Origin of the sequence: Pseudomonas sp. zfem001 (assembly GCF_032621725.1) — a bacterium.
In the GTDB taxonomy this organism is placed as follows: domain Bacteria; phylum Pseudomonadota; class Gammaproteobacteria; order Pseudomonadales; family Pseudomonadaceae; genus Aquipseudomonas; species Aquipseudomonas sediminis.
In genome coordinates this window covers 168489-222805 of the sequence record NZ_JAVYJI010000005.1, presented here as the reverse complement: position 1 = coordinate 222805, position 54317 = coordinate 168489, and the positions used below count along the sequence as shown (strand labels likewise).

Sequence of the window (54317 nt, the reverse complement as noted above, 5' to 3'; positions counted from 1 at the left end):
GGGCATGGTCCGCGTGCAGCTGAAAACTGCCGCCAGCAACCTGCGTTCGCAACGCGCTATCGAGAAGCTCGGCGCAGTTCGTGAAGGATTGCTGCGCAACCATCGCCGCCTGGCTGATGGCCGGCTCGATGACACCGTGCTGTACAGCATCACCGACCTGGAATGGCCGGCGCTGCGTGAGGCGATGGAGGCGGGCTTCAACGCCTGAGCCGTATGCACAGTCGTGAGCAGACCCGCTTCTGGCAAGCCTCCGCATTGAGCGGAGTCGAGCTGTTGCAGGCGCGCTACCTCGAGCAGCGTTTCGCTCCGCACGTACATGAAGGGTTCGTCTTCACCGTGATCGAGCATGGCGCCCAGCGCTTTCGCCACCGTGGCTGCGATCATTTGGCGCCGCAGGGCAGTATGGTGCTGATCAACCCTGATGAAGTGCACACCGGCTCCAAGGCGCACGAAGACGGCTGGCGCTATCGCGGTTTCTATCCCGACAACGCCCAGGTACTGGGAGCGCTACAGGAGCTGGGTCTGGCCAAGGCTGGCATGCCGTCGTTTACCTTCAGCGTGCTGCATGATCCGCGTTTGCACGCGGCCTTTCTGCAACTACACCAACTGCTCGAACATGGCGCCGAGGCGTTGCAGCAGCAATTGGCCTGGCGTGAGGCGATCCTGTTGCTGTTCCAGCATCATGCACAGCTCGCCGAACCACCTGTGCCTGGGCGCGAGCCCTGGGCCGTGGCTTGTGCCAAGCAGATGCTCGCCGAGCGACTGGTCGAGCCGCCGTCGCTGGAAGAGCTGGCGGCTGCGGTCAATCTTTCACCGTTTCATTTCGCGCGCGTATTTCGCCGCGCGACCGGCTTGCCGCCGCATGCCTGGCTCAAACAGCGTCGCCTCGAACAGGCGCGGGCATTGCTCAAGATGGGTTGCACGGCGGTCGCTGTGGCGATGCAGTTGGGCTTCGCCGATCAGAGCCACTTGTCGCGGCAGTTCAAGCAGGTTTATGGCGTGAGCCCAGGTGAATATCGCAGCGCGGTGGCCCGGAGCTGACAGCAGGAATAAAAAGGTTCTTCGTATTCTCGCGGGGAGGATACGCTTGACAGCGGACTGGCAAGTTTGGGTACGTATTGCTCACGGGCTTAGCACTATCCATTACCGAATCCACTGAGCGTTTGGGTTGCGCCCCTTACGGGCGCCACACCTTTCTTGCTTGCCCAAGAAAGGTGTGCCAAAGAAGGGCACCCCGACATTCGGGTTTCGCTACGCGAAACTTCCCTCGCTCCGGCGCTGCTCCGGGGGCCGGCTTACAAGGGCCATCCCTGGCCCTTTAAGCCTCTCGCCGCATCCATGCGGCTCGCTCCCCTACGCAACACCTACACTCGGCCTCCTGAAGGGGACCGGGTCGCGAGCTTGCGATATCTCCGGAAGATCAAAGTCGGTAGCGTTTGGCTTTTGCTCTTCAACCGCGATGGTACAGACGACGGCCAAGTCCCCTTCAGGAGGCCGAGTGGAATCGCCATGTAAGGGGTTGAGCGACATGGATGTCGCGAGAGCTGCGATGGGCCAGGGATGGCCCTTCGCGGCGTGCCCCTGGAGTGGTGATGGAACGAGGGAGCCCCGGCGTAGCCGGGGCCGGATGGTGGGGTGCCCTTCTCTTTGGTTACTTTCTCTTGGGCAAGCAAGAGCTACGAAGCGCAGCGAAGTAACAGCCGCAGGCTGGCCCACAGGGTGAGCGCAGCGAATCAAGTGACTTGTAAGTTGTTCCACACCTGCTCCAGACCGCCAGTGACTAGATCTCCAGATCGTGGGCGAGCGAGGGTCGGAGCAGGTTTTTCTTGATTAACCCGAACGGTTGCCTGAGCTCAAAGCTCGTTTCTGCAAGTCAGGGTGAGAGAGGAATGCCATGAACCAAGAACTTCTCGTTGTTGGAATCGATATCTCGAAGAACTTTCTCGATGTCTTCGTCAGTGGCAGCGTCACGCTCCAGCGCTATGCCAACGACACTCCAGGCAGGGCCCAACTGGCTACCGATATGCTGGCCTTGGTACCCCACCTGATCGTGGCTGAGGCAACGGGTGGCCTGGAACGCCTCCTGATTGCGGAGCTAGCTGCACAGAAATTGCCGTTGGTGCTGGTCAATCCAAGGCAAGTCCGTGACTTTGCCAAGGCATCAGGTCAACTGGCCAAGACCGACGCGTTGGATGCTCGGGTTCTCGCCGCATTCGGCATTGCCATCCGTCCCGCCATCCGCCCGTTACCCGATGAGCAGGCGCTCGAACTGGCGGATCTGGTTGGGCGTCGGCGACAACTGGTCGACATGATGGTCGCCGAAAAGCTGCGCTTGCAGCAGGCGGTGGGCAAGGCCCTGCGACGCGACATCAAGCTGCACATCCAGTGGCTGGAGAAGCGCCTCAGAGCCAACGATGCCGGGATAAATGACGCCATTCAAAAGTCAGAGATCTGGCGGGCCAAGGATGACTTGCTGGCTGAAGTGAAAGGTATCGGGCCCGTTTGTCGAATCACGTTACTAGCTCTACTGCCAGAGCTGGGCCTCCTGAACCGCAAGCAGATTGCAGCACTGGTGGGGGTGGCGCCATTCAATCGGGACAGCGGCTACTACCGAGGTACCCGGCGAGTCTGGGGTGGACGATCCGAAGTCAGGAAGGTGCTCTACATGGCTACGCTGTCGGCCATTCGCAGCCACAACGAGGTCGTGTACAGCTTCTACCGGCGACTTAAGGAACAGGGGAAACCAGGCAAAGTAGCGGTCGTCGCCTGCATGCGGAAATTGCTTACCATCCTCAATGCGATGCTCCGTGATCAGGCTCATTTCAGGCCTCAAGTGGCTTGACGCTGAACACGGTTGCTCGCCCGTAAGGGGCGAAACCCTTCAGATCAGACGACGCGCTAACGGATAGTGCCAGCACCGGCAGCTAACGCTAAATTGCCAGTCCGGTATCAAGCGTATCTCCCCACAAGAACCTCTTTTATTCGGCCCGGCGTGCACATTGCCAATGCGATCAGAGCTCGGACTTGAGCGTTTCGAACGCCTCCTTGAGATAACTGGCCACGGGTTTGGGCTGGCCCGACTGCTCCTGCCAGGTCTGGATCGCCAGGCGCATGGCCCCCAGTGACGCCATGGCCACCACACGCAGCGTCATGCGCCGCTCGGGTTGACGCCAGACCTCGCAGAGCGTGGCAAACAGCTGTTTCTCCTGCTCGGCGTAATACGCCTGCTTGCGCGCCAGCAGCGACTCGCTGGAGCGCATCAAGCGGTCGATGGCTGCCATCTGCTCGGTGGTATAGCGGGAGATATGACTCACCAATACATCACGCACGGCGTCCAACGGCGCGATATCCGGCGACACCTGCAGCAGCTCGCGATGGATGCCCGCCCAGCCGGCCTCCTGCCAGGACAAGATGACGTCATCCTTCGACTTGAAATAGGAAAAGAAGGTACGCCGCGAGATACCCGCCTCGGCAGCAATCGCATCGAGCGTGGTGCTTTCGTAACCATTTGTGAGAAACAACTGCAGCCCGACTTCGGCGATACGCTGCCGAGTGGCCCGGCGCTTGCGCTCTCGCAGGCCTTCGGCAGGTGCATGGCCCTCGGGAGGGAGAGATTCGGACATTCCAATAGCCTATTGCGATAACTGCACTCAGTGCACTAATATTTGCACTCAGTGCAATTATTCATGCATTCAGATTAGCGCTCCATTCTGAGGCAAGGCAACGATCATGGCCAACTGGACAGTTTCCGACATCCCTTCACTAAAGGGTCGCACCGCCGTTATCACCGGCACCGGCGGGCTCGGCTTCGAAGACGCAAAAGCCCTGGCCGAGGCGGGAGCGCGGGTCATACTCGCCGGCCGCAATCCATCGCGCGGAGCGGCAGCCGTCGAACAGATACGCCAAGCCACTCCGGGCGCTGACGTCTGCTTCGAGCAGCTGGACCTGGCCAGCCTCGACTCTATCGAGGCTTTCGCCAAACGCCTTGGCGAGTCCGACGGGCACATCGACCTGCTGATCAACAACGCTGGGGTGATGACGCCGCCACAGCGCCAGGAGACGGCCGATGGTTTCGAACTGCAGTTCGGCACCAACCACCTCGGCCATTTCGCTCTGACCTCACGACTACTGCCGCTGCTGCGCAAGGGCGATGAGCCGCGCGTCATCAGCCTCTCGAGCATTGCCGCCAGGCAAGGCGCGATTGACCTGAACGACCTGCAGTCCACCCGTAACTACAAGCCGATGGTCGCTTACAGCCAATCCAAGCTAGCCTGCCTGATGTTCGCCCTGGAGCTGCAGCGCCGTAGCAATGCAGCGGGTTGGGGCATCCGCAGCATCGCCGCGCACCCAGGGATTTCCCGCACCGAACTTCTACCCAATGGTGCTGGCAAGTGGAGCGCGGCCGGCAGTGCGCGCCGCCTGCTCTGGTTCATGTTCCAACCAGCGGCTCAGGGTGCGCTGCCGACGCTGTTCGCCGCGACCGCAGCGCACGCTCAGGGCGGCGCCTATTACGGCCCGAACAGAATGAGCGAAACCCGCGGTTATCCCACACTCGCCAGAACGCCTCTGCAAGCGACGGATCTGGGCATGGCCAGACGTTTATGGAACGAATCCGAGCGCCTGGTCGGCCTGAGCTATCCCGCCGCTCCCTTGCGGGCCAACAAGCCCTATCAGCTCTTTCCATAGCCGCCATTTCGATCATTCGCCCGCCGCAGCCAGGAATCCGTATCACGATGAACTCGACTCTGAACTACCCAGCCAGCAACGACGACCCTGTCACCTCCACAGCGACTGAACTCGCCGCCCAGTCTCAGCGTAAAGGCTGGCGAGTGGTGGCCACTGCATTGCTGGCCATGCTGGCCGTTTCGAATACGGCCACGGCCAGCGCAACCGAAGAAGATGAGCCGGCCTACGAGATCACCGATTTCGACTGGGTCGATCAATCCCGCTCGCGCGCCGTTCCAGTACGTCTTTACTGGCCGGCAAACGTACAGCCAGGTGCCAGCGTACCGCTGGTGGTGTTCTCCCATGGCATCGGCGGCTCGCGCAAAGGCTATAGCTACCTTGGCAAGCACTGGTCGAGCCATGGCGTCGCCAGCCTGCACGTACAGCACATCGGCAGTGATTCCACGCTGTGGCGAGGCAACCCGTTCGGCGTGGTGGAGCGCCTGCATGATGCCGCTCAGGAAAGCGAGGCGATGGCCCGCGCCAGCGACGTGCACTTCGCACTGGACCAGATGCTTTCCACTGTGACAGGGCAAATGGGTGCTGCGATCGATCAACAGCGCATCGTCGTGGCCGGGCACTCCTACGGCGCCAATACCGCCTTGCTCTCGGTGGGCGCGCAGGTGGTCAGGAAAGGTCAGGTCATCAATTACCGCGACCCTCGCTTCGCCGCCGCGGTGATCATTTCGGCCCCGCCGTTCTATGGCGAAAACAACCTGGCAGCGGTGCTCGGCCAGGTCTCGGTACCGACTCTGCATGTGACTGCAACCGATGACGTGATCCAGATTCCAGGCTATCGCTCAGGAGCGGATGACCGCTTGGCGATCTACGACGCGGTGGCCAACCCGACCAAGCTGCTGGCGGTATTTCGCGATGGTTCTCACAGCATATTCACCGATCGCTCGCTCACCGGAGGGCCTTCGCTCAACGCCAAGACCAAGACAGCCACGGCCGATCTGAGCCTGGCCTTTCTCGATCTGGTGTTCCGCGGCGATGGTGCTGCGCTGACGCAGTGGCAAACCGACTGGCAGCCTATCCTTGCCCAGGCGCGCGGCATCGGCAGCACTGCGCTGGCAGCCCCGAAGCACGCCGTCACTAACTGATACCGGCGAGTCATCGGGCGCAACTCGCTCAAGGACTACCTTATCTGACGCGTCGCCCAGGTGTTTCAGGTGCCGAAACGGGGACGATCAGTTCAATGCGGCCAGCAACTGTGCGCAATCCTGCGCATGCAACTCGGTCAGTTCCGGCCAGGGATTGTCCGGCAAGTTGACCAGCACGCTGCGCGCGCCTGCGGCCTGGGCGCATTCCAGGTCGAAGCGGTAGTCGCCGACCATCACCAGCTCCTGCGGCTTGACCGTCCAACGTTCGGCCAGATGCAGCAGCCCGCCCGGATGCGGTTTGGGCGGCGCCTCGTCGCGACCGAGGATATCGGCGGTGGCGAAGCAGTCATCCAGACCGATGGCCTGCAATGTCAGCAAGGCCAGCGAGTGAGCGTTACGGGTGAGGATGCCGAGCTGGCAGCCGCGCTCGCTCAGCGCGCGCACCAGTTCGATGGCTCCCGGTGCCGGGCGCGAAGCCACTGCCAGTTCGCGCTCGTGCTCCAGCAGCCAGGCATGCTTGGCCGCCGCCTCGTCTGCCGGCAGCGCCGCCAGGTGATGGAGAATGTCATCCTCCTGGGGAATGCCCAGCGCCCGCTTGATCGCCGGGAAATCATGCACTGCCAGGGTCAGGGTGCCGTCCATGTCGAACACCCAGTTACGAGCTTCGCGCAGTGCCTTCACTTCCAGTCCTCACGCACACGGGTCAGGCCTTCCTGGGCCGCCGAGGCCACCAGCTCACCCTGACGGTTGTAGATGCTGGCGCGGGAGAAGCCGCGGGCATTGCCGGCCCAGGGGCTGTCCATGGCGTACAGCAGCCAGTCGTCCATGCGCAGGTTGCGGTGGAACCACAGCGAGTGGTCGAGGCTGGCCACCTGCATGAACTTCTGGAACACCGACACGCCATGGGGCTGCATCGAGGTAGTCAGCAGGTTGAAGTCACTGGCATAGGCCAGCAGGTACTTGTGCAGCTGCGGGTCGTCCGGCAGCTCGCCGGCGGCGCGGAACCACACGTACTTGACCGGATCGCAGGGCTGCGGGGCAAAGGGGTTGATCAGGGTGACCGGGCGGATCTCGATCGGCTTGTCGCTGGTCAACCGCTCACGCATGCGCTCGGGAATCATCGGCGCAACCATGCGCGCCAGCTCAGTTTCCGACTTCAGGTCCTCGGGACCGGGGACGTCCGGCATCTGGTTCTGATGGTGAAAGCCTTCCTCGTCGTACTGAAAGGACGCACTGCAGAAGAAGATCGGCTGGCCCTTCTGCACCGCCACCACGCGGCGAGTGCTGAAGCTGCCGCCATCACGGGTGCGCTCGACCTGGTAGACCACCGGCAGGCTGGCATCGCCCGGGCGCAGGAAGTAGCCGTGCATGGAGTGCACATGGCGCGCCTCTTCGACCGTCTGGCTGGCGGCGGAAATGCATTGGCCGAGCACCTGGCCGCCGAACAGCTGGCGAAAACCGAGATCCTGGCTGCGGCCACGGAACAGGTTTTCCTCGATCTGCTCCAGGCTCAGCAGCGCGACCAGATCGTCGAGTACCTGGGTCATGGAGTCTCTCCTTGTGCAGGGGTTGGTAATCGCGGTTGGGAATAGGCCGGCAGGGACGTCAGGCGTTCATCCCAGACGGCGCGGCCAAGGGTGAAATGGTAAAGACTTTGCCAGCCGCTGTCGGCATCGCCGAGCAATTCCCGCAAAGCGTCGTCGAAATAACAACCGATGCCAGTGCCGGAAAGCCCCGCCGCCTCGGCCTCCAGGTACAGCAACTGACCGATCTGGCCACATTCCCAGTAGAGCCGTGGATAACGCCAATAGCCATTGGCAACGGCGCGTTCCACTCGCGCCAGCATGGCCAAGGCCACGCAGCCGTCGGCAGCGATGTCCTGGCCGCAACTGAGAAAACCCGACAGGCCACGGGCATCGCCTTCGAGCAGACGATACAGCGGCAGGTCATCATCCACCCGCTGCCATAGGTAATCCTCGCGCAGTGGCTGCACGCCGCTGCCTGTGCGATCCAGCCAGTACAAACCGGGCTCCAAGCCCTGTACACGATGGACGAACAGCAGCAGGTCGATCTCGCTCGGCTCACCGGTCATGGCGAACGGCACTGGGGATTGCGCCGGCATCAGGCGGCGCAGCCAGGCCAGCAACAGTGCAGCCTGAATACCGCTGCGGTCGTCCATGCTCTGCGCGCTGCGCCGGCGATGCAGGATCGGCCTGAGCGGCAAACCGGGGTTGTCATTGCGAACGCCAGCAGCATCTACGCTCCATTCGGCACGGGGCCGCGCTGGCGCGCGGCATACCCCATGCACACGCTGCAGTTCGGGCCAGTGGCGATAGTCACGTGACAGGCGATTAGGCATACCACTCCGCTCAAGCTGCGCCAGTGCCGTCAGCAGAGTCTCGGGCAGGGCGAACTCCATCGTCTGCGCCGGACCGATCCATAGCAGACAGTCGCCGTGTTCGGCCTCATGAAAGCGCTCATCATCCAGCCCAAACAGACCGTCCAGGCGTGCTTCGGCCACGCCTTGCAGCATGCGCACCTGCCAGCCCTGTACACCGGCGGCGATGGCCAGCGCCGCCAGGGCGTGCCCCAGGTCGTGCTGGCAATAGCGGTAGGCGCGTTCGCCGTACTTCCAGGCCTCGCGCCAGGCGATGCTGCTCAGACCGAGGAGAAAACCACCGGGTGGCAGGCAGTCGGCAAGCTGCCGGCCGAGCGGTGCGGGCAGCTCGCTGCGCACCTCCAGGGCATGGACATCCGGCGCGTAGTGGGCCAGCACAGCGTCATCCTCGACAGCGCCAGGCGGCAGCAACAGGTAAGCCTCGGTCGGGTGCAGATTGCCGGACGACGGGTTGACCCGCAGCGCCCAGCGACTGCCGCCAGCCTCCTTCCAAGCGGAAATGGCCAGGCTGTCGTACAGCAGTTGCGAGACGCTGGCGCGACTCAGTGGCGCGGGCGGGGCCTGCGGCCCGGCGAAAGCCGTGTCGTACGCGGGCCCTTCTTCCAGCGGGCGGTGGTACAACTCGATCAATCGGGCGCCCTCATAGCGGCGAAACGGCGCCGGCTGAGTCGCCCAATCCAGCTGCCCCGGCCCCGGAGCGAAACGCTCGGGGGCGTGTTTGCTGAGCTGGTGATAGGCGAGCACGTCGGTCATCGCTGCGCCTCCCACTGCTCGCGGCGGATGCGGTAGAGCACATGCGGTTGCAGTGGATGGCCGTCCGGCAAACGCGGGTGGAGGAAGTCGGCGCTTTCGTCACGCTGCATACCGATGCTGCGCATCACTGCCTGCGACGGCAGATTGGCCGGTACGGTGAAGCTCAATACCTCATCCAACCCAAGCTGCTCGAAGGCCACGGCCAGTGAAGCGCGCGCCGCCTCGCTGGCATAGCCCTGACGCCAGTGCGCCCGTGCCAGACGCCAGCCGATTTCCACAGCCGGCACGAACGGCGCATCGAAGCCGACGTGAGCCAGGCCCGTGACACCGATCAACTCGCCCGTATCGCGCCGCTCCAGCGCCCAGAAGCCAAAGCCGTGCTGATCGAAATGCGCACGTATGCGCGCCAGCAGTTGTGCGCTCTGCTCGGCGTCCATAGGCGCGGGAAAATAACGCATCACCTCGGCGTCGGCATTAAGTGCGACCAGCGCCGGCAGGTCACTGTCGCGCCAGGTACGCAGCAAGAGGCGCTCGGCGGAGGTTTCGATCAGGGGCATGGCGATTATCTCGATTGGCTGCGACCATAATGCGTCGATTCGATGAGCGCCCATTGTATGCCGCTACCGCTGGTCTACCACGAGGATTACAGCCCGCCCTTCCCGGCCGGGCATCGTTTCCCCATGGAGAAATTCCGCCTGTTGCGCGATCACCTGGTCGATAGCGGCCTGACCACGGATGCTGAGCTGCAGTGTCCCGAGCTGTGCCCGGCAGAGATTCTCGCCCTGGTGCATTGCCCGGACTATATCGCCCGCTATATGGCTGGCGAGCTGTCCTACGAGGATCAGCGCCGCCTCGGCCTGCCCTGGAGCGATGCTCTGGCCCGACGCACCGTGCGCGCCGTCGGTGGCTCGCTGCTGACCGCCGAACTGGCCCTGCGTCATGGCCTGGCCTGCCATCTGGCTGGCGGCACGCACCATGCGCACTACGATTTTCCGTCTGGTTTCTGCATCTTCAACGACCTGGCGGTGATCGCCCGCTACCTGCTCGAAGCTGGCCGCGTGCACCGGGTGCTGATCTTCGACTGCGACGTGCATCAGGGCGACGGCACCGCACGGCTGCTGGAGAACGAGCCGGACGCGGTTACCGTGTCGCTGCATTGCGAACAGAACTTCCCGGCGCGCAAGGCGCAGAGCGACTGGGACATCCCCCTGCCTCGCGGCATGGGCGATGAGGATTACCTGAAGGTGGTGGACGACATCCTCAACTACCTGCTGCCGATCTATCAACCGGACCTAGTGCTCTACGACGCCGGCGTCGACGTGCACAAGGACGATGCCCTGGGCTACCTGCAACTTACTGACGCGGGCCTTGCCGCCCGTGACGAAGCAGTGCTGCAGCACTGTCTGGGCCGCGACATCCCGGTACTGGGTGTGATCGGCGGGGGCTACTCCAAGGACCACGCCGCCCTCGCCCGCCGCCACGGCATCCTCCATCACAGCGCGGCGAAGGTGTGGGCGGCACGAGGGTTGGGCTAGACGCCCGCCCCTACATGACCCTGACGATCAGCCGGCCAGCACCATGTTCAACGCCTGCTCCAGGGTCGCCACGGTACGTTCGATGTTGCCCAGTTTGTCCAGGCCGAACAGACCAAGCCGGAAGGTCTGGAAGTCCGCCGGTTCGTCGCATTGCAGCGGTACGCCTGCGGCGATCTGCAGGCCGATGGCGGCGAACTTGGCGCCGGTCTTGATCTGCGCATCGTCGGTGTAGCAAACCACCACGCCAGGCGCCTCGAAGCCCTTGGCCGCGACGCTCTTGAAGCCGCGTGCCGCCAGCAGAGCGCGTACCCGGTCACCGAGTTCCTGCTGTTGCTCGCGAACCTTGGCGAAACCAAGGGCCTTGGCCTCCAGCATGGCGTCGCGGAAACGCGCCAGCGCATCGCTGGGCATGGTGGCGTGGTAGGCGTGGCCGCCCTGCTCGTAGGCCTGCATGATCTGCAGCCATTTCTTCAGGTCGCAGGCGAAGCTGGTGCTCTGGGTCGCCTCGACGCGCGCCTGGGCCGCCTCGCTGAGCATCACCAGGGCGCAGCAGGGCGAGGCGCTCCAACCCTTCTGCGGGGCGCTGATCAGCACGTCGATGCCGCAGGCCTGCATGTCCACCCAGAGGGTGCCAGAGGCGATGCAGTCGAGCACGAACAGGCCACCGACGGCGTGCACCGCATCGCTCACCGCACGCAGGTAATCGTCCGGCAGGATCATGCCTGAGGAGGTTTCCACGTGTGGGGCGAACACCACCTGCGGCTTCTCGGCAGCGATGGTGGCCAGCACTTCGTCCAGCGGCGCCGGGGCGAAGGCAGCCTGAGGGCCGTCGGCCACCGGGCGTGCCTTGAGTACCTGCGCCGCGGCGGGAATCCGGCCCATGTCGAAGATCTGCGTCCAGCGATAGCTGAACCAGCCGTTGCGGATCACCAGGCACTTCTGATCAGTTGCCAACTGCCGTGCCACCGCTTCCATGCCGTAGGTGCCGCTGCCCGGAACCACTGCCACGGCATGGGCGTTGTAGACCTGTTTGAGAGTGGCGGAGATATCGCGCATCACACCCTGGAACGACTGCGACATATGGTTCAGCGAGCGGTCGGTGTAGACCACCGAATATTCGATCAGGCCATCAGGATCGATGTCGGGGCAGATCTGGGACATAACGGGCTCCAGCCAAAAAGGTTCGACCAGAACCTGCACTAACCCTGTGCAAATGACAAGGCCAGGGAGCACTCGGGTAGAATACGCAGCCTTTCTCGGACCGCCTGCCACCATGACCACAGCCACCAAGCCCAACGCCCATCACGTTGCCATTATCGGCGGCGGCCCTACCGGGCTGATGGCTGCCGAGGTGCTGGCACAGGGCGGCGTGCACGTAGATTTGTTCGATGCCATGCCCTCGGTGGGGCGCAAGTTCCTGCTGGCGGGCGTTGGCGGCATGAACATCACGCACTCCGAGCCCAAGGAAGCCTTTATCGGCCGCTACGGCGAGCGCCAGGGCGAGGTCGCGGCGCTGCTGCAAGGTTTCGATGCCGACGCCCTGCGCGCCTGGATTCACGGCCTGGGCATCGACACCTTCGTCGGCACCTCCGGCCGCGTGTTCCCCAGCGACATGAAGGCTGCGCCGCTGCTGCGCGCCTGGCTGCGCCGCCTGCGCGATCTGGGCGTGGCGATCCATACCCGCAGCCGCTGGCTGGGCTGGAATGACGACGGCAGCCTGCGCATCGGCGGGCCGGACGGCGAACGCGCCGTGGTCAGCGATGCCTGCCTGCTGGCACTGGGCGGCGGCAGTTGGGCGCGCCTGGGCTCCGACGGCGCCTGGGTGCCGCTGCTGCAAGCACGCGACATCGAAGTGGCGGCGTTGAAACCGAGCAACTGCGGTTTCGAGGTCGCCGGCTGGAGCGACTACTTGCGCGAGAAATTCGCCGGCGCGCCACTGAAGAACGTCGCCCTCGCCCTGCCGGATCAGCCCGCGCGTATCGGCGAGTTCGTGCTGACGGCGGGCGGCATCGAAGGCAGCCTGGTGTACGCCTTTTCCGCCGACATCCGTCGCGCCATCGAGGCCGACGGCCAGGCCGTGATCAACCTCGACCTGCTGCCACAGATGCCGCTGGCCAAGCTGCAACAGGCGCTGGGCAGACCGCGCGGCAAGCACTCGATGGCCAAGCACCTGCATCGCCAGGCCGGCCTCGACGGCGTGAAGGCCGGGCTGCTGCGTGAACTGGCACCTGCTGCTGCCTTTGCCGAACCGGCCGATCTGGCGCCCTGGATCAAGGCGCTGCCGATTACCTTGCTGCGCACCCGGCCGCTGGACGAGGCGATCAGCAGCGCCGGCGGCGTGCCCTTCGCGGCGCTGGATGACGGCCTGATGCTCAAGGCGCTGCCCGGCGTGTTCTGCGCCGGGGAAATGCTCGACTGGGAAGCGCCCACCGGTGGCTATCTACTCACTGGGTGTTTCGCCAGTGGCCGGGTCGCGGCACAGGGCATACTCGGCTGGTTGCATCCGGGCTACAGCTGAAAACCGCTGTGACGCCACGCAGGCTACGGCTATGCTCAATCTCAGCGCTTCCCACACAGGTAATTAGCTGCCGTGATCCCTCTGCTGGTCTGCGACGACTCCAATATGGCGCGCAAGCAATTGATCCGCGCGCTGCCGGCTGAATGGCCGGTCACCCTCAGCCAGGCCACCAACGGCGAAGAAGCACTGGCATTGATCCGCCAGGGACAGGGTCAGGTCATGCTGCTCGACCTGACCATGCCGGTGCTCGATGGCTACCAGACCCTGGCCGCTTTGCGCGCCGAAGGGCTCAGCAGCCAGGTCATCGTGGTCTCCGGCGACGTCCAGGAAGAAGCCGTGCGCCGCGTGCGTGAACTTGGCGCCCTGGCCTTCATCAAGAAACCCGCCGACCCCGAGATTCTGCGCCAGACGCTGATCGCGCTGGGCCTGTTCAACCCGCAGGGCACGCCAGCGGCGCAGGCCCAGGGGGTGGCATTGTCGGACCTGAAAGTCAGCTTCCGCGATGCCCTGCGCGAAGTCAGCAACGTTGCCATGGGCCGCGCCGCCGCACTGCTGGCCAAGGTACTGGGTGTATTCGTGCAGCTGCCGGTGCCGCAGGTGAACATCTTCGAAGTCAGCGAGCTGCACATGACCCTGCTCGACGCTCAACGCGGCGAGCGCTTCAGCGCCATCTGCCAGGGTTTCATCGGCGAGGCCATCGCCGGCGAAGCCCTGCTGCTGTTCCATGATTCGGAAGTGGAGGACATGGCGCGCCTGCTCGGCTGGCAGCCGAAGAACGAAGCGGAAACCTCGGAGATGCTCCTGGATCTGGCCAGCATCCTGATCGGCGCTTGCCTCGCCGGTATCGCCGAGCAGCTCGACCTGCGTTTCTCCCAGGGCCACCCGCAACTGCTCGGCCAGCACGCCAGCCTTGACCAGATCATCCAGGTCAACCGTCAGCGCTGGCGCAAGACCCTGGCCGTTGAGATCAGCTACAGCCTGGAGGGCCACGCCATCCATTTCGACCTGCTGCTGTTGTTCACCGAAGACTCGATCAAGCGCCTGACCGCCAAGATCGGCTACCTGATGGAGTGAGACGATGCCCGCGCAGATCGATATAAAGGAAGTCCACTGGCTGCTCGACATCGTGCAATGCATCGACGTTGGCGTGGTGGTGCTCGACCGCCAGTACCGCGTTGAGGTGTGGAACGCCTTCATGGAAAACCACTCCGGTTTGGGCCCGGATCAGGTGCAGGGCCGCTCGCTGTTCGAGCTGTTCCCCGACATCGACCGCCCCTGGCTGGAACGCAAGGTGGAAAGCGTGGTGCAACTGGGCACCCGCGCCTTCAGCCTGTGGCAACAGCGCCCTTACCTGATGCGCTTCAAGAGTTACCAGCCGATCACCGGCCAGGCCGACTTCATGTATCAGAACGTCACCCTGTTGCCGCTGGCGGGCCAGCCGGTGGAGCATGTATGCCTGGTGATCTATGACATGACCGCCGCTGCCGTGGCCGCACGAACGACTCAATGATCCGTAGCGCGGATTGCATCCGCGCTACGGTTCTGACGAAAAAGGGATTTACATGCTGCGCAGTGTTGAACTGAAAACCTTCGTCCCGGCACGGGACTTCAGCCTGAGCCAGGACTTCTACCAGGCGATGGGTTTCAAGCGTGGTTGGGGCGACGAACAGCTGACCTACTTCAGCCACGGCGACCACTGTGCGTTCCTGCTGCAGAACTTCTACGTGAAGGAGCAAGCAGAAAACTTCGTCATGCATCTGTTGGTGGAGGAAGTCGATGCCTGGTGGCAGCAGATTCAGGCAGCACGCCTGGAGGAGCGTTTTGGTACACGACTGATCGCGCCACAGGATCAGCCCTGGGGCATGCGCGAATTCATGCTGTTCGACCCCAGCGGCGTGCTGTGGCGAATCGCGCAGAACATCTGAACATCACTGGCGGACAAGCTTCGCGTTGTCCGCCCTACGCACTATGCCCTGTCGCGGCTAAAGCCCCTCCCACATCGAAAAACACGCACCTGTGGGAGCGGCTGGGCGGCACTGCGCCTTAGCCGCGAGCTTCTCCAACCAGCTCCCCTTACTTCTTGCCACCCTTGGGCTTGCTGCCGAAGCTCGGCACCTTGCGCACCGCCTTGGCTTTCGGCTTGGCGTCTTCCTCTTCGAACCAGCGGCCAAGGTGGATATTGCCCTTGCCGGCCGGTTTGGCGGCGCCGGGGATCAGTTTCTGCTTGGGCTTCTTCGGTTTTTTCAGGACCTGGCCACCCACCGCCGTCTGCGGTACGCGGTGATCGGGAATGAAGTCCGACTCGTCGACACGCTTGATCAACTGCTGGGTCAGGTTCTCGATCGCCGCCAGCTGATCCACCTCGTCGGCGCAGACCAGGGAGATCGCCTCGCCCGTGCTACCGGCGCGACCGGTACGACCGATGCGGTGCACATAGTCTTCGGCGTTGATCGGTAGGTCGAGGTTGACCACCAGCGGCAGGTCATCGATATCCAGGCCGCGCGCGGCCACATCGGTGGCCACCAGAATCTGCACCTCGCCAGCCTTGAAGCGCTCCAGTGCGCGCAGGCGGCTCGGCTGCGGCTTGTCGCCGTGGATCGAGTCGGCGGCCACGCCCATGGCCAGTAGCTCCTGCTCGAGCTGGTCTACGCCCTTGCGGGTCTTGGCGAACACCAGCACCTGACCCCAGCGTTTTTCCTGCAGCAGGTGCAGGAACAGCTCGCTCTTGCGCTTCTTGTCCACCGGGATCAGCCACTGCTTGACGGTCTTGGCGGCGGCGTTGCGCGGGCTAACTTCCACCGACAGCGGGTCACGCAGTAACTCGCCAGCCATCTGCCGAATGGCATCGGAGAAGGTGGCGGAGAACAGCAGGGTCTGGCGCTTTTTCGGCAGCGCGCTGAACAATTCATCCAGCTCGCGGGCAAAACCCAGGTCGAGCATGCGGTCGGCTTCATCCAGCACCAGAGTCTGCAGCTGGGAGAACTTCACGGCGTTCTGTCGATAAAGGTCGAGCAGCCGACCTGGCGTGGCCACCAGCACGTCGACACCCTTGCGCAGCTTCATCATCTGCGGGTTGATGCTGACCCCGCCGTACACCGCATAGCTGCTCAACGGCAGGTGCTGGCCGTAGGTAAGGAAGCTCTGCAGTACCTGCTCGGCCAGCTCGCGGGTCGGCGTCAGTACCAGCGCGCGCACGCTGTTGCTGGTGACCTGCGGGCCTTCCAGGGTCAGGCGTTGTAGCAGCGGCAGGGCAAAACCGGCGGTCTTGCCGGTGCCGGTCTGCGCCGCCGCCATCAGGTCACGACCCTTGAGCACGGCGGGAATGGCCTGGCTCTGCACCGGGGTCGGCATCTGGTAGTCGAGGTCAGCAAGGGTGCGCAGCAGCGGCTCGATCAAACCGAGGGAAGCGAAGGTCATGGAGGGTAACCGCAGGAAGTAGAAGAACTGGCGCGTAGTTTACCCGTTCACACCTGCCGTAGGAGCGGCTTCAGCCGCGAAATTGCCCGGCAAGCTACCAAACCGTGGGAGAGGCTTTAGCCGCGACAGCGATGCTCGTTGCTGAAGATTCGCCCACGCAATTCCACAGCACTTCGCGGCTGAAGTGGAATGCCGCCCAGCCGCTCCCACAGATACGAGGCAAACTCAGCTGGCAGTGGCCAGCAACGCCCGCACCTTGGCCGCCGAAAGGTTCTGCAACTGGCAGAGAAAGGCATGATCGGCCTGGTGCCGGCCATGACGCTCACGCAGCAGGCCGAACAGGTGCAACGTCAGGTTCGCGGCCATCTCTGCATCGGCCAGGGCACGGTGGGCGCGGCCGGTGTCAGGCAAGCCGACCCAGGCGTTGAGGTTACCCAGTTTGTGGCTCGGTGCCTCCGGCAGCAGGCGCCGCGACAGTAGCAGCGAGCAGGCGAAAGGCTGCAAGCGACGACGACGCACTCGAGCCAATTCGGCATCCCAGAACTTCTGGTCGAAGGAGGCATTGTGCGCCAGCAGCGGCCGCTCGCCGATGAAGTCGGCCACCTCGTGCATCACCTGATCGGACGGCGGTGCCTTGCGCAGCATGGCGTTGCTGATGCCGGTGAGCTGCTCGATGAACGGCGGCACCCAGGCGCCACTGTTCATCAGGCTCTGGTAGCGGTCGACGATGCGCCCGTCCTCGATGATCGCCACGCCGATTTCGGTGGCGCGCGCCTGGCTCGGCGACACGCCAGTGGTTTCGAAGTCGATGACGGCGATGGATTCCACGTAAAACCTCAGTTATTGCGTAGTAACAGTTCGCCCTCGATGGGCACATATAGGCTGGCAGCCCGGATCAACGACTGCGCCGTCAGCCCCGGCGCGCCGAAGGCGATGGCTTCGACGCCACGGCTGCGCACGCGTTCGAGCAGCAAGTCGAAATCGCCGTCGCCGGAGGCCAGGACGATCTCGTCGACGCGCTCGATGGCGTCGAGCACGTCGATGGTGATGCCCACGTCCCAGTCGCCCTTGGCCGAGCCGTCGGCACGCTGGATATAGGGTTTGAGCTTCACGGTGAAACCCAGCTTGCGCAGGATCTGCTGAAACTGCTGCTGCTTGGCGTCACCCCGGTCGATGGCATAGGCGTAGGCCTCGACGATCACCCCACGGCGGCTGACCTCGGCCCACAGCACGCTGTAGTCGAAATGGCAGCCATGCACCTGGCGCACCGTGTAGTAGAGGTTCTGCACATCGGCGAATACGGCGATCTTCTTCACCTGGAGTCCTCGGGGGCGACGAAGGCGCCAGTATGCCAGAGCCGGGCGGCAGGCGCGCCCAGGGCTGGCCCGAGCGCGGCGCAGCCCCTATCCTTGGCGCCATGACGTCCCTACAACAGCTGTGCCAGCGTAACCTCGACCTGCTCCAGCGCCTGGGAATCAGCCACCGCCTGGTCGAGCATGAGCCGGTGCTGGATTACCCCACCGCCCATGCCGTGCGCCAGCGTTTCGGCCTGCGCGGAGTGGAGAGCAAGAGCCTGTTCCTGCGCAACGGTGCACAGCGCTACGCCATGCTGATCACCCTCGAAGGCGTCCGCGCCGACTGGGCCAGGCTCAGGACGCTACTCGGCAGTCGCCCGCGCATCGCCAGCGACGAGGAACTGATCGAGCAAACCGGCTGCGTTCCGATGTGCGCCTGCCCGTTCGGTCATGACGCCAGCATCACCCTGCTGATCGACCGCGCGGTGCTGGCCTGCGACTTTCTGCTGTATTCGCCCGGCCCGCCCGAACTGACCCTGGAAGTGCCCGGCGGCGAACTGCCGCGTCTGCTCAAGGCGCAGCCCAACGCGCAGCTGGAGTACCCTTGAACCCATTCGACTGCCCCGGCGAACGGCCACAGCGCCCACGCCCCCATACTTGGTGACCTGCCGATGAAGCCTCTGTCCGTCCTGCGTGACGCCTGGTTTTTCTCCAGCCACAACCTGGCGGCCATTGCCCGCCTGACCCTGCCACTGTTGCTGCTCGAAGCAATCGCCCAGACGTTGCTCGCCGCCCAGCTCGGCGAAGGCGCCAACCCGGCCTATGGCATCTTGCTCGGCATTCTCTTCTACCCGCTGTATGCCGCGCCGCTGATTCTCTTCCTGCATGCACGCAGCATCGGTCAGACGCCCGGCAATGCGCAGCTGTTCGCGGCTGGCCTGCAGCTGTGGCCGACCTTCGCCCTGATGGCGGGGCTGAGCACCCTGGCAATCATGCTCGGGCTGTCGCTGTTCATAGTGCCGGGCATCTGGATCATGATGCGCCTGGCCTTCTCCGAACTGATCCTGGTGCTGCGCCAGGAGCCACCGCTGCGCGCGCTGCAGACCAGCTTCACGATGACCGAAGGGCGCTTCTGGCCGGTATTCGCCTGCCTGGCCAACGTACTGGTACCGCTGTGGCTGCTCGACTGGTGGACGCAGCCAAGCCAGAGCGACACCCTGCTGTGGGTGCTGCATCAGGCCGGCAACGGCTTCCTGCAACTGTTCGCCATCGTCGTACTGTTTCGCCTGTTCATGCTGCTCGAACCGCAGCAGGCGGCAAATGCCGAGAACAGTGACTAGCGGGCTGTTGAAAAACTACCTGCTAGGCTTGCAGCTTTGGCCTGCGTAAGGAGAGCGCCATGAGCGAAACGAACCCGAGCATCCTGTCCCACGTATCCATTGGCACCAATGATTTCGACGCCGCCAGCGCCTTCTACGCCAAGGTGCTGGCGACCCTCGGTTGCCGAGAGATCATGCGCCACCCCGGTGCGGTGGCCTTCGGCCGCGAGTACCCGGAGTTCTGGGTGCAGACGCCAATCAACGGTCAACCCGCAACGCTGGGCAATGGCAGCCACTTCGGCTTCGTCGCTCCGGACAAGGCCTCGGTGCATGCGTTTCACGAGGCGGCGCTGGCAGCCGGTGGCAAGGACGAAGGCCAGCCAGGGCCGCGCCCGGATTATGGCGAGCCCTATTACGGGTGTTTCGTCAGAGATCTCGACGGCCACAAGATCGAGGCCGCCTTCTGGGACGTGGCGCTGATGCTCGCCGGCGAGGCGCAGCACGACCACGGCTGAGGCACCAAGCGCCTACTGGTTCGCCACCACCGGCTGGTAGCGCAGCGCGGCGTTGGCGAGCCATCCTTCATGCAGCAGGGTATCGAGCGCAGCAGCCAGCTCTGGCATACGCGCCAGGCGTTTGCGCGAGAAACCGATATAGAGTTCGGTGCGCGCCTCAGGTTGGTAGGCAGCCTTGGCGATCCGCCCGGCCAGCTTTGGATCGAGCAGGGAATAGTCGACCTGGCAGTCGGTGCCAACCAGGGCATCGATGCGACCACGGGTGAGCATTTCCAGCAACTGCTGCTCGTTGCTGACGCCGACCTTGTCCAGCGCCTCGTCGCTGTCGAACGGCTGGAAATACACCGACTCCAGCACATAGCCGATCCGCAGCCCGCGTAGCGATGCATAGTCGTTCAATTGCGCAGCCCGCGCCGGGCTCGCATAGAAACGCGGTGAGCAGGCGTAGTACGGCACATCCAGATAGCGAATATAGCGCTCGCGCTCAGGCGTTTTGGCCAGGCCGGTCATCATGTCCGCGGTGCCCTGCTCCAACGCCGCCAGCCCACGCGCCCAGGGTGCGCGCTGCACGTCGAAACGCATGCCGGTGCGGCGCGACAGCTCGTTGAGCAGATCGATGTCCAGCCCCTGCAGCTGGCCATCTTCCCTGAGCATGCGAAACGGCGGCCACAGATCGGTCATGACGCGCAGCGGCGGCGCCTCATCGGCCCGGCACAGCGACGCCAGCACCAACAGGATCAATAGCCAGGCACGCATCAGATGCGCCCCTGGTTGCGCGGCTTCAGGCCGGACAGGCGTGGCAGCAGCACACGCTCGAACAGCCTGGGGAAGAAACGCGCCAGCACCCGCGCGCGCCAATCGACGTTCGACAGCACCAACAAGCGGCGACGCTTGAGCGCGCCCTGGTAGATGGCGTCCGCCACATCCTGCGGCGAGGCGACCTTGCCCATCGCCAGCGGTGCCTGGGCCGCCACCGAGCCGTCACCGACCAGGGCATTCTTGCGCAGGTCGGTGGCGGTGAAGCCCGGGCACACCAGCATCACGTTCACCCCCGAGCCCTTGAGCTCGTAGCGCAGGGTTTCGAACAAGCCGTGCAGTGCGTGCTTGCTGGCGTTGTAGGCGCTGCGATAGAGCAAAGGCGCGATGCCGGACAAGGAGCTGAGCACGATGATCTGCCCACGCCGAGCGATCAGGCTGGGCAATGCCGCCTGCGTGCAATGCAGGGCACCGAAATAGTTGACCGCCATGACCCGCTGGAAGACCTCCAGGCTGGTCTCGGCGAACGTGCTGCGGTGGGTGATGCCGGCGTTGTTGACCAGCACGTCGATCCCACCGAAACGCTCGATTGCCAGCGCCACGGCGCGCTGCACGGCCCCAGCATCGGCGACGTCACAGAGCAGACCGAGCGCTTCGGCGTTGTGATGATCGGCCAGGTGCTGCACCAGGCTGTCCAGCGCCGCCTGATTGAGGTCGAGAATCACTAGGCGCGCGCCCGCCTGTGCCAGGCGCATGGCCAACGCCCGGCCAATGCCAGCGCAGCCACCGGTGATCAGCACCACCTTGCGGTCGAATACCTTGTTGGCAAATACCTTGCGATACATGCACGGCTCCCCAAAGCCCAGTGTTGGCGACGCGCCAGTAAGCATCCAGCATGACGGCCGACGGCGCGGCCTGTCGAACCTTTCGGCATGGTACTGCAGCCCCTGGCCGCTGTCCCTGACGGGCGAAACGGAGCGGGAACCGCTTAGCACTGCGCATGCCTGGGCCGATCCGACGCACTCGGGTATCCTCGCCTCCTTCCAGCATAGTCGCCCGTTTCATCATGTCTCTGCATCGTCCGCTTCGCCTGCTCCTGCTCATCGCGCTGCCCTCGCTCGCCGTGCTGCTCGCGTTGGTCTACGCCCTGACCTGGCGCCCGCAACCCCATGAAGAGGCGGCCGTGTCGTGTAGCGGCCAGGTCGCACAACTGCAACCTGGCCAAGCACTCAAGGTGATGACCTGGAACGTGCAATACCTGGCCGGCAAACGCTACGTGTTCTGGTACGACCTGCCCGGCGGCGATGGTCCGGACGAACGCCCGAGCAGCGAAGACCTGGCCCTGACGCTGGATGAAGTGGTGCGCATCCTGCGCGACGAAAAGCCCGACGTGGTGCTGCTGCAGGAGTTGCATGACAACGCCAGGGCCAGCGACTACCAGGATCAGTTGGCCCTGTTACAGGCGCGCCTGGGCGATCTCTACCCCTGCAGCACTCAGGCGTTCTACTGGAAGGCCGGCTTCGTCCCACACCCGCACATCCTCGGCAGCGTCGGCATGAAGCTCGGCACCCTCAGCCGCTTCCAGATCGCCCGCGCCGAACGCCTGCAACTGCCCATGCTGGAAAGCGACCTGCTGAGCCGCCAGTTTCAACTCAAGCGCGCACTGCTGGTCAGCTACCTGCCGATTCGCGGTGGCGACGAACTGGTGGCGATCAACACCCATTTCGATGCCTTCGCCCAGGGCGCGGATACCATGCTGCGCCAGGTAGAGATGACCGATGGCCTGCTTCAGCAGTTGCAAAGAGCCGGCAAGGCCTGGGTGCTGGGTGGCGATCTCAACCTGCTGCCGCCCGGCCAGTTCCAGCATCTGCCAGAGAACCAGCGCAGTTGGTACGCCGCCGACAGCGAACTGCAGGACCTGGCCCGCCGCTACCCGATGATTCCTAGCCTGCAACAGGCCAGCGGCGAGGATCAGGCCAGGTGGTACACCCACTACCCCAACGACCCCGCCGCCAGCGGCCCGGATCGTACCCTCGACTACCTCTTCTACAGCCCCCGCCTGACGCCACTCGCCAGCCGGGTTCGCCAGCGCGATACCTTGGCCATTTCCGATCATTTGCCGGTGATCGGTCGTTTTTTCCTGCCGAGTCAGGAATAAGCCGCGCAGAACTGGACAAGCCCACCGGGACTTGTCCATGCTCGTTGAGCACCACTCGATAACAACGAAAAGACGGCGAAGAGCCGCGATACTCGGATGCCAAGACCTTTCTGCCTGTTCTTCATCGCCCTGCTATGGCTGCATGCCGCCCATGCGGCAGAGGCCAGACAACGTGTTCACGTCGGTTACTACGAGTTTCCGCCCTATTCCTATACCGACGCGCAGGGCCAGCCCAGCGATTCGGGCCTGGAGCTGGCCGCACGCCTGCTCGACGAGGCGGGATACCAGGCGGACTTTCGCTCCTACCCCGGCGCCCGCCTCTACGGCGGTCTGCTCGACGGCAGTATCCATATCTGGGCCGGCGCCTCAGGCAAACCGGAGCTGGCCGGGCACACCCTCGAAGGCAAGCACCTGCTGGGCGAGATCACTCTCAACCTGTACTTTCGCCACGGCACACCCGCGCCGCGCATCCCGGAAGACCTGCAGGACCGCGGGGTGATTCTGATCACCGGCTACAGCTACTGGCAGGACGTCAATCAGTGGCTGGAAGATCCGGCGCGCAACATCACCCGTCACCGCACGTCCAACCACACTTCAGCTCTGGAAATGCTCCAGCGCCGACGCGGCGACTACCTGCTGGATTACCAGGCCCCCGTCGAACAGGCCAAACGCACGCTGGGCATGGGCGATCTGCCCTTCGTCGAGGTGCAACGCCTGCCGCTACGGCTGATCTACTCCCGCCATGCGCCTGATGCCGAGCGCCTGCGCGAGGACCTGGATCGGGTGTATCAGCAATTGCAGGATGCCGGCGAAGATCTGTGGCTGTATTGACGCGTCAATCGCCGCGCAATTGGGCCAGCGCCCGCTCCAGGCTGGCGTGTGACAGCTCGCCCAGATGACTGCCGACCTGCCTCCCGTCGGCATCGTAGAAAAGTGTGGTGGGTAAAGCTCGCGAGCCCACCAACTGGCCCAGTTGCACTTGCTCGTCGAGTAGCAGGTTGTCCAGACTCAGTTGCTGCGCCAGGAGGAAATCGTTCACCAACGCAGCGCTCTCCCCCTGATTGACGAACAGGATGGTAATCCCGGCTTCACGCTGCTGCGCCTGCATCAGCACCGGCATCTCACGCCGGCATGGCGGGCACCAGGTGGCCCAGAGATTGACCACCAACGGCTGGCCCGCGTAGTCGCGCAGATTCACAGGATTACCCTGCATATCCCGCACCTGCAGATCGGGCAGCCGCGTGCCCTGCTCCAGCGCCTGCAACACCAGGCTGCCGCCCAGCCACAGTGCCAGGCCGACGCTCATCGCCACTCCCAACGGCCGCCGCAGTGGTGCCCGATGCCAGAGATACCAGGCACCCAGCATCAGCCCGGCGAGCACGCCCGGCCAGGCGATGAAGCCGCCATCACGGATGTCCACCATGCGCCACGGCTCATCCCGGTAGTAACCGGCATACACCAGCACGAACGCCAGCCGCGCCACCAGCAACCCCAGCATAAGCATGCGAAACAGCTGCGTTTCCGGGTTGCAGCCGTGCCGGCGGCCGATCAACCAGCCGACCAGCGTCGCCAGCAGCAGACTGCCCAAGAGCAGCACATGGGATACACCAAGGGCCAAAGGCCCAATGTTCAGTGTCAGCATCGACTTCTCATTTTCTTGGTTTGGCCCGCGCAGTGGGCTCAGCGATCAACGGATCGTCCGGCCAGTAGTGTTTGGGGTAACGCCCCTTCAGGTCTTTCTTCACATCGATGTAGGTATTGGCCCAGAAGCTAGCCAGATCCTGGGTCACCTGCACTGGACGGCGTGCTGGCGAAAGCAAATGCAGCTTGAGGCCCAAGCGGCCACCGGCGATGCGCGGTGTGGCAGCCAGGCCGAACAGCTCCTGCAGGCGCACGGCGAGCACCGGCGGGTTGTCCGTGTAGTCGATGGCAATGCGTGAGCCGGACGGCACGCTCAGCGCGCGCGGTGCCAGTTCGTCGAGGCGTTGCGGCAACGGCCAGGGCAACAGCGTCTGCAGGATCGAAGGCAGATCGAGAGTGGCAAAGTGGCTGAGGCGATTGACCTTGCCCAGGTAGGGCGTCAGCCACTGTTCGAGGCTGGCCAGCAGGGCGGTATCGGACAGATCAGGCCATTCGCTTTGCCCCTGCTGCTGAATGTCCAGCTCGCGCAACAACGCCACACGTGCCTGCCACTGGCGCAGCTCGGGCGTCCAGGGCAACAGCTCCAAACCTTTGCGCCGCACCAGGCCGACCAATGCCCGGCCGCGCGCGGCCTCGTCCAGCGCCGCCAGCGCCTGGCGCTCCATCACCAGCTCGCCGACCTTGCGCTGGCGCTCGGCGCGCAGCACGCCCTCGCGCTCATCCCAGTCGAGCACCTCCAGCGTCTGCACCTGCTCGGCCAACTCCCCGACGAACAGCGCCGGGTCGAGATCGGCAGCCAGGTAGATGCGTTCCTCGCGCTGGCCCTGGCGACTGCCCAGCTCAGCGACCACCAGCCATTCGTGCTTCATCAGGGCATCGGCTTCACCGAACTGCGCCGCGCGGCCATTGGCCAGGCGGTAGTCGGCGCCACCGGCACGGCGCTGCTGGGCGATACGATCTGGATAGGCGAAAGCCAGCAGGCAGCCGAGCCAACGCGGATGCCCGGGGTCGCTCACCGCCTGAGTCACCGGACGATTCTTGATCAGCCCGTGAAACTGTTTCGCCAGTTGCCGCGCACGCTGCACACCACCTTGGGCACTACGCGCGGCGCGGCTTTCACCAGATAACAGGGTTAAGCGGCTGTGCAGATCAGCGCCACCGCCGCGCAGAATATCGCGCTCGGACAGCAAGGCCGCCAGATCGCAAGCCAATTCACCGAGGCCCAGCGCCTGACCACGCAGCAGCAGATGGGCAATGCGCGGGTGGCTGGGCAGCTCGGCCATGGCCTGGCCATGGGCATTGAGTGCACCACGTTCATCCAGAGCGCCGAGGCGGCCGAGCAGATCCAGCGCCTGGGCGTAGGCGGCGGGCGGTGGTACGTCGAGCCAACTCAGTTCCTGCGGCGTCACGCCCCAGCGCAGCAGTTGCAGGGCCAGACCGGACAGATCGGCCTGAAGGATTTCCGCACCGGAATAGGCGCTGAGTTGCTCGTGCTGCGCCTGTGACCACAATCGATAGCAAGCGCCCGGCTGCAGGCGGCCAGCACGACCGGCACGCTGGGTGGCCGAAGCGCGAGAAATACGCTGGGTATCAAGGCGCGTCATGCCGCTGGCCGGGTCGAAGCGCGGCACCCGTGCCAGGCCGGCGTCGACCACCACGCGCACGCCGTCGATGGTCAGGCTGGTCTCGGCGATGTTCGTCGCCAACACCACTTTGCGCTTGCCTGCCGGAGCCGGCTCGATAGCGGCGCGCTGGGCGGACAGTTCCAGCTCGCCATGCAGCGGGCAGAGCAGGATATCGTCGCGATCGCTCAGCGCCTCGCCCAGTTGCTCGGCCACGCGGCGAATCTCGGCCTGGCCCGGCAGGAACACCAGCAGGCTGCCCGGCTCGTCGGCCAGTGCCTGCTGCACCGTCTGCAGCACACGCGGCTCGATCCACTCGCCCGGCTGAAATGGCGCGCTCCAGCGGATATCCACCGGGAACATGCGGCCCTCGCTACGTAGCACCGGCGCCTCGCCCAGCAACGCAGCCAGGCGCTCGCCCTCAAGGGTGGCGGACATCAGCAGCACCTTGAGCGGCGCCTCGCCACTGTCCGCCGCGCGGAACATGGCGCGGCCGTTGAGCGTCAACGCCAAGGCCAGGTCGGCATCCAGACTTCTTTCGTGGAACTCATCGAAGATCACCAGGCCAACGCCATCCAGCGCCGGGTCATCCTGCAGACGGCGGGCAAGAATGCCTTCGGTGACCACCTCGATACGGGTCTTCGGCCCGACCTTGCTATCCAGACGAATGCGATAGCCAACCGTCTCGCCCACCCGCTCGCCGAGCTCACTGGCCAGGCGCTCGGCGGCAGCACGCGCAGCCAGGCGGCGCGGTTCGAGCATGAGGATGGTTTGCCCGGCCAGCCAGGGCGCGTCGAGCAGCGCCAGCGGCACGCGGGTGGTCTTGCCGGCGCCGGGCGGCGCCTCCAGCACCACTTCGTGGCGGGCGCTCAGTGCATCGCGCAAATCAGGCAGCAGCGAATCGATCGGCAGGGTGTTCATCATTTCTCCACAGCAGGCCAGCGATTATAAAGCAGCCGCGATGCGGCGAACCGCCAGCGCTGCCGCCGGTCTTATCGACAACCGCTGCAACCCGCGGCTTTGCAATGGCGAACTGCTATAGTTGCGCCACTTTTTCCAGGAGGTGCTCATGCGCACGAAATCCCGCGTCATCGCTGGCGTTGTCGCCGCTACCCTGCTCACTCAACTGACCGCCTGTGGATCGATCTTCTACCCGGATCGTCGTGGCCAGATCGAAGGCAAGATCGACCCAGCGATTGCCGTAGCAAACGCCGTCGGTCTGCTGTTCTATGTAATTCCCGGCCTGATCGCCTTCGCCGTGGACTTCGCCACCGGCGCCATCTACCTGCCCGAAGGCCAGACCGTTCAAGTCGACCCGCAACAGCTGCAGAAGCTGATCGGCGAAGACGGCAAGGTCGACCAGTACGCGCTCAAGACCCTGATCGAAACCAGCACCGGCCACCAGCTGCCGCTCGATGATCCACGCCTGATCCAGCACAGCGGTAGCGCCGAGCAACTGGCCGCCTACGGCCTGCGCCCGGCTGCCTGAGCCCATGCACAACCCGCAGCATGCCAGGCTGATGCGCCTGGCCACCCGCGCAGCGCTGACCGTAGCGCTGACGCTGGTGCTGGCCAAGGCGATTGCCTGGTGGCTGAGCGGTTCGGTCAGCCTGCTGGCCGGCCTCACCGATTCGCTGCTCGATAGCGCCGCCTCGCTGATCAACCTGATCGCCGTGCACTTCGCCCTGCGCCCGGCCGACGAGGATCACCGCTACGGTCACGGCAAAGCCGAAGCCCTGGCCGGGCTGGGTCAGGCACTGTTCATCGGCGTCAGCGCTGTGCTCATCGGCCTGCAGGGCATCGAACGCCTGCAATCTCCACAACCGCTGGAGGCCGAAGGCGTCGGCATCGCCGTCATGCTGCTGTCGCTGGGATTGACCGTCGCCCTGCTGACCTTTCAACGCAAGGTGGTGCGCGAGACCGGTTCTACCGCGATTCACGCCGACTCGCTGCACTACCGCTCCGACATCCTGCTCAACAGCAGCATTCTCCTCGCCCTGTTACTGACCCGCTTCGGCTGGCTGCAGATGGATGCGATCTTCGCCATCGGTATCGCCTTCTACATCTTCTGGAGCGCCATCAGCATCGTACGCGGCGCGGTGGCCGTACTGATGGACGAGGAACTGCCCAGCGAGACCTCGCAACACATGTATGACCTGGCCAACGCCGTACCCGGTGTGCTCGGCTCGCATGACCTGCGCACACGCATTTCCGGCACACGCTGGTTCGTCCAGCTGCACCTGGAGCTGCCGGGCCAGATGAGCCTGTCAGAAGCGCACAACCACTGCGTGGCGGTGGAGAAAGCGATTCATGAACACTACCCACGCGCCGAAGTGCTGGTGCACGCCGACCCGCAGGAAGTGGTCCAGCACTGACTACAACGTCCTGCCCCGCCTTCGGCACTCCCCAGGCAACGGAAATTCCAGGCAATAAAAAAGGGGCCTTGCGGCCCCCTCGGGAAATCTGTCCGGTGCTGGCGATGTTGTCGCCGCTTTCCTCGCCCGCCTGGTTGGGCAGTGCGGACCCGGGTGCCGGTGCGGTCCGGTAGGACCGTCGGCGCCGGCTCACCTGGTTGGGCGAGGCCGGTAGGACTTGTCGTCCGGGCCGTGAAACTGAGAGAAAGCTTACGCCCGCCGCGCCGAAATAAGATTGCTAATATTGCTTACAAATTTACCAATTGCGCAATTTACAACTAAGGGAGCACTATCTGGCGCAATCAAATAATGAGCCAGATGAAAAATGGACAAACTCGACCGTTACGACCTGAACATTCTCGCCGAATTGCAGCGCAACGCTGCCCTGTCCAACCAGGAACTCGCCGAACGTATCGGCCTCTCGCCATCGCCCTGCTCGCGCCGGGTAAAGCAGCTGGAAGACGACGGCTACATCACCGGCCAGGTCGCCCTGCTCGACCGCAAGAAGCTCGGCCTGAGCCTGACCGCCTACGTGCTGATCGGCATGGACCGGCACACACCGGAGCGCTTCGAACACTTTCAGGACGAGATTCGCAAATGCCCGGAAGTGCTGGAATGCTGCCTGGTCACCGGCATGGACGCGGACTACCAGCTCAAGGTGGTGGTGCCGGATATGGATCATTACCAGAAGCTGCTGCTAGGCACCCTGACCCGTATCGACGGAGTATCCAGCGTGCGCTCGAGCTTCGTGCTGCAGCAGATTCTGTCCAGCACGCAGTTGCCGTTGCAGCACCTGCGCGACTGAAAGTCGCAGGGTGAAGCGGATCATGCCGCGCCCTGGCTCAGGCGCGTATAATTTTCGCCCTGCGTTTTCCGTCCGAATCACGAGGCACCATGGAAACCGAACAATTTGAAGCCCTGATGATGTACGTCCTGGTGGGCGGCCTGATGCTGTTCATGTTCTTCATCATCTGGGACCTAGCGAAGAAGTCCAAGGCCGGCCGCCTCGGCACCGCCATCCTGTTCCTCGGTCTGGGCCTGTGCCTGTTCGCCTTTCTCGCCAAGCCGATCATCACCTACATCATCGAGACCGCGCGCGGCATTCACGGCTGACCCAGCCTGCCAGCGCGAAACCTCAGATCGATACCAGGCCGCTTACGCGGCCTGCCGCCCAATCAAGGAGTGACACATGAGCGCCGCCAATCTGGTGATGCAGAGCTATGGACGCTGCTGCGCCAGCCCGGACTTCTTCGACAGTTTCTATCGCCACTTCCTCGCCAGCTCACCGCTGATTCGCGAGAAGTTCGTCGACACCGACATGAGCGCGCAGAAACAGCTGCTGCGCCAGGGCATTCTCAACCTGGTGATGCACGCCCGCGGCATGCCCGACACCAAGCTGCGCGCCCTCGGCGAATCGCATTCGCGCCAGCATCTGGACATTCGCCCGGAACTCTACGACCTGTGGCTAGACGCACTGCTGGCGACCATCAGCGAACACGACAAGGAGTGCGACGCAGACGTGCGCCAGGCCTGGCGTGAAGTGCTGAACAAAGGTATCGCCGTGATCAAGGCCGGTTATTGATGCAGGTCAGGGTCGCCGGCCCGGCCTCTGCGACAAAACGTCCGCTGCGCGGTGCGCCTTACTGATCATCGCAGCCGCCGCCGTTCACCCCCCCTATACCCGTCCAGCGGGAACACGGGAGCAATGGTCGTGACCCTGGTGCGCGCGGCGCACCCTACAGGGCTCCGCCGGCCGTAGGGTGCGCCGTGCACACCAACTTCGCCGACAATGACGCACCCTATGGCAGTAACGCTGGCACCTCACGCCATTGCCCAGGCTGCAGGTCATCGAGTGTCCAGGGGCCGATGGCCACACGCACCAGGCGCAGGGTCGGCAAGCCGACTGCGGCGGTCATGCGCCGCACCTGGCGGTTGCGTCCCTCGCGGATCACCAGCTCCAGCCAGGCGGTCGGCACGCTCTTGCGAAAACGTACCGGCGGGTTGCGCTCCCACAGTTCGGGCTCGTCCAGGCGCCGCGCCTCGGCCGGCAAGGTCAGGCCGTCATTGAGCGTCACGCCGCTGCGCAGCTGCTGCAGCTGCTCGTCACTCGGCTCACCCTCTACCTGCACCCAGTAGGTCTTCGGCAGTTTGTGCTTGGGGTCGGCGATACGCGCCTGCAGGCGACCGTCGTTGGTCAGCAGCAGCAGGCCTTCGCTGTCGCGATCCAGGCGACCGGCCGAATAGACGCCGGGCACATCGACGAAATCCTTGAGCGTGGCGCGGCCTTGGTCGTCATTGAACTGAGTGAGCACATCGAACGGCTTGTTCAGGATCAACAGGCGCGGCTGTGCAGGTGGCGCCTTGGCCACACGGCGTGGGGCGGCAGAACGGCGATTGGCGGGAGGACGAGGGCGCGACATGCAACGGGCTTCGATGAAACTGGGCTGCGCAGTGTAACTCACGATAAGCGGCGTTGATGGTGCTTCCACGGTCTGTCAGAGCAGCTAAGCTGCTGATTCACACCTGCGATCAGGAGCCACCGATGAGCAACAACGCCGAACTCGCCACCTTCACCGGCTGGGCTGCCACGGCCCCCAAGGCGCCATTGGAACGCCTGAGCTACGACCCCGGCCCACTCGGCGCCGAAGAGGTGGAAGTAGCGGTGGAATACTGCGGCATCTGCCACTCCGACCAGTCGATGATCGATAACGAATGGGGCAATGCGCGCTACCCCTTCATCCCCGGCCATGAAGTGGTCGGCACCATCGTCCGCCTCGGCGAACAGGCGCGCGGCCTCAAGCTCGGCCAACGGGTCGGCATCGGCTGGTACAAGGGCAGTTGTATGCATTGCGGCTCTTGCATGGAAGGCTCGCACCAGCTGTGCCGCTCGGTGAAACCAACCATCGTCGGCAGCCACGGTGGTTTCGCCGACCGCCTGCGCTCGCACTGGGCCTGGGCCGTGCCGCTGCCCGACGGCCTCGACCCGGCGCTGGTCGGCCCGCTGTTCTGCGCCGGTTCCACGGTATTCAGCCCGCTGCTGGAATTCGACATCAAGCCCACCGACCGCGTCGGCGTGGTCGGCATCGGCGGCCTCGGCCACCTGGCGCTGCGCTTTCTCAACGCCTGGGGCTGTGAGGTGACGGCCTTTACCTCGTCATTGAACAAGCAGGATGAAGCCAAACGCCTGGGTGCACACAAGGTAGTGGCTTCTACCGATAGCGCGGCGATGAAGGCGATTGCCGGCACCCTGGATTTCCTTCTGGTCACCGCCAGCGCCGACCTCGACTGGGCCGCCCTGCTTGGCACCCTGCGCGGTAAGGGCCGCCTGCACTTTGTCGGCATCGTGCCCAGCGCCATCCCGGTGCACGTGTTCAACCTGATCCCGCAGCAAAAGAGCCTGTCCGGCTCACCAGTGGGCTCGCCGAAAACCATGGCGACCATGCTCGAATTCTGCGCGCGGCATCAAATTCTGCCGCAGGTCGAGCAATTCCCCATGAGTCAGGTGAACGCGGCCATCGACCATCTGCGCAGCGGCAAGGCGCGCTACCGCGTGGTACTAGACGCAAGCAAATGACAGCACGGGCGCAGAGCTGGCATGCTCTGCGCCCTGTTTGATCCAAGATGCCTGCCGTTATGCCGCTGATTCTCGCCCCACCCACCGATGCCGAACTGCCTACCCTGGTGGAAATCTGGGAGGCGGCCGTGCGCGCCACTCACCACTTCCTGCCGGAAGCTGATCTGCAGGTGATCAAACCCTTGCTGCGCGAGCAGTATTTCCCGGCCGTGCAATTGACCTGCGCGCGCGATGAGTCAGGGCGAATACTGGGTTTTCTAGGCACCAGCGAAGGCATGGTGGAAATGCTATTCGTCGACCCCGCCTGCCACGGCCAGGGCGTGGGCAAGCGACTGATGCGCCACGCCATCGACGTGCTGGGCGCCACCCGGGTCGACGTCAACGAGCAAAACCCGCAGGCCGTCGGTTTCTACCAGCACCTGGGTTTCGTCGTGACTGACCGCTCGCGCCTAGACGGAGGTGGGCGGCCCTTTCCTATCTTGCACATGACACTCAAGCGCTAGGCCAGGCCGCCACGATTCCTTCCAGCGCCTGCTTGAGCTCGACCCGGCTGGCTGCCGCGGCGAGGCTGATGCGCACGGCATTTCCCGGATTGGCCTCGACCGCGAACACCTCGGCCGGCACCACCTCGACGCCATGCTGCCGGCACGCCTCGGCCAGACCAGCCGGCGTTGCAGCATCCAGCCATAGATGCGGCGCCACCGCCCTGCCCTGCGGCATGCGCGGCCCGAGCACGCGCGCGGCCAGGCGCCAGCGCTGTTGCAGCTCATCGATCTGCCAGGCCAGGCGCTGTTCGGCGATGCCGCTTTCGATCCATTCACAGCCCAGCGCCAGGCTCAGCGGTGTCACCGCCCAGCGCGTGGCCTGAGCTTCGGGGTCGATACGTTCGAGCAGCTCCGGCGCGCCGGCGATAAAGCCCAGGCGCAAGCCGGGCGCGACGCTCTTCGACAGGCTGCTGATCAGCAGGCAGCGCTCCGGGGCCTGAACCGCCAGCGGTGCCTCACTGCCGAGCACGCCATAGACATCATCCTCGATGATCCACAAGCCACGGCGTCGCGCCACCTCGGCGATGGCCACGCGGCGCTCGGCGTACAGGCTGGCGCCGGTGGGATTCTGCAAACAGGGCGTGAACACCGCCACGCGCGCCCCGGTGGCACGAGCCAGGCGATCGAGGTCATCAGGCAGAATGCCATGCTCGTCCATCGCCACGCCGTGCAGCGGCAGGCGCAATTGACGCGCGGCGGCCTTGATCCCCGGCGCGGTGTAGCGCTCCACCAGGATCGGCTCCCCCGCTTCGCACAGCGCCAACAGCGCGGCCGACACGCCTTGCTGGGCGCCGGCGCAGAGCAGTAGGCCACCCGGCGCCAACTCCAGGCCGCGCCGGCGCAGCCAGGTCACGCCAGCCAGGTGCGCACGCTCGACCAAGGCTGCAGATGGGTAAGCCTGCAACGCGTCCAGCTCGCCACGTGCAGCCAGTGCGGCAAGGCTGGTAGAGAGATCGTGGTTGTCCGGGTCATGCACCGGTACGTTGGTTGACAGGTCGATCAGCTCGCCGTGCGCGGTCGGTTGCTTGAGCCGGAACAGGCTCGCTTCGCGGCTGCCGGCGAGCACGTAGGTGCCACGGCCGACCTCGCCGGAAACCAGGTGCCGACGCGCTGCCTCACGGTAGGCAAGCATCACCGTGCTCGGGTTGATGCCCAGCGTCCAGGCCAGGCGTCGCTGCGGCGGCAAGCGCTCGCCGGGCTTGAGTTCGCCACGACCAATGGCCGCAGCGATGGCCTCGACCAATGCCAGGTACGTCGGTAGGGAGCTGTCTTGAAGATCAGGAAGCCACATTGCTTGCCATGCAATATAAAGATTTACCCATACAATGCGCCGCACTAGCATCCGGGTCAACACCACTCGGAGTGCCTGTCATGTTCGACCTCGCCCAACTGCGCCAGAGCGCTGAACTGGTTCACCGCCATATGGCGGCCACGCCGCAACTGGCCTGGCCGCTGCTCGCCCAGCGCACCGGCTGCGAGGTCTGGGTCAAGCACGAGAATCACGCCCCTACCGCCGCCTTCAAGGTGCGCGGCGGGCTGGTCTATATCGACGCCCTGCTGCGTCGCGAACCGCAGGTACGCGGGTTGGTCACCGCCACCCGTGGCAACCACGGCCAGAGCCTGGCACTGGCGGCACGCGCCGCCGACCTGGCAATTCGCATCCTGGTGCCGCATGGCAACGCCCGCGAGAAGAACGCCGCAATGCGCGCACTCGGCGCCGAGGTGATCGAACATGGCCGCGACTTCGACGAAGCCCGTGCCGAAGCCGCGCGCATTGCAGAACGCGATGGCCTGCATTGGGTGCCGTCTCTGCATGAGGATCTGGTGCGCGGCGTGGCCACCTACGCCCTGGAGCTGCTGGAGGCGGTGCCGAATCTGCGCCGGGTCTACGTGCCCATCGGCATGGGTTCAGGCATCTGCGGGATGATCCGCACCCGCGACCTGCTTGGTCTCGACACCGAGATCGTCGGCGTCGTCGCCAGCGGCGCCGACGCCTATGCACGCAGCTTCGAGCAAGGCCGCCTGGTACAGACCGAACGCGCCGAGACACTGGCCGACGGCATGGCCTGCCGCCAGCCGCAGCCACTGGCGTTGGATATGATTCGCGCCGGCGCCGCACGCATCGTGCGGGTCGACGACGAGGAAATTCGCGCCGCCATCCGCACCTATCACGAGGACACCCACAACCTCGCCGAGGGCGCTGGCGCAGCGGCGTTGGCTGCGCTGATGCAGGAGCGTGCGCTCAATGCCGGCCAGCGCGTGGCCGTGGTGCTCAGCGGCGCCAACATCGACCGCGCAGCGCTGGCCGAACTGCTGCGTGACGAGGCGCCGGTCGCGGCCTGACTCAGCGGAACGGCGGCTCGTCGAAGCTGCGCAATTTGCGCGAATGCAGCGAGTTGAGCTGGCTGCGCATCAGCTCCAGCGCGGCGATGCCGATATGCAGGTGCTGGGTTACCGCGCGCTCGTAGAAGGCGCCCGCCGCACCGGGCAGCTTGATCTCGCTGTGCAGCGGCTTGTCCGACACGCACAACAGCGTGCCGTAGGGCACCCGCAGGCGATAGCCCTGGGCGGCGATGGTGCCGCTTTCCATGTCCACCGCCACCGCGCGTGACAGGTTGATCAACGGCCGTTCCTGGGCCCAGCGCAGCTCCCAGTTGCGGTCGTCGTAGGTCAGTACGGTGCCGGTGCGCAGGCGCTTCTTCAGCTCGTCACCCTCTTCGCCGGTGACCAGTTTGGCGGCCTCCTGCAGCGCCTGTTGCACTTCAGCCAGCGCCGGCAGCGGAATATGCGGCGGCAGCACGCGGTCGAGAATACCGTCGCGGCGCATATAGGCATGGGCCAGCACGTAGTCACCGATGGTCTGCGACTGACGCAGGCCGCCGCAGTGGCCGATCATCAGCCAGCAATGCGGGCGCAGCACGGCGAGGTGGTCGGTGATGTTCTTGGCGTTGGATGGGCCGACACCGATATTGACCAGGGTGATGCCGTGGCCATCCTCGGCCTGCAGGTGGTAGGCCGGCATCTGGTAGCGGTGCCAGACCACGTTCTCGATGATTGCCTGCATCTCGCCTTCGGCCATGCCACGCTCGATCACCACGTTGCCCGGCAGCACCATACGGGTGAAGCGCGAGTCGCCCACCAGCATGTCCAGGCCGTGGCGGATGAACTGATCGACGTAGCGGTGATAGTTGGTCAGCAGGATCCACGGCTGTACATGGCGCCAGTCGCTGCCGGTGTAGTGCTGGATGCGCTTGAGCGAAAAATCGGTGCGCGCCGCGTCGAACAGCGCCAGCGGCAGCGGATCGATGTTCTCCCAGTCGTACAGGCCATCGGCGGTGCCGTCGGTGGCGGCGGACAGGTCGGTGCTGGGAAATACGCGCGCCAGCTCGGCGGCGGTCACGCCACTGCCGGCCAGTTCATCGCCACCCTCGACCACATACGGGTAAGGAATGTTCTGCTGGCTGCGGCCGACTTCCACACGCAGGGTGAAGTCGTTCATCAAGGGGCGCAGCTGCTCCAGCAGGTATTTGCGGAAGGCCGCCGGCTGGGTCACGGTGATGGCGTAGGTGCCCGGCACCTGCACCTTGGCGTAGGCGCGCACAGTGGTCGGCACCTCGCCCTGGCACAGATAGGTCAGGCGCAATTCGGGGTAGCGGAACAGGCAGTGCTCGCTGGCATCCGGGCGGATGCGCTCCTTGAGGTAGCGCTTGAGCGCGTGGCTCAGGGCGCCAGTGGCCTCCTGGTGCAACGCGGCGAGGCGGTCGACTGCTTCTTCGGGGGTGTAGGCAACGATGAAATCATCTGAGCAGGCTTTCACTGTGCATCTTCCTGACTGAACGTACGCGCCTATCTTGCCTGCATACGGTGACGAAAACATAGCGCGACAGACCTCACATCGCGCTGCCAACGACTAGGCTTGGAGCAATCGCCCAGAGGTCATCTTCATGCGTCGTGCAATCGTTATGCTGTTGGTCGTGGCCTCATGCTCAAGTACTCAAGCCGGTGAACTCGACGGCTACTACCGGGCCACGCTCGACGGCCAGCCGAGCGAGCTGATCTTGCGCCAGAACGACGCCGTGGTGGAAGGCGAGTACGTGGAGAACCAGCATCTGCGTCTGATCGTCAAAGGCCGTTACGACGGCAAACTGCTACGTGCCGAGATCAGCGACCCACAGACCGGTCTGCTGCTGGCCAACATGAACGCCACCTATGCCAACGCCATGCTCAACACCAGCATTGCGGCGCGTAATCCCCGCAGCGGCGAGGTGCTGGAACGCCAGGCATTGTTCCAGCGCGAAGCTGCAGCAGTGGCGACGCCTTCCGTCGCAGGCGCTCAGGATTCGGCGCTGGTCGGCACCTGGGTACACGAGAAGATCATCAACAGCGGCGGCGCCAACTTCGCCTCGTTCAACACCCTGATGACCCTTCAACTGAATGCCGACGGTAGCGTCACCCAGTGGAGTCGCTCGGTCGGCGGTGGCAGCGACTGGAGCTACGACAGCCCCGGCGAGGTGCAGTACAGCGGCCACTGGCGCAGCCAGGACGGCATGCTGATGGTGCGCCTGGCAGGCGCCGCCGATTATCAACCCGCCGCCTACTATCGCTTCAGCGACCAGTACCTGGTCACCGAGAGCAATACCGGCAAGATGATCTGGCAGCGCCGCCGCTAAGCAGCTGGGTCAGGCCGCCTGATGCAGGCGCACGTTGAACAGCGGGCCCTGGCTGAAGCGCGACAGCGCCTTGGCAGCGGCCAGCACACCCAGGTCGATCAGCGGTTCGACCAGGATCACGCTCATGTAGGCCACACCGAAACTGCCCACGGCCGCCAGGTTCTCGCTGGAGAAGCCGTGACCGTAGAAGGCCCAGAACGCGACCCAGGCGACGATGCCACCCTGATAGGCAGTCGACAGCGCCAGCGCCTGCTTGTAGGAAAGATCGACGTACGCGGTGCCGGGCGCAACGATGCGCTTGGCCAGCAGGCTGATGCCCCACAGCGGGATCAACAGCGTGGTGACATTCATGCCGTATTGCGGCAAGTCGAACTGGGCGAACAACAGGCCCTGTAACAGCAGGCCCGCGGCCAGGCCGATGGCCGTGGCACCAGCGCCGAACAGCAACAACAGGGTAGAACCGAGGATCAGGTGCACCTCGGAAACACCCACCGCATGATGCGGAAACACCTCGAAGAAGCAGAACACCAGGGCAGTGGTCAGCAGGCTGCGCAACACCAGGGCGGCGGCACCGCCGTTGCTGCGGACGCTGTCCAGGGCGAGTTTGGCGGTCAGGCCGAAAGCAGTGACGGCCGTTGCGTAGCTGAGCAGGATCTTGGCGCCTTCGACGACACCGGGTTCAATATGCATGCGAGTTCCTTTGCCGCGCCCACCGCGCGACGATTCGGATAGAGGGTGGGCGAAACGCCCGTTGTCGATGGCAGGTCTCCTGGCTCACGGCTTGGCACTCCGCCCGCCTTCCCGACCGAAGTCAGTGGCATGAGGGCATCGTTCGCCGCTTACAGTTGCGGGGGCAGCCAGGGCATTGGCGAGATTCGCCGCACCCTGTTCCCTTTTCATCCGCGTCACGTACGTGCACGCAGAACCATCGGCGGCAAGATTACTCGCCTGCCCGGCTAAAAAACAGCGTGCCGGGCAATCACATTCGGGCCTCGCTCAGGCCGGTATCGCCACCACGGCCATGGTCACCGAAGCCTTGCTGTACAGGCGTTTCTCGCCGTTTTCCTTGCCGAACACCTCGGCCTCGACCACAGTCGCCTGGCGCCCGGCCTTGAGCACTTCGGCGCGACAGAACAACCGCGAGCTGCGCGCAGGGCGTAGCAGGTTGACCTTGAACTCCAGGGTCAGCACCGTCTGCCCCTCGGCCACCAGCGTCGCGGCGGCAGCACCGGCCGCATGATCGGCCAGAGTGGTCTGTACACCAGCGTGGATGAAACCGTTCTGCTGCAGGTGGCGCGGCTGGATATCCAGCTCCGCCTCGACCCAACCTGGGCCGCAGTCGGTAGCTCGAATGCCCAGGTCGTTGATGAAGTTGGCATCGGCGAAGCCTAGCTCGACCAACTCGCGATAACGCGGATGTGTTTGCATGCGGACCTCCGGTCAGGCCAGGTGCGGCGTGCTACGCGCCAGCAGCGCCTCGACGTCGACACCGCGTGGCAGGGTGCCATAGACGCGGCCACGGCCTTCCAGCCGGCTGGCGATAAAGGCATCGGAGACGGTGGCGTTGCCCGCCTCCAGCAGCAGCTTGGCCTGCAGCGCCACGGCCACGTCTTCGGTGAGCTGGCGCGCGCGGTACTGGATATCGGCGGTATCGGCAAAATCGGCTTTCAGACGCTGAATATGTGCCTTCAGACGAGCATCGCCATGGCCATCGCCCAGCTCGGCGAACAGCGCATCGAGTACGCCCGGTTCCTTGGACAATGCGCGCAGCACGTCCAGGCATTGCACGTTGCCGGAGCCTTCCCAGATCGAGTTGACCGGCGCTTCGCGGTACAGGCGCGGCAGGATGGTTTCCTCGACGTAACCGGCGCCGCCCATGCACTCGCTGGCCTCGTAGATCATTTCCGGCGCGCGCTTGCAGATCCAGTACTTGCCCACGGCTGTGACCAGACGAGCGAATTTGTCTTCCTGCGCGTCATGCTGGTGGTCGAGCGCGCGCCCCATGCGCATGCACAGCGCCAGCGCGGCTTCGCTCTCCAGCGCCAGGTCAGCCAGCACGTTCTGCATCAACGGCTGGTCGGCGAGCAGCTTGCCGCCCACCTGACGATGCGCGCAGTGGTGCGCGGCCTGGGTCAGCGCCTGGCGCATCAGGCTGCTGGAGCCGACCATGCAATCGAAGCGGGTCATGGCCACCATCTCGATGATGGTCGGCACACCGCGGCCTTCCTCGCCGAGCATCCAGGCGAAGGCGCCGCGGTACTCCACCTCACTGGAAGCGTTGGCCCAATTGCCCAGTTTGTTCTTCAGGCGCTGGATGTAGAACGCGTTGCGCGTGCCGTCCGGGCGGTGACGCGGCAGCAGGAAACACGACAGGCCCTTGTCGGTGTAAGCCAGGGTAAGGAAGGCGTCGCACATCGGCGCCGAGCAGAACCATTTGTGGCCAACCAGCTCGTAGCCCTGCCCCGGCCCACCGAGGCCGATGGGATAGGCGCGGGTGGTGTTGGCGCGCACGTCGGTGCCGCCCTGTTTCTCGGTCATGGCCATGCCGATGGTGACGCCGGTCTTCTGCTCCATCGGCAGGTTGCGCGGGTCGTACTCGGTGGCGAGGATCTTCGGCAGCCACTGCTCGGCCACGTTGGGCTGCAGGCGGATGGCGGGCACCGCGGCAAAGGTCATGGTCAGCGGGCAGCCACTGGCGGCCTCTGCCTGGCTGTGCATATAGGTCAGACCGGCGCGGGCGACATGGGCGCCGGCGCGCGGGTCGGTCCAGGGCAGCGACGGCAGGCCGTGCTCGACCGCCGTACGCATCAGCTCGTGGTAGGACGGATGGAACTCCACCAGATCGATACGATTACCGTAGCGGTCATGACTCTTGAACACTGGCTTGTTCTCGTTGGCGAGAAAGCCGGCCTGCATCAGGGCACCGCCGGCCAGCGCACCATAGGCGCTCAGGCGCTCGTCTGCCCAGGCGCCGTGATAACGACGAGTCCACTCCTGCAATGGCAGGTCGAGGCGATAGAGGTTGGCGCCATCCAGGCTCGGCACCTGGTTGAACACCTCGTGGGTTTCGGCATGCAGGCTGGGTCTCATCGCGTGGGCTCCTCGGCGCCGACGGCGCGCAGGCAAAAGGTGGCAAGACTGGCGCTGACCTGCGCCAGCTCCAGGGTGGGTTGACCGGCTTCGCGCGCGGCGCGAGCAGGTGGCGACAGAGGGCCGACCAGCGCTTCGGCAATCGCGCCGACCAGGCAGGCCGCCATCAGGCCGATCTGCTCGACGCGAAATTCACCGGCCCCGGCGCCCTCCTCCAACAGATCGATGAACAGTTCGGCGTAGGCTTCGCGGTAGAGCAGGCGCTGCTCATCGACCTCCGGGTCGACCGGTTCGGCGATCAGCGCAAAAGCCAGGCGGCGGCTGTGCCAGGCGCGGGCGGCGAACTGCTCAAGACCGATGCGCAGGCGCTCACTGGCGCTGCCAGGCCCGCGCAGGGCGACGGCCAGGGCATCCACCTCACGTTGGCTGGCAGCGGCGAAGACCTCGGCAGCCAGTTCGCCCTTGCTACGAAAGTGGCGGTACAGACTGCCTGTGGCGATACCGACATCATCGGCCAGCGCCTGCATGGTCAGGGCGGCGAAACCGCCCTCTGCCACTCGCAGCAAGGCACAGTCAAGGATGCGCTGGCGCTGCGCCTGATCGCGGTCGAGTCGAGCTTCGGTGATGCGATAAGCCATGGTCTGAATCCTGATTCACCTGCATGCAGTGAATCAGGATTCAGACCATGGCTAAAGGGACGATCCGGCCAAATCTGCGGCCTATCCCAAGAATGAGGCTGCGGGGTGTCAGAGCGGAGCGGCGCCACCGGAAACCGTGGCTGGACGGCACAGCACCCAGTCGTGCAGCAGCACACGCAGCTCCTCGAACTTCACCGGTTTGGCCAGGTAATCGCTCATCCCGGCGGCCAGGCAGCGTTCGCGGTCACCGCTGTGGCTATGGGCGGTGATCGCCAGCACCGGCAGTTCGGCGCACCCTGGCAGGGCACGCAGTGCGCGGCAAGTGGCGAAGCCATCCATCACCGGCATCTGGCAATCCAGCAGCACGGCATCGACGCTTTCACTGCACAGCAGCTCCAGCGCTTCGGCACCGTTATCGGCGGTGCGCACGCGGTAGCCCAGCTTGAGCAGCATGCCGCGGGTCACCAATTGGTTGATCGCATTGTCCTCGACGATCAGCACCGTGCACTGCTGCGCCTGGCGCTGCACCGTGCCGCTCTGCGCACGCGGCGGACGCACGATCGGCGCCGCCTGCTGCTGCGGCAACGTCAGCGGTACGTTGAGACGAAAACGGCTGCCGAATCCGGGCTGCGACTCATGGCTGAGGCTGCCGCCGAGCAGGTCGACCAGTTGCCGGCAGATCGCCAAGCCAATGCCCAGGCCGCCATATTTGCGGGTCATGGACCCGTCGAGCTGATGGAAGCGCTGATACAGATCGCCCTCATGAGCGAAGCCAATACCGCTGTCGCAGACCAGCACGCTCAGCGGCAGGTTGCCACCCACACTATCAGCACGGCCGACCTGCAGCGTCACACCGCCCTCGCTGGTGAACTTGATGGCATTGTCCAGCAGGTAGCCCAGTGCCTGAGCCAGCTTGGCGGCGTCACCCTCCAGGGTATCGGGCAGGTTGTCGTCCAGTTCCAGGGCGAAGGTCAGCCCCTTGTCCTCAGCGCGCGGCGCGTACTGGGCACGCAGGCCATCGAACAGTCCACGCAGGCTGAACGCCTCACGCCGCGGATAAAGTTTACCGGCCTGCAGTTCGGTGAGGGCGAGGATATCGTTGACCATGCGCATCATGTCGCGCGCGGAGGTCGCGGCGGTCTTCTGGTACTGCTCCAGCTCGATGTCCATCTTCACCGTCTGCATCAGTTCCAGCGAACCAATCACGCCATTCATCGGCGTACGCAGTTCGTGGGTGACGGTGGCGAGGAACTCGTCCTTGAAGCGGTTGCTATCGGCCAATTCTTGGTTCAATGCTTCGAGTTTGCGTCCGGCCTCCTGGAGGATGCGCGTGCGCTCTTCCTTCATCGCGTTGATGCGATCAGCCAGGGCCAGCGACAGCAGGCCCACTTCCAGAGCCGAGCCGATCTGGCTGGCGTACATGGTGAGAAAGACATTGGGCAGGTGCCCCAGCACCATCAACGTATTGACGATGCCGCCGACGAGGAAGGCCGTCCAGGCGAAGATGAAATAGCGCGCCACGCGCATGCCGCGCAGCCAGGCGAGGATGCCGGCGGCGAAGATCACCACGGTGAAAAGCAGGGCCAGGTAGGTGGCCAGGCGCAGCGCGGTCGCGTAACTGATGCACAACGCCAGGACCATCACCACGGCGCCGCAGGCCATCAGCAGCAACAACAGACGGTCGACCCAGGGACTGTGTTCCGAGGTATGCAGGAAGCTGCGCGCGAACTGGCAGCCGAACAGGGCGGCTGAGCCGATCATGAAGGGCGTGGCGGCGTTGGCCCACCAGGGGCTGTTGGGCCAGAAGTACTCGATGCCGGCACCGTTCACCGATATCTGGTAAAGGCCGAACGAGGCGATGTAGAGGATGTAATAGAGGTAACTGGGGTCGCGGACGCTGAGGAAGATGAACAGGTTGTAGACCAGCATCACCAGCAGTACGCCATAGATGATGCCGAGCACATAGATGCGCCCCGGCTGCTCCTCCAGATAGGCATTGGGTGCCCACAGGGTCAGCGGCGCCTGGATCGAGCCCTGGCTTTCCAGGCGCAGATAAATGCGCTTTTGCTGGTTTGGCTCGAGGTTCAACTCGAAGAGGTAGTTGTTCTGGCGGATCTGCCGACTATCGAAGGGCAAGGCGTCGCCAGTGCGTTGAGCCAACGCGAAGCCGCCCGCTTCATCCGGCAGATAAAGTTCCAGGTGATCGAGCGGTGGGTAGGCCAGTTCCAGCAGCCAGTTGCGCGCGCCCGGCGCCTGCTGTGGCAAGTAGTGCAAATCCAGCCGCAGCCAGAACACAGAACGCGAATAGCCGGCATTGAGCACAGGCTTGTCATGCAGGCGGAAGCTGCCTTGTACAGCCGGCGAGGCGATATCGTCGATGCTGGCATCGCCACGTACGTCTTCGAACACGTACATGCTCTGCCCCAGCGGCAGGGCGCGAGTCTGCTCGTCGAAGGTAACAGCGCCCACGAGCGAAGGAAGAACGATGCTCACGATGAGCAGGAGCAGCCGGTACATACAACTCCAGAACCCTGTCGAACGACGCCCAGGCCCCCATTAGCCCATCAGATGGCGCCGCCACGCACGGCAGACTTATATTCTAATCGCTCTACTCTAGGGGCTGTTGGGGCGCTTTTCCAGATTCAGACGGCAGTTTAAGCAGCGCCTCACCTATCGCCTCAGCCAGGTACTGCAGGGAAAACACCCCGCCGTAGGTCCAAGTCGAGGGCATCGCGGCGAAGCGCTGCTCGCGCACGAACGGCATGGCCTGCCATAGCGGTGAGGCGAACAACTGCGCCTCTTGGGGGAAGGGTTCGATATGCAGCACCACGCCCTGCTCGATCCTCCCCAGGGTGGTGATCGGCACCTGAGTGATGCCCCAGGGGCTCGGCGGCAGGTCCAGTGCCGGCTGCAGGCCGAGCAGCGCCAGCGCATGTTGCGGCATGGAGTTGGGGCCGTTGATGAAGGCGGCGGTCGGCGACGAGAAGCGAATCACCGTGACGGCCGGCAAGTGCTCTGCGTAATGGGCCTGCAGCCGCTCACGCCATTGCGCCAGCTCGGCATCCATCGCCTTTAGCCGCTGCTCGGCCAACGCCTCGCGCCCCAAGGAGCGCGCCAAGTCGAGAAACGCCTCGCGCTGCACCTGCTGATTGTCGTGCTGCTGGCTGAAGCCCTGATACACCTGTACCGGCGCGATACGTTCGAGCAACGGGCGAATGTCTTCCAGCACCGGTGGAATGACGATCAGCTCAGGCTGTAACTCGGCCAGCAACTCGAGGTTGGGCTCCAGGCGCGAACCGCTCGACGGCACGCCCTCAGGCAGCGTCGGCCTTACCACCCAGGCGCGGTAGTCACCGGCATCGGCCACGGTCAACGGCGTCACATCGAGCATCAGCAGATGCTCTGTGGCCTCCCAGCTCAGTGCAGCGACCCGTGGCGCATCACTCGCCCAGGCGGGCGTCAGCCACAGCAGCAGCAAGCCGAGCAACCAACGCTTCACGTCAACCTCCCACGGATCAACAAGAAGACGAAGTAACCGCCACACAGCACCGAGGCGACAATGCCCACCGGAATCTGCAGCGGGAAGATCAGGGTGCGGCCAACCCAGTCCGCCAGCAGCATCAGCACCGCGCCCAGCGAGGCCGCAACCAGCAGTTGCGGCAGTACCCGTCGCGCGCCGAGCATCACCGCGATATGTGGGGCCAAAAGCCCCAGAAACGCTACTGGCCCGAGCAGGCTGGTGACCAGCGCGCACAGCAGCGCCACCAGCACCAGCAACGCCAGACGCAAGCGCGGCACGTTCAGGCCACGGCTGGCGGCTACCCCGTCGCCGATGCCGATCAGCGTCAGGGCGCGCTGAAACAGCAGCGCCAGCGCGCCGAACAGCAGCACGCCCAGCGTCAGCCCCAAAGCCTGTGCCGGTGTGGCGCGATAGGTGGAGCCAGCCAGCCAACCGAGCAACGCGAACGAGTCGCCACTGCCCTTGGCCAGCACGAACTGCAGCGCCGCGTTGAGCAGCGCGCCCAGGGAAATCCCCAGCAGCGCCATCAGCGCTGGTGAGTAGCGATGACGCCGCCCCAGCAGCATCAACACCGCCAGCACCGCCAGACTGCCGACGAAGGCCGCCAGCGGCGCGACCGCGCCTAGCAGCGCACCACCGAAGACGATCAGCGCCAGCATCACCGCCAGCGTGGCCCCGGCGGATAGGCCGAGAATATCCGGGCTGGCCAGCGGGTTACGCAGCAGACGCTGCAGCAGCAGGCCGGAAATCGCCAGGCCGGCGCCGGCCGAAGCAGCCGTGAGCACACGCGGCCAGCGTAGCGACCAGACCAACGCCGACGGCCACTCCAAACGCCAGCCATCGATACCACGCGCCAGGCCGAGCGCCACGGTAAGCGCCAGCAGCGCAAAGACCGCCAACCACAGCGCACTGCGCCAACCGAAGTGCTCGGCGCCGCGCGGCAGTTGTAGGCCACGCGGATCTTCCGCAGCCAGGTGGCGGCGCGCCAACCACAACAGCACTGGCGCCCCGATCAATGCGGCGGCAGCACCACTGGGCACTAGTTGGCCACTAAGCCGATTGGCCAGCAGTGCCAGGGCGTCGGTGCCGAGCAGCAGCAATGCGCCAAGCAGCGCGCTGTAGAGAAGCTCGTCTCGCGCGGTGCGGGCGCCGAGCATCTTCGCCATGTTCGGTGTGAGCAGGCCGATGAAACCGATCAGGCCGACCGCCGTGATCGACACCGAGCACAACCACAGCGCCGCCAGAAACAGCACCAGCATCACCGGCCACAGCGCCAGGCCACGGCCCTGGGCAGCATCGCCGCCAAGCTGCAGCAGGCTCAACGGCCGCGGCGCCAGGATCAGCAGCGGCAGCGCCAGCAACAACTTGGGCCACAGCCACTGCACCCAGTGCCAGTCGATCTGCGCCAGATCACCCGCACCCCAGACGAACAACCCCTGGGTGTACTGGTTGTTGATCAGCACCAGCCCGGCAGCCAGGGCGCCGAGCAACAGGTTGATGGCCATGCCACCCAGCACCAGCGGCAGCCCGCCAATACCGCTGCGCCCGGCAATCAGCAGCACCAGGCCGACTGCCAGCAGCGCACCGAGCAGCGCCGCCCACTGCCCGTGATCGGCCGCGAAGGTCGGCACCAGCAAGGTGGCCAGCACCAGCCCGAGCCAGGCCCCGGACGAAACGCCGATAGTCATGGGCGACACCAGGCGATTTTGCGTGATCTGCTGCAGCAGGCTGCCGGACAGGCCCAGCGCAGCGCCCGTCAGCAGCGCCATGCTCAGCCTGGGTAGAGCCGACAGTTGTAGCTGCAGAAACTCGAAGCTGTGCTCGGCAGAAGCAAGCATCGCCCACAGTTCGAATGGAGCGAGATCGGCCGCCAGCCAAAGGTGCAGGAGTGCCAGCGGCAGCAGCGCGAGCAGTGTCAGAAGATGGCGTGACGGCGCCGAAACTGCAGCCATGCTCAGGCCACCACGGCAATCTTGCGGGCGCTGCCGGGCTGCTCGATCAGTTCGATGTCGATGTCGTAGAGCTGGCTGAGCAACGGCCCGCTGAGCAGCTCCTCTGGGCTGCCATCGAAGAAGATCCGTCCCTGCTTGAGGGCGATCACCCGATCAGCATGCCGCGCGGTGAGGTTGATGTCGTGGAGGATGGCGACGATGCCGCGTCCGCTGTCGCGATTGAGCTGGCGCAGCAGGCCCATCAGCTCGTACTGGTGCGCCAGGTCCAGCGCCGAGGTGGGCTCGTCGAGCAGCAACAGCGGCGACTGCTGGGCCAGCAGCATGGCGATCCAGGCACGTTGACGCTCGCCACCGGAGAGACTGTCAGCCAGGTGATCGGCGTAATGGGCGACATCGGTCTGGGCCAGCGCCTGATCGACCGCCGCATGGTCCTCGGCGCGCCAGCGACCGAGCAACCCGCGCCAGGGGAAGCGCCCCAGACGCACCAGCTCACGCACGGTCAGGCCGGCGACATCGGGCAGGTGCTGCGGCAGGAAGGCCACACGCTGGGCAAAGTCACGAGCGGAGAAACCGGCCAGGTCGCGCTCGTCGAGCTGCAGCGAGCCTCGGGTCGGATGCAACTGCCGCGCCAGCAGGTTCATCAGGGTCGACTTGCCCGAGCCGTTGTGGCCGAGGATCACGGTGAAACGATCACCTTCCAGGTGCAGTTCGTCCACTGCCAGGGTCACCCGCTCGCCGCGGCGTACTTCGATATCACGCAGATTCAGCATGCCTGAGCCAGCTCCTCACGCAGGCGCACCATGCGCTCATCACGATGCAATTTCGGGCAGGTGCTGCACAGCTCGCCGTCGCAACGCCGAAAATGCTGGCAACAGGCCTTGCGCTCCAGGGTCAGGCAGTCACGCCCATCCTCCAGGCGCACTTCCAGCAGGTCGCTACCACCGCGCAGCCCCAATGCCTCCAGCCAGCGTGCCGATAGCCCCCGCAGTTGCTGGTTATCCAGGCTCAGTTGACGCTGCACCAGCAGCAACGCTGCCAGCACAAAGTCGGCTGCCAGCCGCTGAGCCAGCTTGCCGTGGATGCTCTGTACCTGACAGAACTCGACATGCTGGCGACGCAGCAGGTCGGCCAGTTGGCTGCCAGCAAGGTTGATCAGCTCGTCCTCTGCAGCCCGTTGCGGGCAGTGATCGGAAAGACAGAAGCCCAGCACCACACCACTTTGAACATCCTGCCCAAGCGCCGACAGACAGGGCATACGCTGCGCCAGATGCACGCCGAGCAAGGTCAGGTAGATGGGTTGCCAGACCAGGTAGGTCCAGCTGCGCACCGTCCAGTAATGCGGCCCGGCTTCGGGGTGAGCCTGGCGCCAGTGCTGATAAAGCGTAGCGATACGCTGTGCGTTGCCATCGCTGCCGCAAACCAGCAGATCAGCCTCGGCATCACCGATACGGCCCTGCAGCCCAGGCAGACTGCGGGAGATCACGTCGAGCAAGTGGTGAAGGTCGTGCATCGCGGCGAACCCGGATGATGGAAGCAGTGCGAAAGGCGAATTTAATCACTGATACGCATCTGCATCAAATTATCATTCGCCACTCAAGACTCACGCAGTCTTGGGTTTTCGCACCAGCAACGGGAACAGCGCCGCAGTCAGCAGCAAGCCGACAGCACCGACCCAGAACGGCATGGCCTGCCCGTAGTGGCTGACCAGCAAACCTGCGCCATAGGCCGAACCCATATTGCCCAGGCACTGGAAGATGTTGATCTTGCTGAAGTCCACCGCGTAGTGCTCAGGCGAGCTGAGTTCGAACAGCAGGGCATCCAGGCGCACGGTGACCTGATACAGCGCCCAACCGAACAGCACTCGGCCGAGCAGGATCAGCCACTGATCGCCGAAACCCTGAATGAACGTGGCTGCCGCGCCCAACAGCAGACCGGCAAGAATGCCATCACGGGTGTTGCCTTGCTGGGTCGCGCGGCGCCCCCACCACAGCGCAATCACGGCCACGGCGCCGGGCAGCGCATAGACGAAGCCGGCCGCCATCTCGCTGTTCCAGTGCGCCACCTGCTGCCAATAGACGGCAAAGAACGGCCGGGTCACGTAACCGACGAAATAGAACAGCAGCATCACCAGACACAGGCGGTAGATCGCCGGCAGGCTGCGCGACTCGTTCTTCACCGGCGCCTCGTCGCTTGCCGGCTGCTCGCCTGGTGCCGGCAGGTAGCCACGCACCAGGTGCATGCAGATGGCCATCTGGATGAAGTCGCCAGCAGCCATTACCAGGAACACGTCGCCAATGTTCATGATCTGCAGGATCAGGCCGCCCAGCGCGGCACCGAGAATGGCGCCGAAGTGCACCACCACCGACAACGTGCCGATGGTCTGGGTGTGGTTGTCCTGCTGCTGCAGGCTCATCACGTAGGGGTACATCAGCAGGTAGCTGCCCTTGAACACCACCATCAGCAGCGACACCACCCAGAACAGCGGCAGCGAGTCGATGAAATAGCAGGCTGCGGTCAGGCTGCCGGCCATCAATTGCGCGCTGATCAGAATGCGCACCGGGTGCACGCGCTTGGCCAGGCGCGCCCAAAGCGGGAACACCGACATCACCACCAGACTGACCACCGCCAGATAAAGGCCGACATGCTGCTCCGGCGGGTTATCGAAACGCTCGGCGAAATACTGCGGATAAAAAGGGATGATCAGGTTATCGGTGATCACCGCCAGGGCGGTCATCATGATCAGGCAGGTACGCAGCGTCATTGGAGGCATTCGGGCAAGGCGGCAGGGGCGCGCATGATGCCATTTCCAGACCAGCTAATGCCAATACGCACGAGAATCAGAAAGGCTAGCAACTGGCATGGCGTGCAGCGACGTCAGGCCTGTTAGTGATAAGCTCGCGCACCATGAAAACGCCAAACTCCCGCCCCGTAGTGCTCTGTATGTCCGGTCACGACCCCAGTGGTGGTGCCGGCCTGCAGGCTGATATCGAAGCCCTGCTGGCTCAAGGCTGCCACGCCGCCCCGACGGTGACCGCCCTGACTGTGCAGGATACCGTCAACGTCTCTGACTTCCGTGTGCTCGACCGCGACTGGGTACTGGCCCAGGCCCGCGCAGTGATCGCCGACATGCCCGTGGCCGCCGTCAAGCTGGGCATGCTCGGCTCGGTAGAGATGGTCGAGAACGTGCTCGAAGTGATGAGCCAGCTGCCTGGCGTACCGCTGGTCTGCGACCCGGTGCTGCGCGCCGGCGGCGGTGGTTCGCTGGGCAAGGATGACGTGGGCTATGCCATGCGTGAACGCCTGTTCGCCGTGTCCACCATCGCCACGCCGAACCTGCCGGAAGCGCGCATCCTCGCCGAACTGCCGGAAGGCAGCGCCGACGAATGCGCCGAGAAACTGCTGCCCTTCATCGAGCATCTGCTGATCACCGGCGGCCACGGCGATGAGGCCGAAGTGCACAACCGCCTGTACAGCCGCGATGGAAGTCGCCACACCTTTACCTGCGCACGCCTGCCCGGCAGCTACCACGGCTCCGGCTGCACCCTGGCCAGCACCCTGGCCGGGCGCCTGGCCCTCGGCCAGGAACTGGTCAGCGCGGTGAAGAGCGCCCTCGATTACACCTGGTGCACCCTGCGTGACGCCGAGCAACCCGGTCACGGCCAGTACGTGCCACGCCGTCTGCCACTGGATTACGGCCAATGAGTCTGCGCGGCCTCTACGCCATCACCGATACCCCTCTGCTGGCGGGTGGCAAGCTGCTGCCCTACGCCGAAGCGGCGCTGGCTGGCGGCGCGCGCTTGCTGCAGTACCGCGACAAATCAGGCGATGCCATACGCCGCTTCGATGAAGCGCAAGCCCTGGCCGAACTCTGCCAACGCCACGGCGCCACGCTGATCATCAACGACGACCTGGAACTGGCTGCGCGCCTGGGCGTCGGCCTGCACCTGGGTCAGACCGATGGCTCGCTGGCCACCGCCCGCGCCCGTCTCGGTACGGATGCCGTAATTGGCGGTACCTGCCATGCCCAGCTGGAGCTGGCCGAGCGCGCCGTAGCCGAGGGCGCCAGCTATGTCGCCTTTGGCCGCTTCTTCAATTCCAACACCAAACCCGGCGCCCCGGCTGCCACCGTGGAGCTGCTGGATCAGGCCCGCGCGCGCTTTGCCCAGCCCATCGTCGCCATCGGCGGCGTGACCCTGGAAACCGCACCCGGCCTGATCGCCCGTGGCGCCAGCATGGTCGCCGTGATTCACGCGCTGTTCGCTGCCGACTCCGCCCTTGAGGTGGAAGACCGCGCCCACGCCTTTGCTGCGCTGTTCGACTGATTCGCTTCCAGAGAGACCTGCCATGTCCCGCTCCGAAATCCTCTTCGCCAACGCCCAGAAACACATCCCCGGCGGCGTCAACTCGCCGGTGCGCGCCTTCCGCAGCGTCGGCGGCACCCCGCTGTTCTTCAAGCATGCCGAAGGCGCTTACGTCGTGGACGAAGACGACAAGCGCTACGTCGACTATGTCGGTTCCTGGGGCCCGATGATCCTCGGCCACAGCCACCCGGACGTGCTCGACTCGGTGCGTCGTCAGCTCGAACACGGCCTGTCCTATGGCGCGCCGACCGCCCTGGAAACCGAAATGGCCGAGCTGGTTTGCGGCCTGGTGCCGTCGATTGAGATGGTGCGCATGGTCAGCTCCGGTACCGAGGCGACCATGAGTGCCATCCGCCTGGCCCGTGGTTACACCGGCCGCGACAGCATCATCAAGTTCGAGGGTTGCTACCACGGCCACTCCGACAGCCTGCTGGTCAAAGCCGGCTCCGGCGCCCTGACCCAGGGCGTGCCGAACTCCGCGGGCGTGCCGGCGGCCTTCGCCAAGCACACCCTGACCCTGCCGTTCAACGACATCGATGCCGTGGCCGAGTGCCTGGCGCAGGTCGGCAAAGAAGTGGCGTGCATCATCGTCGAGCCAGTGGCCGGCAACATGAACTGCGTGCCGCCGGCGCCAGGTTTTCTCGAAGGCCTGCGCGAGCAGTGCGACAAGCATGGCGTGGTGCTGATCTTCGACGAAGTGATGACCGGTTTCCGCGTCGCCCTCGGCGGTGCGCAAGCGCACTACGGTGTGAACCCGGACCTGACCACCTTCGGCAAGATCATCGGCGGCGGCATGCCAGTGGGCTGCTTCGGCGGCAAGCGCGCGATCATGGAATGCATCGCCCCGCTCGGCCCGGTCTACCAGGCCGGCACCCTGTCGGGTAACCCGCTGGCGATGGCTGCCGGCCTGACCACCCTCAAGCTGATCAGCCGTCCGGGCTTCCACAGCGAGCTGACCGACTACACCTCGCGCATGCTCGCCGGCCTGCAGGAACGCGCCGATGCTGCCGGCATTCCCTTCGTCACCACACAGGCCGGCGCCATGTTCGGTCTGTACTTCAGTGGCGCGGACGACATCGTCACCTTCGCCGACGTGATGGCCAGCGACAGCGCACGCTTCAACCGCTTCTTCCACCTGATGCTGGATGGCGGCGTGTACCTGGCGCCGAGCGCCTTCGAAGCGGGCTTCACCTCCATCGCCCATGGCGACAAGGAGCTGGACATCACCTTCGCCGCCGCAGAACGCGCCTTCGCCAAGCTGAAAAAAGCTTGATGCAGTACAGCACTGCCTTCAGCGATGCGTTGCTGGCACTGGCGTGCGCTGCCTGTGTCTGGCTGATCGGCCGGGCACGCGGGCGCTACGGTGAAGGCGATCAGCCGGCACTGTTCTGCGCGCTGCTCGGTTTTCTGCTGCCGGCTGCAGCGGCCAGCGTCGGCGTGATTCGCTACGGCTTCGACCCAAGCTGGCAGCCCGCACACCTGTGGCTCTCGCAGGCCAGCAGCTTTCTCGGCCTGCCCCTGCTCGGTGCCGCTGCATTGGCGCTAGGTCGCGGCTGGGCCTGGAGCAGACCGAACTGGGGGCGCATCCTGCTCGGGCTGTGCGCCTGCTTCGAGCTGTTCCGCCAACTTGGATATATGGAGGACTACCGCCTGGCGCTGAATCTGGCCACGCTGGTGCTGATCCTCTATGCCGGCGCAGTCCAATGGCCACGCCGCGCACCGGCAATCAGCGCAGCTGTGGTCGTGGGCCTGTTCCTGCTGGCCGGCGTAGCGGTCGGTACCGAGGGAGTGATCGGGCCGCTGCGCCGCATCGACCTGTTCCACGTGCTGCTGACACCGGCGTACCCACTGCTGGCCTGGCTACTGCTGAGCCTGCCGGGAAGTGCGAAGAAACAGGCTTTGTAACAACCGCCCGGTTTATTCCATAATGCGACGGTCGGCACGTTTTGCGCCGACCGGGCACGTCACCCGCCCTGAATTGCCGAGGTCCCGTTATCCAGATGAACCGCACCGGCCGCACCCTGTCCCTGGGCTGCCTGTTGCTTTTCCTCCCGCTGTTTGCGTTTGCAGGCGGCAATTCCCTGCTGATCCCCGCCAGCGGCAGCTGCACCCTGAACGCCTCCCCCGAAGAGATGCCCGACGCCCTGGCCAGCTGCCAGGAGATGGCGCGCGCCGGCAACATGCAGGCTGCCTATGAGCTGGGTGAGTACTACTACGACGGCAAACGCACCCCACGTGATCTCAAGCAGGCCCTGACCTGGTTCGAACGCGCCTCACTGCAAGGCCACGCCGAAGCACAGTTGCGCCTGGGCACCATGTTCTTCCGTGGCGAAGGCGTACCGGCCAACAACGTGCAGGCCTATATCGTGTTGAAGATGGCATCGGTCAACGGATCGGACGAAGCCATGGACAGCGCCGACCTGGTGTCGGCACAGATGCGTCGCGATGAACTGGAAATCGCCAGCCAGGTGCTGGGGCAGATCTTCCGTAGCTACCTGCTGGAGCTGCAGACCGCCGAAGGTCGATCGCCCTTCTCGCCGCTGCCTTAAAAACACTGGTGCGCGTGGCGCACCCTACGACTCTGAGCTTATTTATCCGGCATCGGCATGGGGAATGGCATGACGTTGCCGCCGCCCTTGGCTTCGCTGATCTTCGCCGTGCCCAGACGCTCTACCTCGTCGATGCGGATGATCGCGTGCATCGGTACGAAGCTGCGCACCACCCCCTCGAACTGCGCCTTGAGCTTCTCCTCGCTGGGGTCGACCACCAGCTGGCTGCGCTCGCCGAAGACGAACTCCTCCACTTCCAGAAAGCCCCACAGATCGCTCTGATAGATCTGCTTGGCGTACATCTCGTACACCTGGCCCTGGTTGAGAAAAATCACCTTGTAGATGGGATCGCGCTTGCTCATGAAGACTCGAAGTCAGGAAAAACGGGGCGCGCAGAATAGCACAGCGCCGCATGCGTAGCCCGGATGCAATCCGGGCTACAGGAACTGAGCGGTGGCATCGCTCTTGGCACACGCCTATAATGCGCGGTCATTTTTTAACCACCTCAGACAGTGCCATGACCAAGAAGCTCTATATCGAAACCCACGGTTGCCAGATGAACGAGTACGACAGCTCGCGCATGGTCGACCTGCTGGGCGAGCATCAGGCCCTGGAGGTCACGGAAAAACCCGAAGAAGCCGACGTGATCCTGCTAAATACCTGCTCGATCCGTGAGAAGGCGCAGGACAAGGTGTTCTCCCAGCTCGGCCGTTGGCGCGAGCTGAAGCAGGCCAACCCGGATCTGGTGATCGGTGTCGGCGGCTGCGTGGCCAGCCAGGAAGGCGCGGCGATCCGCGACCGCGCGCCCTATGTCGACGTGGTATTCGGCCCGCAGACCCTGCACCGCCTGCCGGAAATGATCGACGCCGCGCGCGTGACCAAGACCGCCCAGGTGGACATCAGCTTCCCCGAGATCGAGAAATTCGACCGCCTGCCCGAGCCACGCGTCGACGGCCCCAGCGCCTTCGTCTCGGTGATGGAAGGCTGCAGCAAGTACTGCACCTTCTGCGTGGTGCCCTACACCCGTGGCGAGGAAGTCAGCCGCCCGCTGGTCGACGTGTTGATGGAAATCACCTCCCTGACCGAGAAGGGCGTGAAGGAAATCACCCTGCTCGGGCAGAACGTCAACGGCTATCGCGGGGAAGCCCCGGACGGCCATATCGCCGACTTCGCCGAACTGCTGCATGCCGTGGCAGCCCTCGATGGCGTCGAGCGCATCCGCTACACCACCAGCCACCCGCTGGAGTTC

General features: G+C 64.6%; 57 protein-coding genes and 1 riboswitch (2 of these 58 cut by a window edge). Of the genes, 30 read left to right on the top strand and 27 right to left on the bottom strand.

What is annotated here, in order from left to right:
• From RTH74_RS17455 to RTH74_RS17445, 3 genes are all read left to right on the top strand, one after another.
• On the top strand, nt 1-208 hold the final stretch of the coding sequence (locus RTH74_RS17455) for a GNAT family N-acetyltransferase (protein ID WP_099525733.1). Its footprint begins 362 nt before the window's first position; the window shows 208 of its 570 coding nt (coding positions 363-570); its start codon lies off the left edge, out of view; it ends in the stop codon at nt 206-208.
• A gap of 5 nt (nt 209-213) precedes the next feature.
• On the top strand, nt 214-1041 hold the full coding sequence (locus RTH74_RS17450; RefSeq protein WP_316915476.1) for an AraC family transcriptional regulator: 828 nt from the start codon (nt 214-216) through the stop codon (nt 1039-1041).
• A gap of 853 nt (nt 1042-1894) precedes the next feature.
• On the top strand, nt 1895-2842 hold the full coding sequence (locus RTH74_RS17445) for an IS110 family transposase (RefSeq protein WP_316915475.1): 948 nt from the start codon (nt 1895-1897) through the stop codon (nt 2840-2842).
• 169 nt (nt 2843-3011) lie between these two features.
• Here RTH74_RS17445 and RTH74_RS17440 read toward each other — a convergent pair whose 3' ends face one another.
• Nucleotides 3012-3623, bottom strand: coding sequence for a TetR/AcrR family transcriptional regulator (locus tag RTH74_RS17440; protein WP_179544012.1), 612 nt, complete (start codon nt 3621-3623; stop codon nt 3012-3014).
• Between the two features lie 106 nt (nt 3624-3729).
• Between RTH74_RS17440 and RTH74_RS17435 the strand changes: the two genes are divergently transcribed.
• On the top strand, nt 3730-4686 hold the full coding sequence (locus tag RTH74_RS17435) for an SDR family oxidoreductase (protein WP_316915474.1): 957 nt from the start codon (nt 3730-3732) through the stop codon (nt 4684-4686).
• Between the two features lie 47 nt (nt 4687-4733).
• Nucleotides 4734-5828, top strand: a complete 1095-nt coding sequence (locus RTH74_RS17430) for a lipase family protein (RefSeq protein WP_316915473.1) — start codon at nt 4734-4736, stop codon at nt 5826-5828.
• Between the two features lie 87 nt (nt 5829-5915).
• Here the strand turns inward: RTH74_RS17430 and RTH74_RS17425 are convergent, their stop codons facing one another.
• Genes RTH74_RS17425 through RTH74_RS17410 form a run of 4 tightly spaced genes read right to left on the bottom strand, consistent with a single transcriptional unit; the run spans nt 5916 to nt 9536 of the window.
• A complete protein-coding gene (locus tag RTH74_RS17425; RefSeq protein ID WP_316915472.1) occupies nt 5916-6509 on the bottom strand; it encodes an HAD family hydrolase in 594 nt (197 codons plus the stop codon).
• Complete coding sequence (gene tesB, locus RTH74_RS17420) at nt 6506-7375, bottom strand: acyl-CoA thioesterase II (RefSeq protein WP_296229598.1); 870 nt, start codon at nt 7373-7375, stop codon at nt 6506-6508. The genes RTH74_RS17425 and tesB overlap by 4 nt, the downstream gene beginning before the upstream one ends.
• Complete coding sequence (locus RTH74_RS17415; RefSeq protein ID WP_316915471.1) at nt 7372-8979, bottom strand: SagB/ThcOx family dehydrogenase; 1608 nt, start codon at nt 8977-8979, stop codon at nt 7372-7374. The genes tesB and RTH74_RS17415 overlap by 4 nt, the downstream gene beginning before the upstream one ends.
• Nucleotides 8976-9536, bottom strand: a complete 561-nt coding sequence (locus RTH74_RS17410; RefSeq protein WP_316915470.1) for a GNAT family N-acetyltransferase — start codon at nt 9534-9536, stop codon at nt 8976-8978. Before RTH74_RS17410 ends, RTH74_RS17415 begins: the two co-directional genes overlap by 4 nt.
• Before the next feature lie 57 nt (nt 9537-9593).
• On the opposite strand from RTH74_RS17410, the gene RTH74_RS17405 reads away from it, so the two are divergent.
• The gene (locus tag RTH74_RS17405) at nt 9594-10514 is read left to right on the top strand and encodes a histone deacetylase (protein ID WP_316915601.1); all 921 of its coding nucleotides are present in this window, start codon (nt 9594-9596) and stop codon (nt 10512-10514) included.
• Between the two features lie 27 nt (nt 10515-10541).
• On the opposite strand, the gene RTH74_RS17400 is transcribed toward RTH74_RS17405, so the two are convergent.
• Complete coding sequence (locus RTH74_RS17400; RefSeq protein ID WP_316915469.1) at nt 10542-11675, bottom strand: aminotransferase class V-fold PLP-dependent enzyme; 1134 nt, start codon at nt 11673-11675, stop codon at nt 10542-10544.
• A 112-nt stretch (nt 11676-11787) separates the two neighbouring features.
• Here RTH74_RS17400 and RTH74_RS17395 point away from each other — a divergent pair, with 112 nt between their 5' ends.
• The 4 genes from RTH74_RS17395 to RTH74_RS17380 all read left to right on the top strand — a co-directional run bounded on the left by RTH74_RS17395 (nt 11788) and on the right by RTH74_RS17380 (nt 14957).
• Nucleotides 11788-13032: a TIGR03862 family flavoprotein gene (locus RTH74_RS17395; protein WP_316915468.1), complete on the top strand. Its 1245-nt coding sequence runs from the start codon at nt 11788-11790 to the stop codon at nt 13030-13032.
• A 72-nt stretch (nt 13033-13104) separates the two neighbouring features.
• Nucleotides 13105-14106, top strand: a complete 1002-nt coding sequence (locus RTH74_RS17390; protein ID WP_316915467.1) for a response regulator — start codon at nt 13105-13107, stop codon at nt 14104-14106.
• A 4-nt stretch (nt 14107-14110) separates the two neighbouring features.
• Nucleotides 14111-14542, top strand: a complete 432-nt coding sequence (locus RTH74_RS17385; RefSeq protein ID WP_041980629.1) for a PAS domain-containing protein — start codon at nt 14111-14113, stop codon at nt 14540-14542.
• Nucleotides 14543-14594: 52 nt separating this feature from the next.
• Nucleotides 14595-14957: a VOC family protein gene (locus tag RTH74_RS17380; RefSeq protein ID WP_296229606.1), complete on the top strand. Its 363-nt coding sequence runs from the start codon at nt 14595-14597 to the stop codon at nt 14955-14957.
• Between the two features lie 148 nt (nt 14958-15105).
• Here the strand turns inward: RTH74_RS17380 and RTH74_RS17375 are convergent, their stop codons facing one another.
• The 3 genes from RTH74_RS17375 to RTH74_RS17365 form a co-directional block, all read right to left on the bottom strand.
• Nucleotides 15106-16449 carry a DEAD/DEAH box helicase gene (locus RTH74_RS17375; RefSeq protein WP_316915466.1) on the bottom strand — a complete coding sequence of 448 codons (1344 nt, stop codon included), beginning with the start codon at nt 16447-16449 and terminating at the stop codon, nt 15106-15108.
• Nucleotides 16450-16674: 225 nt separating this feature from the next.
• Nucleotides 16675-17277, bottom strand: a complete 603-nt coding sequence (locus RTH74_RS17370) for a 3'-5' exonuclease (RefSeq protein WP_316915465.1) — start codon at nt 17275-17277, stop codon at nt 16675-16677.
• An 8-nt stretch (nt 17278-17285) separates the two neighbouring features.
• On the bottom strand, nt 17286-17765 hold the full coding sequence (locus RTH74_RS17365; RefSeq protein WP_099526217.1) for an NYN domain-containing protein: 480 nt from the start codon (nt 17763-17765) through the stop codon (nt 17286-17288).
• A 101-nt stretch (nt 17766-17866) separates the two neighbouring features.
• On the opposite strand from RTH74_RS17365, the gene RTH74_RS17360 reads away from it, so the two are divergent.
• From RTH74_RS17360 to RTH74_RS17350, 3 genes are all read left to right on the top strand, one after another.
• On the top strand, nt 17867-18352 hold the full coding sequence (locus RTH74_RS17360) for a YbaK/EbsC family protein (RefSeq protein ID WP_316915464.1): 486 nt from the start codon (nt 17867-17869) through the stop codon (nt 18350-18352).
• Between the two features lie 63 nt (nt 18353-18415).
• The gene (locus tag RTH74_RS17355; protein ID WP_316915463.1) at nt 18416-19084 is read left to right on the top strand and encodes a hypothetical protein; all 669 of its coding nucleotides are present in this window, start codon (nt 18416-18418) and stop codon (nt 19082-19084) included.
• A gap of 59 nt (nt 19085-19143) precedes the next feature.
• Nucleotides 19144-19578 carry a VOC family protein gene (locus RTH74_RS17350; RefSeq protein WP_125834509.1) on the top strand — a complete coding sequence of 145 codons (435 nt, stop codon included), beginning with the start codon at nt 19144-19146 and terminating at the stop codon, nt 19576-19578.
• A gap of 12 nt (nt 19579-19590) precedes the next feature.
• On the opposite strand, the gene RTH74_RS17345 is transcribed toward RTH74_RS17350, so the two are convergent.
• Nucleotides 19591-20334 carry a transporter substrate-binding domain-containing protein gene (locus RTH74_RS17345; RefSeq protein WP_316915462.1) on the bottom strand — a complete coding sequence of 248 codons (744 nt, stop codon included), beginning with the start codon at nt 20332-20334 and terminating at the stop codon, nt 19591-19593.
• Complete coding sequence (locus tag RTH74_RS17340) at nt 20334-21179, bottom strand: SDR family oxidoreductase (RefSeq protein WP_099526221.1); 846 nt, start codon at nt 21177-21179, stop codon at nt 20334-20336. Before RTH74_RS17340 ends, RTH74_RS17345 begins: the two co-directional genes overlap by 1 nt.
• Before the next feature lie 221 nt (nt 21180-21400).
• Here RTH74_RS17340 and RTH74_RS17335 point away from each other — a divergent pair, with 221 nt between their 5' ends.
• Both RTH74_RS17335 and RTH74_RS17330 read left to right on the top strand, forming a co-directional pair.
• Complete coding sequence (locus RTH74_RS17335) at nt 21401-22492, top strand: endonuclease/exonuclease/phosphatase family protein (protein WP_316915461.1); 1092 nt, start codon at nt 21401-21403, stop codon at nt 22490-22492.
• Nucleotides 22493-22588: 96 nt separating this feature from the next.
• A complete protein-coding gene (locus RTH74_RS17330; protein WP_316915460.1) occupies nt 22589-23323 on the top strand; it encodes a transporter substrate-binding domain-containing protein in 735 nt (244 codons plus the stop codon).
• 4 nt (nt 23324-23327) lie between these two features.
• Here RTH74_RS17330 and RTH74_RS17325 read toward each other — a convergent pair whose 3' ends face one another.
• Both RTH74_RS17325 and hrpB read right to left on the bottom strand, forming a co-directional pair.
• Nucleotides 23328-24134 carry a TlpA disulfide reductase family protein gene (locus RTH74_RS17325; protein ID WP_316915459.1) on the bottom strand — a complete coding sequence of 269 codons (807 nt, stop codon included), beginning with the start codon at nt 24132-24134 and terminating at the stop codon, nt 23328-23330.
• Nucleotides 24135-24141: 7 nt separating this feature from the next.
• The gene (gene hrpB / locus RTH74_RS17320) at nt 24142-26676 is read right to left on the bottom strand and encodes an ATP-dependent helicase HrpB (RefSeq protein ID WP_316915458.1); all 2535 of its coding nucleotides are present in this window, start codon (nt 26674-26676) and stop codon (nt 24142-24144) included.
• Nucleotides 26677-26824: 148 nt separating this feature from the next.
• Between hrpB and RTH74_RS17315 the strand changes: the two genes are divergently transcribed.
• The 5 genes from RTH74_RS17315 to RTH74_RS17295 all read left to right on the top strand — a co-directional run bounded on the left by RTH74_RS17315 (nt 26825) and on the right by RTH74_RS17295 (nt 29751).
• Nucleotides 26825-27244: a polyribonucleotide nucleotidyltransferase gene (locus RTH74_RS17315; RefSeq protein ID WP_099526226.1), complete on the top strand. Its 420-nt coding sequence runs from the start codon at nt 26825-26827 to the stop codon at nt 27242-27244.
• Between the two features lie 4 nt (nt 27245-27248).
• Nucleotides 27249-28130, top strand: a complete 882-nt coding sequence (locus RTH74_RS17310; protein WP_316915457.1) for a cation diffusion facilitator family transporter — start codon at nt 27249-27251, stop codon at nt 28128-28130.
• 364 nt (nt 28131-28494) lie between these two features.
• Nucleotides 28495-28974, top strand: a complete 480-nt coding sequence (locus RTH74_RS17305; RefSeq protein WP_004424680.1) for an Lrp/AsnC family transcriptional regulator — start codon at nt 28495-28497, stop codon at nt 28972-28974.
• Nucleotides 28975-29063: 89 nt separating this feature from the next.
• Nucleotides 29064-29282, top strand: a complete 219-nt coding sequence (locus tag RTH74_RS17300; RefSeq protein WP_003240295.1) for a DUF2788 domain-containing protein — start codon at nt 29064-29066, stop codon at nt 29280-29282.
• A 76-nt stretch (nt 29283-29358) separates the two neighbouring features.
• Entirely contained in the window at nt 29359-29751 is a 393-nt protein-coding gene (locus RTH74_RS17295) for a globin (protein WP_099526229.1), read from the top strand.
• 217 nt (nt 29752-29968) lie between these two features.
• Here RTH74_RS17295 and RTH74_RS17290 read toward each other — a convergent pair whose 3' ends face one another.
• A complete protein-coding gene (locus tag RTH74_RS17290; protein WP_177429649.1) occupies nt 29969-30538 on the bottom strand; it encodes a pseudouridine synthase in 570 nt (189 codons plus the stop codon).
• 173 nt (nt 30539-30711) lie between these two features.
• On the opposite strand from RTH74_RS17290, the gene ahr reads away from it, so the two are divergent.
• Together ahr and RTH74_RS17280 are read left to right on the top strand one after the other, a co-directional pair.
• Nucleotides 30712-31743, top strand: a complete 1032-nt coding sequence (ahr, locus tag RTH74_RS17285) for an NADPH-dependent aldehyde reductase Ahr (RefSeq protein WP_106733516.1) — start codon at nt 30712-30714, stop codon at nt 31741-31743.
• A 59-nt stretch (nt 31744-31802) separates the two neighbouring features.
• Complete coding sequence (locus RTH74_RS17280; RefSeq protein ID WP_106733515.1) at nt 31803-32246, top strand: acetyltransferase; 444 nt, start codon at nt 31803-31805, stop codon at nt 32244-32246.
• Here the strand turns inward: RTH74_RS17280 and RTH74_RS17275 are convergent.
• A complete protein-coding gene (locus tag RTH74_RS17275; RefSeq protein ID WP_316915456.1) occupies nt 32236-33579 on the bottom strand; it encodes a PLP-dependent aminotransferase family protein in 1344 nt (447 codons plus the stop codon). The genes RTH74_RS17280 and RTH74_RS17275 overlap by 11 nt on opposite strands.
• An 80-nt stretch (nt 33580-33659) precedes the next feature.
• Between RTH74_RS17275 and RTH74_RS17270 the strand changes: the two genes are divergently transcribed.
• Entirely contained in the window at nt 33660-34631 is a 972-nt protein-coding gene (locus tag RTH74_RS17270; RefSeq protein ID WP_316915455.1) for a threonine dehydratase, read from the top strand.
• 1 nt (nt 34632) lies between these two features.
• On the opposite strand, the gene amn is transcribed toward RTH74_RS17270, so the two are convergent.
• Nucleotides 34633-36165: an AMP nucleosidase gene (gene amn, locus RTH74_RS17265; RefSeq protein ID WP_316915454.1), complete on the bottom strand. Its 1533-nt coding sequence runs from the start codon at nt 36163-36165 to the stop codon at nt 34633-34635.
• A 67-nt stretch (nt 36166-36232) separates the two neighbouring features.
• Here amn and RTH74_RS17260 point away from each other — a divergent pair, with 67 nt between their 5' ends.
• Nucleotides 36233-36958: a hypothetical protein gene (locus RTH74_RS17260; protein WP_316915453.1), complete on the top strand. Its 726-nt coding sequence runs from the start codon at nt 36233-36235 to the stop codon at nt 36956-36958.
• Nucleotides 36959-36967: 9 nt separating this feature from the next.
• Here the strand turns inward: RTH74_RS17260 and RTH74_RS17255 are convergent, their stop codons facing one another.
• The 10 genes from RTH74_RS17255 to RTH74_RS17210 all read right to left on the bottom strand — a co-directional run bounded on the left by RTH74_RS17255 (nt 36968) and on the right by RTH74_RS17210 (nt 48919).
• On the bottom strand, nt 36968-37648 hold the full coding sequence (locus RTH74_RS17255; protein WP_316915452.1) for an energy-coupling factor ABC transporter permease: 681 nt from the start codon (nt 37646-37648) through the stop codon (nt 36968-36970).
• Between the two features lie 51 nt (nt 37649-37699).
• Nucleotides 37700-37903: riboswitch (cobalamin riboswitch) on the bottom strand.
• Between the two features lie 51 nt (nt 37904-37954).
• On the bottom strand, nt 37955-38386 hold the full coding sequence (locus RTH74_RS17250; RefSeq protein WP_316915451.1) for a PaaI family thioesterase: 432 nt from the start codon (nt 38384-38386) through the stop codon (nt 37955-37957).
• Between the two features lie 12 nt (nt 38387-38398).
• A complete protein-coding gene (locus RTH74_RS17245; RefSeq protein WP_316915450.1) occupies nt 38399-40048 on the bottom strand; it encodes an acyl-CoA dehydrogenase family protein in 1650 nt (549 codons plus the stop codon).
• Nucleotides 40045-40686, bottom strand: coding sequence for a TetR family transcriptional regulator (locus tag RTH74_RS17240; protein ID WP_316915449.1), 642 nt, complete (start codon nt 40684-40686; stop codon nt 40045-40047). Before RTH74_RS17240 ends, RTH74_RS17245 begins: the two co-directional genes overlap by 4 nt.
• Before the next feature lie 108 nt (nt 40687-40794).
• The gene (locus RTH74_RS17235; protein ID WP_316915448.1) at nt 40795-43203 is read right to left on the bottom strand and encodes a 7TM diverse intracellular signaling domain-containing protein; all 2409 of its coding nucleotides are present in this window, start codon (nt 43201-43203) and stop codon (nt 40795-40797) included.
• Between the two features lie 91 nt (nt 43204-43294).
• On the bottom strand, nt 43295-44185 hold the full coding sequence (locus RTH74_RS17230) for an ABC transporter substrate-binding protein (protein ID WP_316915447.1): 891 nt from the start codon (nt 44183-44185) through the stop codon (nt 43295-43297).
• Nucleotides 44182-46158 (bottom strand): Fe(3+)-hydroxamate ABC transporter permease FhuB, encoded by a 1977-nt coding sequence (gene fhuB, locus RTH74_RS17225; protein WP_316915446.1) that lies wholly within the window; start codon nt 46156-46158, stop codon nt 44182-44184. Before fhuB ends, RTH74_RS17230 begins: the two co-directional genes overlap by 4 nt.
• A gap of 2 nt (nt 46159-46160) precedes the next feature.
• Nucleotides 46161-46928 carry an ABC transporter ATP-binding protein gene (locus tag RTH74_RS17220; RefSeq protein ID WP_316915445.1) on the bottom strand — a complete coding sequence of 256 codons (768 nt, stop codon included), beginning with the start codon at nt 46926-46928 and terminating at the stop codon, nt 46161-46163.
• Entirely contained in the window at nt 46922-47668 is a 747-nt protein-coding gene (locus tag RTH74_RS17215; protein ID WP_316915444.1) for a siderophore ferric iron reductase, read from the bottom strand. Before RTH74_RS17215 ends, RTH74_RS17220 begins: the two co-directional genes overlap by 7 nt.
• Nucleotides 47669-47758: 90 nt before the next feature.
• Nucleotides 47759-48919, bottom strand: a complete 1161-nt coding sequence (locus tag RTH74_RS17210; RefSeq protein WP_316915443.1) for an MFS transporter — start codon at nt 48917-48919, stop codon at nt 47759-47761.
• 143 nt (nt 48920-49062) lie between these two features.
• On the opposite strand from RTH74_RS17210, the gene RTH74_RS17205 reads away from it, so the two are divergent.
• The 5 genes from RTH74_RS17205 (at nt 49063) to RTH74_RS17185 (ending at nt 53068) form a co-directional block, all read left to right on the top strand.
• Nucleotides 49063-49860 (top strand): hydroxymethylpyrimidine/phosphomethylpyrimidine kinase, encoded by a 798-nt coding sequence (locus RTH74_RS17205; protein WP_316915442.1) that lies wholly within the window; start codon nt 49063-49065, stop codon nt 49858-49860.
• Complete coding sequence (gene thiE, locus RTH74_RS17200) at nt 49857-50480, top strand: thiamine phosphate synthase (RefSeq protein ID WP_316915441.1); 624 nt, start codon at nt 49857-49859, stop codon at nt 50478-50480. Before RTH74_RS17205 ends, thiE begins: the two co-directional genes overlap by 4 nt.
• Before the next feature lie 22 nt (nt 50481-50502).
• Nucleotides 50503-51792, top strand: coding sequence for a glutamate-1-semialdehyde 2,1-aminomutase (gene hemL / locus RTH74_RS17195; RefSeq protein WP_316915440.1), 1290 nt, complete (start codon nt 50503-50505; stop codon nt 51790-51792).
• On the top strand, nt 51792-52424 hold the full coding sequence (locus tag RTH74_RS17190; RefSeq protein WP_316915439.1) for a DUF6962 family protein: 633 nt from the start codon (nt 51792-51794) through the stop codon (nt 52422-52424). The genes hemL and RTH74_RS17190 overlap by 1 nt, the downstream gene beginning before the upstream one ends.
• Nucleotides 52425-52519: 95 nt before the next feature.
• Nucleotides 52520-53068: a tetratricopeptide repeat protein gene (locus RTH74_RS17185; protein ID WP_036998232.1), complete on the top strand. Its 549-nt coding sequence runs from the start codon at nt 52520-52522 to the stop codon at nt 53066-53068.
• A gap of 38 nt (nt 53069-53106) precedes the next feature.
• Here the strand turns inward: RTH74_RS17185 and RTH74_RS17180 are convergent, their stop codons facing one another.
• A complete protein-coding gene (locus RTH74_RS17180; RefSeq protein WP_013717157.1) occupies nt 53107-53430 on the bottom strand; it encodes a DUF1820 family protein in 324 nt (107 codons plus the stop codon).
• A gap of 155 nt (nt 53431-53585) precedes the next feature.
• Here RTH74_RS17180 and miaB point away from each other — a divergent pair, with 155 nt between their 5' ends.
• Nucleotides 53586-54317: the 5' portion of a tRNA (N6-isopentenyl adenosine(37)-C2)-methylthiotransferase MiaB gene (gene miaB / locus RTH74_RS17175; protein ID WP_039965056.1), read on the top strand. The gene runs 612 nt beyond the window's last position; 732 of the gene's 1344 nt are visible here — the first part of the coding sequence; it begins with the start codon at nt 53586-53588; its stop codon lies off the right edge, out of view.

What these genes read in the sequence shown, in the direction of transcription:
- RTH74_RS17450 (WP_316915476.1), top strand. Translation starts at nt 214, where the DNA reads ATGCACAGTCGTGAGCAGACCCGCTTCTGGCAAGCCTCCGCATTGAGC.
- RTH74_RS17445 (WP_316915475.1), top strand. Translation starts at nt 1,895, where the DNA reads ATGAACCAAGAACTTCTCGTTGTTGGAATCGATATCTCGAAGAACTTT.
- RTH74_RS17440 (WP_179544012.1), bottom strand. Translation starts at nt 3,623, where the DNA reads ATGTCCGAATCTCTCCCTCCCGAGGGCCATGCACCTGCCGAAGGCCTG.
- RTH74_RS17435 (WP_316915474.1), top strand. Translation starts at nt 3,730, where the DNA reads ATGGCCAACTGGACAGTTTCCGACATCCCTTCACTAAAGGGTCGCACC.
- RTH74_RS17430 (WP_316915473.1), top strand. Translation starts at nt 4,734, where the DNA reads ATGAACTCGACTCTGAACTACCCAGCCAGCAACGACGACCCTGTCACC.
- tesB (WP_296229598.1), bottom strand. Translation starts at nt 7,375, where the DNA reads ATGACCCAGGTACTCGACGATCTGGTCGCGCTGCTGAGCCTGGAGCAG.
- RTH74_RS17415 (WP_316915471.1), bottom strand. Translation starts at nt 8,979, where the DNA reads ATGACCGACGTGCTCGCCTATCACCAGCTCAGCAAACACGCCCCCGAG.
- RTH74_RS17410 (WP_316915470.1), bottom strand. Translation starts at nt 9,536, where the DNA reads ATGCCCCTGATCGAAACCTCCGCCGAGCGCCTCTTGCTGCGTACCTGG.
- RTH74_RS17405 (WP_316915601.1), top strand. Translation starts at nt 9,594, where the DNA reads ATGCCGCTACCGCTGGTCTACCACGAGGATTACAGCCCGCCCTTCCCG.
- RTH74_RS17400 (WP_316915469.1), bottom strand. Translation starts at nt 11,675, where the DNA reads ATGTCCCAGATCTGCCCCGACATCGATCCTGATGGCCTGATCGAATAT.
- RTH74_RS17395 (WP_316915468.1), top strand. Translation starts at nt 11,788, where the DNA reads ATGACCACAGCCACCAAGCCCAACGCCCATCACGTTGCCATTATCGGC.
- RTH74_RS17385 (WP_041980629.1), top strand. Translation starts at nt 14,111, where the DNA reads ATGCCCGCGCAGATCGATATAAAGGAAGTCCACTGGCTGCTCGACATC.
- RTH74_RS17380 (WP_296229606.1), top strand. Translation starts at nt 14,595, where the DNA reads ATGCTGCGCAGTGTTGAACTGAAAACCTTCGTCCCGGCACGGGACTTC.
- RTH74_RS17375 (WP_316915466.1), bottom strand. Translation starts at nt 16,449, where the DNA reads ATGACCTTCGCTTCCCTCGGTTTGATCGAGCCGCTGCTGCGCACCCTT.
- RTH74_RS17360 (WP_316915464.1), top strand. Translation starts at nt 17,867, where the DNA reads ATGACGTCCCTACAACAGCTGTGCCAGCGTAACCTCGACCTGCTCCAG.
- RTH74_RS17355 (WP_316915463.1), top strand. Translation starts at nt 18,416, where the DNA reads ATGAAGCCTCTGTCCGTCCTGCGTGACGCCTGGTTTTTCTCCAGCCAC.
- RTH74_RS17350 (WP_125834509.1), top strand. Translation starts at nt 19,144, where the DNA reads ATGAGCGAAACGAACCCGAGCATCCTGTCCCACGTATCCATTGGCACC.
- RTH74_RS17345 (WP_316915462.1), bottom strand. Translation starts at nt 20,334, where the DNA reads ATGCGTGCCTGGCTATTGATCCTGTTGGTGCTGGCGTCGCTGTGCCGG.
- RTH74_RS17340 (WP_099526221.1), bottom strand. Translation starts at nt 21,179, where the DNA reads ATGTATCGCAAGGTATTTGCCAACAAGGTATTCGACCGCAAGGTGGTG.
- RTH74_RS17335 (WP_316915461.1), top strand. Translation starts at nt 21,401, where the DNA reads ATGTCTCTGCATCGTCCGCTTCGCCTGCTCCTGCTCATCGCGCTGCCC.
- RTH74_RS17330 (WP_316915460.1), top strand. Translation starts at nt 22,589, where the DNA reads ATGCCAAGACCTTTCTGCCTGTTCTTCATCGCCCTGCTATGGCTGCAT.
- RTH74_RS17325 (WP_316915459.1), bottom strand. Translation starts at nt 24,134, where the DNA reads ATGCTGACACTGAACATTGGGCCTTTGGCCCTTGGTGTATCCCATGTG.
- hrpB (WP_316915458.1), bottom strand. Translation starts at nt 26,676, where the DNA reads ATGAACACCCTGCCGATCGATTCGCTGCTGCCTGATTTGCGCGATGCA.
- RTH74_RS17315 (WP_099526226.1), top strand. Translation starts at nt 26,825, where the DNA reads ATGCGCACGAAATCCCGCGTCATCGCTGGCGTTGTCGCCGCTACCCTG.
- RTH74_RS17310 (WP_316915457.1), top strand. Translation starts at nt 27,249, where the DNA reads ATGCACAACCCGCAGCATGCCAGGCTGATGCGCCTGGCCACCCGCGCA.
- RTH74_RS17305 (WP_004424680.1), top strand. Translation starts at nt 28,495, where the DNA reads ATGGACAAACTCGACCGTTACGACCTGAACATTCTCGCCGAATTGCAG.
- RTH74_RS17300 (WP_003240295.1), top strand. Translation starts at nt 29,064, where the DNA reads ATGGAAACCGAACAATTTGAAGCCCTGATGATGTACGTCCTGGTGGGC.
- RTH74_RS17295 (WP_099526229.1), top strand. Translation starts at nt 29,359, where the DNA reads ATGAGCGCCGCCAATCTGGTGATGCAGAGCTATGGACGCTGCTGCGCC.
- ahr (WP_106733516.1), top strand. Translation starts at nt 30,712, where the DNA reads ATGAGCAACAACGCCGAACTCGCCACCTTCACCGGCTGGGCTGCCACG.
- RTH74_RS17280 (WP_106733515.1), top strand. Translation starts at nt 31,803, where the DNA reads ATGCCGCTGATTCTCGCCCCACCCACCGATGCCGAACTGCCTACCCTG.
- RTH74_RS17275 (WP_316915456.1), bottom strand. Translation starts at nt 33,579, where the DNA reads ATGTGGCTTCCTGATCTTCAAGACAGCTCCCTACCGACGTACCTGGCA.
- RTH74_RS17270 (WP_316915455.1), top strand. Translation starts at nt 33,660, where the DNA reads ATGTTCGACCTCGCCCAACTGCGCCAGAGCGCTGAACTGGTTCACCGC.
- amn (WP_316915454.1), bottom strand. Translation starts at nt 36,165, where the DNA reads ATGTTTTCGTCACCGTATGCAGGCAAGATAGGCGCGTACGTTCAGTCA.
- RTH74_RS17260 (WP_316915453.1), top strand. Translation starts at nt 36,233, where the DNA reads ATGCGTCGTGCAATCGTTATGCTGTTGGTCGTGGCCTCATGCTCAAGT.
- RTH74_RS17255 (WP_316915452.1), bottom strand. Translation starts at nt 37,648, where the DNA reads ATGCATATTGAACCCGGTGTCGTCGAAGGCGCCAAGATCCTGCTCAGC.
- RTH74_RS17250 (WP_316915451.1), bottom strand. Translation starts at nt 38,386, where the DNA reads ATGCAAACACATCCGCGTTATCGCGAGTTGGTCGAGCTAGGCTTCGCC.
- RTH74_RS17245 (WP_316915450.1), bottom strand. Translation starts at nt 40,048, where the DNA reads ATGAGACCCAGCCTGCATGCCGAAACCCACGAGGTGTTCAACCAGGTG.
- RTH74_RS17240 (WP_316915449.1), bottom strand. Translation starts at nt 40,686, where the DNA reads ATGGCTTATCGCATCACCGAAGCTCGACTCGACCGCGATCAGGCGCAG.
- RTH74_RS17235 (WP_316915448.1), bottom strand. Translation starts at nt 43,203, where the DNA reads ATGTACCGGCTGCTCCTGCTCATCGTGAGCATCGTTCTTCCTTCGCTC.
- fhuB (WP_316915446.1), bottom strand. Translation starts at nt 46,158, where the DNA reads ATGGCTGCAGTTTCGGCGCCGTCACGCCATCTTCTGACACTGCTCGCG.
- RTH74_RS17220 (WP_316915445.1), bottom strand. Translation starts at nt 46,928, where the DNA reads ATGCTGAATCTGCGTGATATCGAAGTACGCCGCGGCGAGCGGGTGACC.
- RTH74_RS17215 (WP_316915444.1), bottom strand. Translation starts at nt 47,668, where the DNA reads ATGCACGACCTTCACCACTTGCTCGACGTGATCTCCCGCAGTCTGCCT.
- RTH74_RS17210 (WP_316915443.1), bottom strand. Translation starts at nt 48,919, where the DNA reads ATGACGCTGCGTACCTGCCTGATCATGATGACCGCCCTGGCGGTGATC.
- RTH74_RS17205 (WP_316915442.1), top strand. Translation starts at nt 49,063, where the DNA reads ATGAAAACGCCAAACTCCCGCCCCGTAGTGCTCTGTATGTCCGGTCAC.
- thiE (WP_316915441.1), top strand. Translation starts at nt 49,857, where the DNA reads ATGAGTCTGCGCGGCCTCTACGCCATCACCGATACCCCTCTGCTGGCG.
- hemL (WP_316915440.1), top strand. Translation starts at nt 50,503, where the DNA reads ATGTCCCGCTCCGAAATCCTCTTCGCCAACGCCCAGAAACACATCCCC.
- RTH74_RS17190 (WP_316915439.1), top strand. Translation starts at nt 51,792, where the DNA reads ATGCAGTACAGCACTGCCTTCAGCGATGCGTTGCTGGCACTGGCGTGC.
- RTH74_RS17185 (WP_036998232.1), top strand. Translation starts at nt 52,520, where the DNA reads ATGAACCGCACCGGCCGCACCCTGTCCCTGGGCTGCCTGTTGCTTTTC.
- RTH74_RS17180 (WP_013717157.1), bottom strand. Translation starts at nt 53,430, where the DNA reads ATGAGCAAGCGCGATCCCATCTACAAGGTGATTTTTCTCAACCAGGGC.